52 protein-coding genes, 2 tRNA genes and 1 pseudogene are annotated in these 54,379 nt (G+C 54.8%); 23 read left to right on the top strand and 32 right to left on the bottom strand.

Annotated elements, in window-relative coordinates; all coding sequences use genetic code 11:
- Positions 1-101: 101 nt before the first annotated feature.
- The 3 genes from ACFWXH_RS22190 to ACFWXH_RS22180 all read left to right on the top strand — a co-directional run bounded on the left by ACFWXH_RS22190 (position 102) and on the right by ACFWXH_RS22180 (position 2,819).
- Entirely contained in the window at positions 102-1,085 is a 984-nt protein-coding gene (locus ACFWXH_RS22190; protein ID WP_379123507.1) for a hypothetical protein, read from the top strand.
- Positions 1,086-1,421: 336 nt separating this feature from the next.
- A complete protein-coding gene (locus tag ACFWXH_RS22185) occupies positions 1,422-1,760 on the top strand; it encodes a hypothetical protein (RefSeq protein ID WP_379123506.1) in 339 nt (112 codons plus the stop codon).
- A 168-nt stretch (positions 1,761-1,928) separates the two neighbouring features.
- Positions 1,929-2,819 (top strand): alpha/beta fold hydrolase, encoded by an 891-nt coding sequence (locus ACFWXH_RS22180; protein WP_379123505.1) that lies wholly within the window; start codon positions 1,929-1,931, stop codon positions 2,817-2,819.
- Between the two features lie 51 nt (positions 2,820-2,870).
- Here the strand turns inward: ACFWXH_RS22180 and ACFWXH_RS22175 are convergent, their stop codons facing one another.
- On the bottom strand, positions 2,871-4,649 hold the full coding sequence (locus ACFWXH_RS22175) for a gamma-glutamyltransferase family protein (protein WP_379123504.1): 1,779 nt from the start codon (positions 4,647-4,649) through the stop codon (positions 2,871-2,873).
- An 18-nt stretch (positions 4,650-4,667) separates the two neighbouring features.
- Positions 4,668-6,005, bottom strand: coding sequence for an MFS transporter (locus tag ACFWXH_RS22170; protein ID WP_379123503.1), 1,338 nt, complete (start codon positions 6,003-6,005; stop codon positions 4,668-4,670).
- A 95-nt stretch (positions 6,006-6,100) separates the two neighbouring features.
- Here ACFWXH_RS22170 and ACFWXH_RS22165 point away from each other — a divergent pair, with 95 nt between their 5' ends.
- The 3 genes from ACFWXH_RS22165 (at position 6,101) to ACFWXH_RS22155 (ending at position 10,926) form a co-directional block, all read left to right on the top strand.
- Complete coding sequence (locus ACFWXH_RS22165) at positions 6,101-7,126, top strand: LacI family DNA-binding transcriptional regulator (protein WP_379123502.1); 1,026 nt, start codon at positions 6,101-6,103, stop codon at positions 7,124-7,126.
- 1,032 nt (positions 7,127-8,158) lie between these two features.
- Positions 8,159-9,790, top strand: a complete 1,632-nt coding sequence (locus tag ACFWXH_RS22160; RefSeq protein ID WP_379123501.1) for an ATP-dependent endonuclease — start codon at positions 8,159-8,161, stop codon at positions 9,788-9,790.
- A complete protein-coding gene (locus ACFWXH_RS22155; protein WP_379123500.1) occupies positions 9,787-10,926 on the top strand; it encodes a UvrD-helicase domain-containing protein in 1,140 nt (379 codons plus the stop codon). Before ACFWXH_RS22160 ends, ACFWXH_RS22155 begins: the two co-directional genes overlap by 4 nt.
- A gap of 406 nt (positions 10,927-11,332) precedes the next feature.
- Here the strand turns inward: ACFWXH_RS22155 and ACFWXH_RS22150 are convergent, their stop codons facing one another.
- The 5 genes from ACFWXH_RS22150 to ACFWXH_RS22130 form a co-directional block, all read right to left on the bottom strand.
- Positions 11,333-12,181 carry a hypothetical protein gene (locus ACFWXH_RS22150; RefSeq protein WP_379123499.1) on the bottom strand — a complete coding sequence of 283 codons (849 nt, stop codon included), beginning with the start codon at positions 12,179-12,181 and terminating at the stop codon, positions 11,333-11,335.
- Positions 12,139-12,229 (bottom strand) — tRNA-OTHER (locus ACFWXH_RS22145). The genes ACFWXH_RS22150 and ACFWXH_RS22145 overlap by 43 nt, the downstream gene beginning before the upstream one ends.
- A 220-nt stretch (positions 12,230-12,449) precedes the next feature.
- Positions 12,450-13,040 carry a hypothetical protein gene (locus ACFWXH_RS22140; RefSeq protein WP_379123498.1) on the bottom strand — a complete coding sequence of 197 codons (591 nt, stop codon included), beginning with the start codon at positions 13,038-13,040 and terminating at the stop codon, positions 12,450-12,452.
- Entirely contained in the window at positions 13,025-14,335 is a 1,311-nt protein-coding gene (locus ACFWXH_RS22135) for a hypothetical protein (protein ID WP_379123497.1), read from the bottom strand. The genes ACFWXH_RS22140 and ACFWXH_RS22135 overlap by 16 nt, the downstream gene beginning before the upstream one ends.
- Positions 14,336-14,445: 110 nt before the next feature.
- Entirely contained in the window at positions 14,446-15,309 is an 864-nt protein-coding gene (locus ACFWXH_RS22130; protein WP_379123496.1) for a hypothetical protein, read from the bottom strand.
- 212 nt (positions 15,310-15,521) lie between these two features.
- Here ACFWXH_RS22130 and ACFWXH_RS22125 point away from each other — a divergent pair, with 212 nt between their 5' ends.
- Entirely contained in the window at positions 15,522-16,190 is a 669-nt protein-coding gene (locus ACFWXH_RS22125) for a hypothetical protein (protein ID WP_379123495.1), read from the top strand.
- Positions 16,191-16,313: 123 nt separating this feature from the next.
- On the opposite strand, the gene ACFWXH_RS22120 is transcribed toward ACFWXH_RS22125, so the two are convergent.
- From ACFWXH_RS22120 to ACFWXH_RS22105, 4 genes are all read right to left on the bottom strand, one after another.
- Positions 16,314-17,066 (bottom strand): hypothetical protein, encoded by a 753-nt coding sequence (locus ACFWXH_RS22120; protein ID WP_379123494.1) that lies wholly within the window; start codon positions 17,064-17,066, stop codon positions 16,314-16,316.
- Positions 17,067-17,745: 679 nt separating this feature from the next.
- Positions 17,746-18,465, bottom strand: coding sequence for a hypothetical protein (locus tag ACFWXH_RS22115; protein WP_379123493.1), 720 nt, complete (start codon positions 18,463-18,465; stop codon positions 17,746-17,748).
- Positions 18,466-18,477: 12 nt separating this feature from the next.
- Positions 18,478-18,612, bottom strand: coding sequence for a hypothetical protein (locus tag ACFWXH_RS22110; RefSeq protein WP_379123492.1), 135 nt, complete (start codon positions 18,610-18,612; stop codon positions 18,478-18,480).
- A 351-nt stretch (positions 18,613-18,963) separates the two neighbouring features.
- The gene (locus ACFWXH_RS22105) at positions 18,964-20,547 is read right to left on the bottom strand and encodes a hypothetical protein (protein ID WP_379123491.1); all 1,584 of its coding nucleotides are present in this window, start codon (positions 20,545-20,547) and stop codon (positions 18,964-18,966) included.
- A 290-nt stretch (positions 20,548-20,837) separates the two neighbouring features.
- Between ACFWXH_RS22105 and ACFWXH_RS22100 the strand changes: the two are divergent.
- Positions 20,838-21,032: pseudogene (locus tag ACFWXH_RS22100) on the top strand (IS110 family transposase); the annotation flags it as partial.
- Between the two features lie 235 nt (positions 21,033-21,267).
- Here the strand turns inward: ACFWXH_RS22100 and ACFWXH_RS22095 are convergent.
- The gene (locus ACFWXH_RS22095) at positions 21,268-21,765 is read right to left on the bottom strand and encodes a helix-turn-helix domain-containing protein (protein WP_379123490.1); all 498 of its coding nucleotides are present in this window, start codon (positions 21,763-21,765) and stop codon (positions 21,268-21,270) included.
- A gap of 36 nt (positions 21,766-21,801) precedes the next feature.
- Positions 21,802-22,431 (bottom strand): hypothetical protein, encoded by a 630-nt coding sequence (locus ACFWXH_RS22090; RefSeq protein WP_379123489.1) that lies wholly within the window; start codon positions 22,429-22,431, stop codon positions 21,802-21,804.
- Positions 22,432-22,563: 132 nt separating this feature from the next.
- Between ACFWXH_RS22090 and ACFWXH_RS22085 the strand changes: the two genes are divergently transcribed.
- Positions 22,564-22,806 (top strand): multiprotein-bridging factor 1 family protein, encoded by a 243-nt coding sequence (locus ACFWXH_RS22085; protein ID WP_379123488.1) that lies wholly within the window; start codon positions 22,564-22,566, stop codon positions 22,804-22,806.
- Positions 22,807-22,893: 87 nt separating this feature from the next.
- Here ACFWXH_RS22085 and ACFWXH_RS22080 read toward each other — a convergent pair whose 3' ends face one another.
- Positions 22,894-23,109 carry a helix-turn-helix transcriptional regulator gene (locus tag ACFWXH_RS22080; RefSeq protein WP_379123487.1) on the bottom strand — a complete coding sequence of 72 codons (216 nt, stop codon included), beginning with the start codon at positions 23,107-23,109 and terminating at the stop codon, positions 22,894-22,896.
- A 129-nt stretch (positions 23,110-23,238) separates the two neighbouring features.
- Positions 23,239-26,262 (bottom strand): Ti-type conjugative transfer relaxase TraA, encoded by a 3,024-nt coding sequence (gene traA / locus ACFWXH_RS22075; RefSeq protein WP_379123486.1) that lies wholly within the window; start codon positions 26,260-26,262, stop codon positions 23,239-23,241.
- Between the two features lie 180 nt (positions 26,263-26,442).
- On the opposite strand from traA, the gene ACFWXH_RS22070 reads away from it, so the two are divergent.
- Positions 26,443-26,769 carry a conjugal transfer protein TraD gene (locus ACFWXH_RS22070; protein ID WP_379123485.1) on the top strand — a complete coding sequence of 109 codons (327 nt, stop codon included), beginning with the start codon at positions 26,443-26,445 and terminating at the stop codon, positions 26,767-26,769.
- Position 26,770: 1 nt separating this feature from the next.
- Positions 26,771-27,049 carry a conjugal transfer protein TraD gene (locus ACFWXH_RS22065; RefSeq protein ID WP_379123820.1) on the top strand — a complete coding sequence of 93 codons (279 nt, stop codon included), beginning with the start codon at positions 26,771-26,773 and terminating at the stop codon, positions 27,047-27,049.
- 312 nt (positions 27,050-27,361) lie between these two features.
- Here the strand turns inward: ACFWXH_RS22065 and ACFWXH_RS22060 are convergent, their stop codons facing one another.
- The 5 genes from ACFWXH_RS22060 to ACFWXH_RS22040 form a co-directional block, all read right to left on the bottom strand.
- The gene (locus ACFWXH_RS22060; protein ID WP_379114379.1) at positions 27,362-27,805 is read right to left on the bottom strand and encodes a MucR family transcriptional regulator; all 444 of its coding nucleotides are present in this window, start codon (positions 27,803-27,805) and stop codon (positions 27,362-27,364) included.
- A 172-nt stretch (positions 27,806-27,977) separates the two neighbouring features.
- A complete protein-coding gene (locus tag ACFWXH_RS22055) occupies positions 27,978-28,976 on the bottom strand; it encodes an NADP-dependent oxidoreductase (protein WP_379123484.1) in 999 nt (332 codons plus the stop codon).
- A 33-nt stretch (positions 28,977-29,009) separates the two neighbouring features.
- A complete protein-coding gene (locus ACFWXH_RS22050; RefSeq protein ID WP_379123483.1) occupies positions 29,010-30,038 on the bottom strand; it encodes a PLP-dependent cysteine synthase family protein in 1,029 nt (342 codons plus the stop codon).
- Positions 30,039-30,049: 11 nt separating this feature from the next.
- Positions 30,050-31,450 (bottom strand): alanine racemase, encoded by a 1,401-nt coding sequence (locus ACFWXH_RS22045; RefSeq protein WP_379114374.1) that lies wholly within the window; start codon positions 31,448-31,450, stop codon positions 30,050-30,052.
- 34 nt (positions 31,451-31,484) lie between these two features.
- Positions 31,485-31,937: a hypothetical protein gene (locus ACFWXH_RS22040; protein WP_379114373.1), complete on the bottom strand. Its 453-nt coding sequence runs from the start codon at positions 31,935-31,937 to the stop codon at positions 31,485-31,487.
- A gap of 346 nt (positions 31,938-32,283) precedes the next feature.
- Here ACFWXH_RS22040 and ACFWXH_RS22035 point away from each other — a divergent pair, with 346 nt between their 5' ends.
- The 10 genes from ACFWXH_RS22035 (at position 32,284) to ACFWXH_RS21990 (ending at position 42,960) form a co-directional block, all read left to right on the top strand.
- Positions 32,284-32,649 carry an acyl carrier protein gene (locus ACFWXH_RS22035; protein ID WP_379114372.1) on the top strand — a complete coding sequence of 122 codons (366 nt, stop codon included), beginning with the start codon at positions 32,284-32,286 and terminating at the stop codon, positions 32,647-32,649.
- 4 nt (positions 32,650-32,653) lie between these two features.
- On the top strand, positions 32,654-33,814 hold the full coding sequence (locus tag ACFWXH_RS22030) for a hypothetical protein (RefSeq protein ID WP_379123482.1): 1,161 nt from the start codon (positions 32,654-32,656) through the stop codon (positions 33,812-33,814).
- The gene (locus tag ACFWXH_RS22025) at positions 33,804-35,075 is read left to right on the top strand and encodes a beta-ketoacyl-[acyl-carrier-protein] synthase family protein (RefSeq protein ID WP_379123481.1); all 1,272 of its coding nucleotides are present in this window, start codon (positions 33,804-33,806) and stop codon (positions 35,073-35,075) included. The genes ACFWXH_RS22030 and ACFWXH_RS22025 overlap by 11 nt, the downstream gene beginning before the upstream one ends.
- 44 nt (positions 35,076-35,119) lie before the next feature.
- Entirely contained in the window at positions 35,120-36,355 is a 1,236-nt protein-coding gene (locus ACFWXH_RS22020) for a hypothetical protein (RefSeq protein ID WP_379123480.1), read from the top strand.
- Between the two features lie 24 nt (positions 36,356-36,379).
- Complete coding sequence (locus ACFWXH_RS22015; RefSeq protein ID WP_379123479.1) at positions 36,380-37,630, top strand: hypothetical protein; 1,251 nt, start codon at positions 36,380-36,382, stop codon at positions 37,628-37,630.
- Positions 37,623-38,117, top strand: a complete 495-nt coding sequence (locus ACFWXH_RS22010; protein WP_379114363.1) for a DUF6622 family protein — start codon at positions 37,623-37,625, stop codon at positions 38,115-38,117. Before ACFWXH_RS22015 ends, ACFWXH_RS22010 begins: the two co-directional genes overlap by 8 nt.
- Before the next feature lie 11 nt (positions 38,118-38,128).
- Entirely contained in the window at positions 38,129-38,551 is a 423-nt protein-coding gene (locus tag ACFWXH_RS22005) for a hypothetical protein (protein ID WP_379123478.1), read from the top strand.
- A gap of 923 nt (positions 38,552-39,474) precedes the next feature.
- A complete protein-coding gene (locus ACFWXH_RS22000) occupies positions 39,475-40,197 on the top strand; it encodes an SDR family NAD(P)-dependent oxidoreductase (RefSeq protein ID WP_379114359.1) in 723 nt (240 codons plus the stop codon).
- Positions 40,198-40,209: 12 nt separating this feature from the next.
- Positions 40,210-41,055 carry an arylamine N-acetyltransferase gene (locus ACFWXH_RS21995; protein ID WP_379123477.1) on the top strand — a complete coding sequence of 282 codons (846 nt, stop codon included), beginning with the start codon at positions 40,210-40,212 and terminating at the stop codon, positions 41,053-41,055.
- 612 nt (positions 41,056-41,667) lie between these two features.
- Positions 41,668-42,960: an acetyl-CoA carboxylase biotin carboxylase subunit family protein gene (locus ACFWXH_RS21990; protein ID WP_379123476.1), complete on the top strand. Its 1,293-nt coding sequence runs from the start codon at positions 41,668-41,670 to the stop codon at positions 42,958-42,960.
- Positions 42,961-43,089: 129 nt separating this feature from the next.
- On the opposite strand, the gene ACFWXH_RS21985 is transcribed toward ACFWXH_RS21990, so the two are convergent.
- The 3 genes from ACFWXH_RS21985 to ACFWXH_RS21975 are packed head-to-tail and all read right to left on the bottom strand — an operon-like array spanning position 43,090 to position 45,565.
- Complete coding sequence (locus ACFWXH_RS21985) at positions 43,090-44,394, bottom strand: ATP-binding protein (protein WP_379123475.1); 1,305 nt, start codon at positions 44,392-44,394, stop codon at positions 43,090-43,092.
- On the bottom strand, positions 44,355-44,906 hold the full coding sequence (locus ACFWXH_RS21980; RefSeq protein ID WP_379123474.1) for a hypothetical protein: 552 nt from the start codon (positions 44,904-44,906) through the stop codon (positions 44,355-44,357). Before ACFWXH_RS21980 ends, ACFWXH_RS21985 begins: the two co-directional genes overlap by 40 nt.
- Positions 44,907-44,935: 29 nt before the next feature.
- Entirely contained in the window at positions 44,936-45,565 is a 630-nt protein-coding gene (locus ACFWXH_RS21975; RefSeq protein ID WP_379123473.1) for a response regulator, read from the bottom strand.
- Between the two features lie 455 nt (positions 45,566-46,020).
- Here ACFWXH_RS21975 and ACFWXH_RS21970 point away from each other — a divergent pair, with 455 nt between their 5' ends.
- Positions 46,021-46,701, top strand: coding sequence for a TetR/AcrR family transcriptional regulator (locus ACFWXH_RS21970; protein ID WP_379123472.1), 681 nt, complete (start codon positions 46,021-46,023; stop codon positions 46,699-46,701).
- A gap of 28 nt (positions 46,702-46,729) precedes the next feature.
- Here ACFWXH_RS21970 and ACFWXH_RS21965 read toward each other — a convergent pair whose 3' ends face one another.
- Positions 46,730-47,674, bottom strand: a complete 945-nt coding sequence (locus ACFWXH_RS21965; RefSeq protein WP_379123471.1) for an alpha/beta fold hydrolase — start codon at positions 47,672-47,674, stop codon at positions 46,730-46,732.
- A gap of 127 nt (positions 47,675-47,801) precedes the next feature.
- Between ACFWXH_RS21965 and ACFWXH_RS21960 the strand changes: the two genes are divergently transcribed.
- Positions 47,802-48,887 (top strand): TRAP transporter substrate-binding protein, encoded by a 1,086-nt coding sequence (locus ACFWXH_RS21960; RefSeq protein WP_379123470.1) that lies wholly within the window; start codon positions 47,802-47,804, stop codon positions 48,885-48,887.
- Positions 48,888-49,002: 115 nt separating this feature from the next.
- Here ACFWXH_RS21960 and ACFWXH_RS21955 read toward each other — a convergent pair whose 3' ends face one another.
- The 8 genes from ACFWXH_RS21955 to ACFWXH_RS21920 form a co-directional block, all read right to left on the bottom strand.
- Positions 49,003-50,238 carry a tyrosine-type recombinase/integrase gene (locus tag ACFWXH_RS21955; protein WP_379123469.1) on the bottom strand — a complete coding sequence of 412 codons (1,236 nt, stop codon included), beginning with the start codon at positions 50,236-50,238 and terminating at the stop codon, positions 49,003-49,005.
- A gap of 159 nt (positions 50,239-50,397) precedes the next feature.
- A tRNA-Phe gene (locus ACFWXH_RS21950) sits at positions 50,398-50,473 on the bottom strand.
- Between the two features lie 199 nt (positions 50,474-50,672).
- Complete coding sequence (yacG, locus tag ACFWXH_RS21945; RefSeq protein WP_379123468.1) at positions 50,673-50,903, bottom strand: DNA gyrase inhibitor YacG; 231 nt, start codon at positions 50,901-50,903, stop codon at positions 50,673-50,675.
- A 75-nt stretch (positions 50,904-50,978) separates the two neighbouring features.
- Entirely contained in the window at positions 50,979-51,608 is a 630-nt protein-coding gene (locus tag ACFWXH_RS21940) for a Maf-like protein (RefSeq protein WP_054310240.1), read from the bottom strand.
- A 23-nt stretch (positions 51,609-51,631) separates the two neighbouring features.
- Positions 51,632-51,850: a translation initiation factor IF-1 gene (gene infA, locus ACFWXH_RS21935; protein ID WP_006200926.1), complete on the bottom strand. Its 219-nt coding sequence runs from the start codon at positions 51,848-51,850 to the stop codon at positions 51,632-51,634.
- A gap of 130 nt (positions 51,851-51,980) precedes the next feature.
- Positions 51,981-52,466 (bottom strand): UPF0262 family protein, encoded by a 486-nt coding sequence (locus ACFWXH_RS21930; protein WP_054310239.1) that lies wholly within the window; start codon positions 52,464-52,466, stop codon positions 51,981-51,983.
- Positions 52,467-52,472: 6 nt separating this feature from the next.
- Positions 52,473-53,765, bottom strand: a complete 1,293-nt coding sequence (hisD, locus tag ACFWXH_RS21925) for a histidinol dehydrogenase (RefSeq protein WP_379123467.1) — start codon at positions 53,763-53,765, stop codon at positions 52,473-52,475.
- A 3-nt stretch (positions 53,766-53,768) separates the two neighbouring features.
- Positions 53,769-54,203 carry a DUF2948 family protein gene (locus ACFWXH_RS21920; RefSeq protein WP_054310237.1) on the bottom strand — a complete coding sequence of 145 codons (435 nt, stop codon included), beginning with the start codon at positions 54,201-54,203 and terminating at the stop codon, positions 53,769-53,771.
- Positions 54,204-54,379 lie beyond the last annotated feature (176 nt).

Below are 54,379 nucleotides of genomic sequence, written 5' to 3'. Positions count from 1 at the left end.
GAGGGGGGGGGGGGGGGGGGGGGGGGGGTGGGGGGGGGGGGGGGGGGGGGGGGGGGGGGGGGGGGGGGGGGGGGGGGGGGGTGGGTGGGGGGGGGGGGGGGGTGTTTTTTTTTTTCCCCCCCCCCGCTGCCCACGATGCCGGCCTGCTCACCATCGGAGTGCTGGCGACGCTCGCCTTGCTTGGCGCCGTCCTGGACGGGCCCGGCGGCATTGCCATCGAGGCACGCGTGCCGGAGATCGCCCGGTTGGCGCGCCTGCCGCTGATCCGCGCCAATGCGATCGACGATCTGGTCGACAATGGCGCAGCGATAGCCGGGCCGGCGATCGCGGCTTTCCTGGTCGCAGTCACCAGCACGACGGTGCTGTTGTGGATCATCGCCGGGATCAATCTGCTTGCCGCCATGCTGGTGGCGGCAAGCCTGCCGCGTTTCCGGTTGCGCCGCATCGCCGGGTCGACGTTGGGTCAGATGAAGGCGGGGCTCGGCTTCATCTTCGGCCAGCCGGCCTTGCGTTCCGCCCTCATCCTGGCCGGCATCGGCACCAGCGTGTTCGTTGCCGTCGAGAGCATTGCCCTGCCGGCAATCCTGCGCATGGAAGGGAGATCGGCAGCCTTGCTCGGCATGTTCCTGGCCGCGGCTTCGGCAGGCGCTATCGCATCCAATGTCGGCTTGGCCTTCGCCAGCCAGGCGCCGTCGCTGCGCGGCATCTTCAGCGTGGCCTTTGCCGGGCTCTCCGCCGGCGTCGCCCTGTTGCTGTTTGGACGGTCCGTGCCGATCCTGATCGCTTCGGGCGCCATGCTGGGCGTTGCCGCCGGCCCGCTGTCGCCGGTGTTCGCAACCCTGCTGCAATCGAGCGTGCCGAAAGACCTGCGTGCCAATGTCATCGGCATCTCGATGAGCCTGGTGCTGCTTGGCGCGCCCGCGGCAGCACTCGTCACGGGTGCCGCGCTGGATGCTTTCGGCTCGACCGCGGTGCTGATTGCCTGTTCGGCTTTGCTCCTGTTCTGCGCGCTCGCGGCACTCGGCATGTCGGGCCTGCGCGGGGTAACGGCAAAGCTGTCTGGGGAAGCAGCAAAATCAGAGTAGCCAGCCCTCATTCGTAGCTGATTCCCGTTTCGCAAGATCATTGTCACAAAGTACAATTTCATTGCCCGATCAGAGAGATATCGTCGCCTTGCTCTCGTACGGGGGCAGGCCCGTCTGCAGGCATACGCCTACAAAAGAGCAGACGGGCTTTGCTTTTTCTGCATTGTGGATAGGGCTAATGCCGCGGCGGACGGCGCCTGCCGGTTCCCTACCTCAAAATTAGTTCATTCCCTCAAATCATCCTATTCATTGTGCTGCTTCTGGCAGGCGAACCACGACCTATTACCCAATCGCTCTCGTGTCTGTATAGATATGGTATCGCGGAGGGATGGCCTCATGCGCATTGCTGTAGCCTGTATCGCAATTGCCCTGGTTCTGGTTGGCTGCGCGTCTCCGTCGCGCAACCACATTGCCGGCAGCGGCGCGAATGTCACGGTCGCGCCGGATCTGCCGCTGCACGCATCGATCATGCAGCGGGTGAGCGCCATGATTTGCGCTGACAGCTTTATTGCTCCCACGCCTTCGAGTGCCGACGCGTTGAAAGCCCTGCAGGATGAAGCAGCGGCAATTGGAGCCTCCGGTGTCTACAAGGTGAAATATGCGCAGACCGGATTGCTCGACCGCTGTGGTCTGTTGCCAGGGCTGGAAGCGACCGCAATAGCGTATCGGATGTGAGAGCGCCCGCGGCATCGGCAGCACAAGGCAGGCGCGATCTGTGGCATGCGGCGGAGTGAACTGGCGATACGCCGCAGAGGCACGCCGTGTGCGACCGTCAATGTCGCCAGCGGCACAGGGCGTGGCCGCGATTGTCAGCATTCTTCCCGAAACAGAGGAGGATAGGGGATGCGTTCTATTCGCAGCTTGGCCTTGGCCGTGTTGTTGCTGGCAGTGCCTGTTGTGGCCGTTGCGGAGGAGATACCCGTTCCGAGCCAGGCCGAATGGGCAAGCGCGAAGAAAAGCGTCGATCTGCCGAACGGCCAGAAGATCGCCTATGTCGAGATGGGCGACACGGCCGGCAAGCCGCTGCTGGTTATCCATGGTTATACCGACAACAGCCGCAGCTGGTCGCTGCTGGCGCCCTATCTGAAATCGAGGCATGTTTTCGCCATCGACCTGCGCGGCCATGGAAAGTCGAGCGCACCGGATTGCTGCTACGCCATCACCGACCTCGCAAACGACGCATCGCTCTTCCTGGACGCCGTGGGCGTGAAGAAAGCTGACGTTGTCGGGCACTCGCTGGGATCGATGACCGCGCAGATGCTGGCGGCGACCCATCCCGAGAAGGTCGATCACCTCGTTCTGGTGTCGTCTTCGTTGAAGCCCGGCGGCGGGCCCGGCTCCTGGCTGTGGGACAACATCATGCCGCTGCAGGCACCCATCGACCCGAACGGCAAGTTCATGACCGATTGGTACTGGAACCCCAATCCTGTGGACAAGGACTATATCGACCGCGAGAGGGGCGAGAGCGCCGCGGTTCCGATCCAGGTCTGGCACGGCGTCATGTGGGGGCTGTCCGCCTATGACTTCAGCAGCCTGGCGCCGACCGTCAAGGCACCGGTGATGATCTTCTGGGGCGATCAGGACCAACTGTTCGACAGCAAGCACCAGGATGCTTTGAAGAAGGCCTATCCGGCCGCGAAATTCGAAGCCTTTGCGGGCGCCGGCCACAACATGTTCTGGGAGTTTCCCGAGAAGGTGGCGAAGTCCTTGAACGGGTTTCTGGACGCGCCGTGAGACGCCTGGAAGCCGACCGGGCAGAGAATGCTCTCCGGCCCCGGAAGACCTCTAGATCGCCGATGAATATCCCTTTGTAAAAGGATCGGTCGCGCCCGATATCACGCCCTCCGGGCTCCGGAGCACGATGGCAGGCCGCGCTAACTCGTAGCCGAATGGCGCGAACTGCTCTTCGACAAGCCGCGTCGGATATCTTTGCTGGTCCCAATGCCTGACGCTATGCGCCAGACGTTCCGATACGAGGATCGCCGGGCCGCTAGCGTCGATCCGGGCCGCAAGGACGCTGCCTTCGGCATCCATGCGCCTTTCGATGATGTTGATCGCCAACTGGACAACGGCACTTATGATCCGGCGTCCGCCGGGCGCTCCCAGCGCGGCCCGGGCCTCGCCGTCTTTCGTCAGGATCATCGGAGCCATGTTGGCGAGCGGGCGTTTCAGGCCGGCAATGCTGTTGGCTGCGTTCGGGCGCGCGTTGAACCATCCCATGGCTCCGTCGAAGAGCAGCCCGGTCCGACGACAGACCACTTTGCTGCCGAAGTGATTGGCGGCCGTGTGCGTCAGCGAAACCGCCATTCCCTGGGCATCGATGACCGAGACGTGTGTCGTGCCGGATGTCGGTTCGGTAGAACCGGCCGCTGTCCACTCCTGCCGTCGCCTCCGGGAGCTGTCATGCGCCCACGGGTCATGGGCCGCGATGCCGGCGAACATCTCCCATGGCGATGGATCGCCCGGCAGGCTCCGGGGTGCAGGTGCCTCGGTTTCGATCAGCGTTGCGATTTCGTCGATATAGGCGTCGGACAATAGACCGTGCTCCGGCACCGGCACGAAATCCGGATCCGCCAGCCAATGATAGCGGTCGGCGAAAGCATGCCAGCTGACATCGGCCAGACGCTGCAGCCGCTCGTCGGTATCCGACCGCGGGCCTCCGGTCGGAAACAGGCGCTCCCAGAGCTTGAGCATCTGAAATTGCGTGAGTGTGCCGCAAGGCGCATTCGGCCCCCAGACGTCATGGTCGCGGAACCGGAGGCGCCGTGCCTCGACAATGCGCGTCGTTTCCTCGCGCAGGTCGTCTCTGGAGAGAAGCCCTCCCAATTCTCGGGCGGTCTCGGCGAGACCATTGCCGATCGCGCCCTGGGTGAGAGCTGCTATGCCATCTTCGGCAATCATCGTGAGCGTGTCTGCAAGCCGTGCCTGCTTGACCATCGGAGGCGTTCCGAGACTGGCTTCGCCAAGATGGGCAACCGGGATCGGGTCGCCATCCGACAGGAAGACCTCGCTCGCCCCCGGATTACGGCGAAGGGCTGCAAGATTAGCCAGAGTCTCAAGCGCGAAGTAGGAATCCGCCGGAAATCCATCCCTGGCAACCGCGATTGCCGGATCGACGACTGTCCTGAGCGGCAATTTCCCGAACCGCTCATGTCCTTTTATCAGGCCCGACAGGGTCGCCGGCACGCCAGCCGCCTTGATGCCTTCCAGGTTCTCGTCATCGACAACGGTGGAGATCCCGAGGCCGCGATCCGTGCTCCTGCTCGCATCGATACGGTACATGTCGGGGGATGCGGCGCCTGGCGCGCGGGGCGCGAACTCCACGGCGAAGGTCTTTCGCTCCTCTGGCGAATGGACCAGCATGAAACCGGATCCGGCCAGCGTGGTCTCCATCGGTTCGATGACCCCGGCGACCAGACCTGCGGCGACCGCGGCGTCCACCGCATTGCCGCCCAGCTCGAGCATGGCAATCCCGGCGTCGGCGCTTTGTTGCCTCGCAGCCGAAACCGAGCCCTTGCGGCCGCTGGCGCTTTGCTTGGTGATGGATTGCTTGGATACAGACATCGTTCGCTCGCTCCTTCGTCAGGATTTTGGGCTCAGCTCGGACTGATAGGTTTCCCTGAGGCTGATAAGACTGAGGAGGCTCAGCAGCGCACCGACCGCGACGAACGCCGACACGGCATAGATCGTCCCGAAGCTCGAAAAGAGCCAGACGGCGATGAAGCTCGACGGTCCGCTCCAGATCACCGAAGCAAGCTGGTAGCTGACCGAAACGCCGGTGTAGCGGATCTCGGTCGGAAACGCCTCGGCGAGATAGCTGGACTGCACCGCATAGGTGCCTGCATGTCCCACCGCCCAGGCAAGGATGCTGGCGACGATCATGCCCGCCAGGGTCTGGGTGTTGATGAGCCAGTAGAAGGGGAACGCGATCACGAGCCAGCCCAGCAGTCCGATCACATAGACGGCCTTTCGGCCAATCCGGTCGGAGAGCGTGGCGAAGAAGAAATATGCCGGGATGCTGGCGACGGCGCCGATCATGCCGGAAATCAGCACCCAACTGGCTGGAAGGTGCAAAGTGCCCTTGGTGTAGGCGCCGTAGAATGAAATCAGCGCATAGGCGCCGAACGAAAAGGCTGCCTGCAACAGCACGGTCAGCGCCAGCACCTTGAAGTGGTCGCGAAAGAGAACGGAAAACGGGATGCTCTTCCTCCTGGCATTGGCTTCGGATTGCTTGGTCTCGAGGAAGACCTTCGATTCGGTCACGGTCAGGCGCACGTAAAGACCGAAAACGACCAGCACTCCGCTCATCAGAAAGCCGATGCGCCATCCCCATTCCAGGAACGCGGCTTCGCTGGTCAGGAAAATGACGACCTGCAGCACGGCGTTGCACAGGAAAAAGCCGATCGGATTGCCGATCTGGCTGAACGCGCCGAAGAAGCCGCGCTTGCCCTTTGGAGAATGTTCGATCGCCATCAATGCCGCGCCGCCCCATTCGCCACCGATGGCCACGCCCTGGGCGAGACGGAGGATCACCAGGATCACCGCTCCCCACACGCCGATCGTGGCATATCCGGGAACGAGACCGATGAGAAAGGTGGCGATCCCCATCAGAAGAAGGGTGGTGACGAGAGCCGCCTTGCGTCCGACCGTGTCTCCGAAATGCCCGAACAAGGCGGCTCCGAGCGGCCTTGCAAGGAATGCAACCCCGAACGTCCCGAACGAGGCGAGAAGGGCCGTGGTCTGGTCGGCTTCGGGGAAGAACACATGCGGAAAGACCAGCGCGGCGCAGATCCCGAACAGGAAAAAGTCGTACCACTCGACTGCCGTGCCGATCAGACTTGCCATGGCGACCCGCATCGGCGGCACGGCATTGACCTTCTCGGATGGCAATGCGGATTGGGTGGCTGCACGAGCCGTCATAAAAATCCTCCCAGGATTTGATAAAACGTTTTGGCAAAGTTGCCAAAACGATTGGGCAATGTCAAATCTTTTCAAAACCAGCAATGAGGGCTGAATTGTCAGCGACGATCAAGGATGTTGCGGAGGCCGCCGGCGTCTCCATAACGACGGTTTCCCACGTGCTGAACGGCAAGGGGCGCACGGGAGAGAAAACGCGTGCCGCGGTTCTCGCCGCAGTTGAACGCGTCGGCTACCGAGCCGACCCGGTCGCCAGGAGCCTCCGAACCGGGAAGACCGGTGTCCTTGGCATCGTGTTCCGGCCGAGCGACGCCATCCGCGGTTCGATGAGCGGGACCGAGTATCATATCCGCCTGGCGGGTGCGGCAGCGGCAGCGGCGCTGTCCAGAGGACTTGGCCTGTTGCACATTCCCGAGCTCAAGGAGGGGGCTTTGTCGGCACTGCCCATGGACGGTTGCATCGTTGTCGCCCCTCACAGGAGCGATCCCGTTGCCACGCTGCTCAGGCAACGGGAGGTGCCCTTCGTGTTTGCCGACCCGGAACCCGACGATCCCACCTTTGAGTGGAGCGTTCGGCGCGACGACTATAATGGTGTCCGTTCTTTGCTCGACCATCTGCGCGGCAACGGCGCCGGAAGCATATCGTTCTTTTGCGGTCGGGACGAAAACAGCTGGCTTGTGGAGGCGAGACGGGCGTGCAGCGACTGGGCCACGGAGACCGGCATCAGCGTGCGCACCGTCCTTGTGGACGAGGTCGGGGGCGCGGAGGCCGCACGCCAGGCGGCAAGGACCGAGCTGACCTCTCCACAACGGCCCGATGCCATTATCGCCGCGACGAGCCGGTTTGCCGCCGGTGTGGCGCTGACGGCGGAAGACCTTGCCATCCCGATCCCGGGCGAGCTCATGCTGTCCACGCTTTCAGACAGCGAGATCGCCCGTAGCCATCCTGTACCCGTCACGGCCTTGGACCTCCATGGCGCCGCCATGGGCCGCGAGGCCGTCGCGCTTCTCGTCAGGAGACTTGAAGGGGAGCGCCTTGACGTGCCCGTGGTGATTGAACCAACACTCCGCGAGCGCGCGTCGACGGCACGACCGAACAGCGGGCACGCTCTAGACCTGGAATAGTCTCACGCATTGAATTGTGCCGGTCAGCGCAGCGCCAGATGGCGAACTCAAGATTGTGAGAGTGATGCGCGGTAGCGCGCATTCGAACCCGGAGGATTTGCAAGGGTGACCGCCCGTCGGCCGGTCAGGCCGCCCTACCGGAGCGGTGAGCGAAGCGGACCCGCGTGAGATGGAAGAAATGGTGCCAGGGGCGGAACCGAATAATTCAGATAAATATTTGAATACGTTGATTAATATTAAGTGTGGATAAGCCTAGTTACCCGCGCATTTACCCAATTTAAAATCATACCGGTGGTTCGATTCCGTTTTCCACAGAAAATTGCCTCTCTTGAGACCTGTGCTAGCGGCGTCTCCGGATGCGCGTTGGATTGGGCCTCATTCGCCTTCTTATCTCGGATTGGTTTGCGGCCTCCTGTTCCGTACGCGCGGGCTGGCTGTTACGGCTGCGTCTCGCCACCTCTATGCGCGTGTGCGAGCGCACCGACGTGCCAATCTACGAGTTCCACCTTACGGCTGTTAACGGCGCGAACGAATGACGGCTTTGCGCCGTCCTTTCGGTCATTCAAACCCGAACTGAGAACTCCGAAAACCGACGCATCGTTATGCAGTTATCTCAACAGTCAGGAGAAAGTTCGAATCCTGTCGGGTGCGCCGCACCGGGTGATGATCAGAACTATGTCTACGCTATAGCTCTCTAGAGGGTAGTCCGCTTCCGACCCCATGTCGGACGTTCACACAGGACTACAGAGCGCCCGAAAGCTGCCGTGTACCCGGCGCACAATTTCGGCCTGAGCCGGGCCGCAGGCGATAGTCCGATGTCCGGGTATGGACAGGCGAGAGCAGACGTCAAAGAACCTTAGTACTGCGGCCCGCTTTCGGCCCATGGTCGGCGATGTTAATCCCATGACGTATAAGAGTATCTACTGATTCTGAAATCAGTCCCGTCGCTATCGATGCACAATAATCGCTGATTCTGGATCGCCGACTTTTTTGGGGCAAGCTATGGTTGCCTCGAGGAAACTGGGGTGAGCGATGTATATCGAGAAGGTCAAAATCAAGAATTTCAAATGCTTTGAAGGTTGGTTCGAAGTCGATTTTAATCAGGGCGTCAATATCATCGTTGGCAACAACGAGACCGGAAAATCGACGCTGCTCGAGGCGGTCCATCTATGTCTGACCGGCATGCTGAACGGGAAATACCTGCGCAACGAACTATCTCCCTATCTTTTTAACAGGAAGATCGAGCGGGCGTATCTGGACAGCATCGCTGCGGAAAAACCTCTCGATCCGCCGGAGATCCAGATCGAGCTGTTTCTAGGCGGTGATGGTGATGAGTTGGAAGACCTGCGCGGGAACGGGAATTCCGAGAAGAACGACAAGGCTCGCGGCCTCCTCTTCTCGATCGAGTTCGACAAGAAATATGACGGTGCCTATTCCGAGTTGCTGAAGAACAGGGAGATCAACTCGATACCCTTGGAATTCTATCAGGTGCAATGGTCGGAATTCTCCCGCCAACCGGCGATGGCCCGCACCATTCCTATCAAGTCGGCCCTAATCGATTCAGCGAGCACGCGTGTGCAGAGCGGTTCGGATATGTACATCTCCCGCATCGTCAGGGAATTTCTGGAAGACAAGGAACGTGTTGCGATATCCCAGGCCCAGCGCAAACTGAAAGATGCCTTTAAGGCCGATGGCAATGTCGGCGCTATCAATGAAAGATTGGCGGAAGCGGCGAAGATCAGCCGAAAAAAGGTCAGCATTTCGGTCGATATGTCGTCCCACAATGCCTGGGAAAACAGCCTCATGACGTATATCGAGGATGTCCCTTTCCACTATATCGGCAAGGGCGAGCAGTGCATCGTCAAGACGCGCCTCGCGCTGAGCAGCAAGAAGAACCGCGAAGCGACCGTACTGCTGATCGAGGAGCCGGAAAACCACCTGTCACACTCGAAGCTCAACCAACTCATCAGCGATATCAGCACCGACAATAGCGGCAAGCAGGTCATCATCACCACTCATAGCAGCTTCGTCGCGAACAAACTCGGACTACACCACCTAATATTGCTGCGGGAAGCGAAGGTCACACGGATCAAGGATCTCGATGCGAGCGACTTCTTCCATAAGCTGCCTGGCTACGACACGCTGCGTCTCGTGCTGTCGCAAAGGTCGATCCTTGTCGAGGGCGATGCGGACGAACTGGTCGTCCAGCGCGCCTACATGGATGCTAACGCGGGAAAGTTGCCGATCGACGACGAGATCGATGTCATCTCGGTCGGACTTTCGTTCCTGCGTTTTCTCGAACTGGCGACGGCGCTGAAAATCCCCGTCGTAGTCACGACCGACAATGACGGCGATATAGCTGCCCTCGAAAAGAAGTACTCCAAATACAAGAACGTCGATCATATCAAAATCTGCTATGATCCTGTGGTGGATAAGGGCGACCTGGTCTTCGGTGGCAAGCCCTTCAACTACAACACCCTCGAGCCGAAACTGGTCAAGTCCAATAGCGTCGAGAACCTCAACACGCTGTTCGGCACCAAGAATAATCTCGATGACCTTCATCGTTATATGAAGAACAACAAGACCGAGTGCGCGCTGACGATTTTTTCGGCGAAGACAAAAATCAGTTACCCAAAATATATTATGGATGCGATCGCCAAATGATCGGGCCGAATAAGCTCGTCATAGCTGCGGCAGGCTCGGGGAAGACCACCTACCTCGTCAGGCAGGCGCTTGCGGTTGAACAAAAACGTGTCCTCATCACCACCTACACGGAATCGAACGAAGAAGAGATCCGGCGCAAATTTTTCGAAATCCACGGCTCGGTTCCGGGCAACGTGCATATCCAGACCTGGTTCAGTCTGCTGATCGAGCACGGCATCAAGCCCTTTCAAGGCAAGTTGTTCGATTGGGATGTCGCCGGCATGATTCTGGTTTCACAGAGATCCGGTTTTCGCGGGAGCGATCGGCAAGGCCGCCCCATGTATTGGGGTGAGAAAGATTTCAGACGCTGCTACTTCGACCGTCGAAATCGCGTATATTCCGACAAACTGTCGAGGCTGATGATACGGTGCAACGAGGCATCGCACGGCGCTGTCATCGAGCGGCTTTCCCGTATTTATCCGTTTATTTTCGTGGATGAGGTGCAGGATCTGGCAGGCCACGACCTCGACATTTTGACGGCGCTTTTCAGAAGCCCTGCCAACGTCGTCATGGTGGGTGATCCCCGACAGGTCACCTATGTCACCCATCTGGAGGCCCGTTTCAAAAAGTACAGGGACGGCGGCATTGCTGACTTCATTCGTGCGGAGCTTCCCCGAAAAGTAGCGTGCGATATCGATGTGACCAGCCTCGTGGCATCGCACCGCAATAGCACCGCTATCTGCGAATTGTCGTCGAAACTCTATCCAAAATTGGCTGCCGCGACCGCTTGCAAATGTCCCGACTGCAGGCAACCGGTCCCTGTTGATGCGGGTCTTGTCATCGTCCGGCGAAGGAATCTGCCCCGTTATCTCGAGACGAGGCGACCGGCGCAGCTCCGATGGAGTTCGACCGTCAAGATCGCATCTGCCGATCTGCCGGCGCTAACGTTCGGACGGTCCAAGGGCCTCGGTTTCGACAGCGTCATTATCTATCCCACCAAAGAAATGATGGACTGGCTGAAGAATGCCCAATCAGCCTTGAAGGCTGAAACTCGCGCAAAACTCTATGTTGGTCTCACCCGCGCAAGGCATGCGGTGGCAGTGGTCTATGACCCCGCCCATGGCGAGGTCGTCGCAGGATTTACTGTATTCGAATAGGGCAATCGCCGGAACATGTTTCCGTAGCCGGTAATGTCCGCTTTCAGGCAATTGAAATTAGGGACGCACGGCCGCAATACGGCGCGTTGCGGTCCGTTGCGGGAGCAGCCTGAATGACCGCCCTGCCAACTGCGCCGCAAGAAGCGGTCAGGCAAGAATCATTCCAAAGCGGTCACACCCTGGGTGGGCAGCATATTGCTCAGCTATTATTCGTATCGCAGACTACGCCGATACCACCGGTGCACTGAAGTAGTATCGGCGGCAATCAGCGGCGGCGGCGGGCGATCGGCGGTGTTTGACGCGCCGTGCCGCGTGATGACGAGAACTATGTCTACCCCATAGCCCTCCGGGGCCCTCCTTTTGCGAAAGAGGCGGCTCAGAAGGCCGACTGCTAGCAATTCGACACTCAGCCACCGTCTCGTGCGATACTTCCATGCAACCGACCATACGCGGGAACCAAACCAGGCGCGTTAGACTGGAGCATACGAACTATCGATGCGTGACGCTTGGTCGGAGTTGTTTGAGCTTCGATCTCCGCGATTCGCGCCTTCAAACCGTAGTGCTCCAGCAACGCATCAAGGTCGTCGTTCGATAAGTTGTTTATTGCCGTATCCACCTTCCGCGCCATCCTTATCGACATCGCGATTAAGCTGGATACATCCTTCAAGGTTGGCTGGCCGATTTCAAAATCTTTGAGTAGTCGGTCGACCGAAAGTCCTGCGAAATTTTTCTCGATCTCTTCGGATGCTGCCCGCAGGTTCTTCTCTTGTTGAGGCAGGAGCGAAGCCTGAGAGCGTGGGTGAACCACCCGATTTCGCCAGTGAATTAGCAACGCAGCACCAGCGATGAGATAACTTTCTGAACCGAGCACTTCAGCAGCTACATCGGCAAGTTTTTCTGCACGCGACGTTTTGCTATCCCAACCGCTACGGACAGAACTAAAGCGAGGCAGTCGCGCCGAAACCAACACAAATTCAGAGAGCGCTTCGGCCACGCGAACGAGAACAGCCTCGACCAAAAACCTTCGTGATTTACGAGCGGCAGCAGTCCGGTCATGCGGCTTCCAAGAAATGTTCAACTTTTCCGGCTTCTCGTGGCCTTGTTCAACAGCATCGAGACCAACCACAGCCGTATTGAGATTGGCTACCGCCTCACCCACAGAGCTGAGGAAATCCTTCAGTGGCTGGACTGGGCCGACGGTGACGGAAGAACTGGCGGCGCCGTTGGGGTTCGAACCCACACTACCTGCTTTCAACACGCAATCCTCTAATCGGCAGGGGTGCTTCCATTACACTATGACGCCACACGCCGTTGTAACGCCTGCCGCTCTGATTGTCACGAATCGCGAACACGCCGGTAGTAGGCTTTCAACGCTTCAACTGGCATGGGCTCCGTGACGCGGCCGACCATTATGATGAAATTCCGCGTGTTGAGTTTGATATGGTCGCGCCTGCGTGCCCCTCAAGCGTTACTAAGGCACGCCGGCATTTTATACTTGATGGATTTTTGAAGTCACCCAGCAATCACAGATCACATGAAGTATTTTCTGTGAAAAATTCAGTGTTCACAAGCAGAGATCCGCTCTCACCGAAATCTATAATCGCCAGAAGACCGGCATCTTCCAAGATCTTGCTGATGCGATTACTCGCACGACCGAATATTACCTCCAAATAAAGCAGGCGACGATACATGATATCAGCCCCGCGTTCGTCAAGGTCGCCCGGCCATGCGCCATTGTGAAAGAGTCGATGGATAAAGAAATCTCGTTTGTTTTTGACCCATTTAAGATATTCGAGGTTGGACGTCTGAATTCCGTGCTTGGCAAGAATGGAAATCAAGCTGCCGAGCGTTGAGCTTTGTAAGTTCGATTGCTTTTCTAAAAGCTTCCGCCATGTTTCTGTATCATCTCCCAATACTGTCGCAACTTTTATCTTATCGCACATTAGCATGAGGCTAGTTATTGTACTCTCTAGATTCGATATTGCGATAAATGTAGAGCCGATTTGGTAGCAGTAATGGATACGCATTACATTCAAGTCGCTTTCATCTACCAACAACTTTCGCAACATTTTGCGGTCAACGTTCGCGTTCGCATTTTTCAGAATTTCAAGCAATTGACGATCAAATTAGCCAACGCATCCCATAGTGCCGTCAAATGCTCCGGTGAGGGCGCAAAGTCTTTCGAATGGATGTAGCGGTGTAAGGTGTCCGCTGAAAACAGGCGATCATCGTGCTGGAATTTCTTCATCTCCTTGAGATACTTGGCGTCGATCTTTCTCTTCTCATGAAGGTCCTCCGCGACCTTTAGAGCGCGTGTCGCAAGCTTGTCGCTCAGAACGACCAGCTCCGTTTGCTCGATGTAATTATCAACCGAGAGTTCGAGCAGGACCCGCAATAGCACCGAGATCGCATTGGGATGCTCGGTGAGAACCAAGCGAAACTGCAATTCCTCCCAGATCGCGCGAACTCGCTGGAGGCGTCCCGGCCACGGAATCCCGTAGTCGGTTCGACTTATCAAATTGACTCTTCGCATCGGTGCGGGCTCTGGAGCCGAACGCGGTGCTGGGGGATTTGGGGCAGGATGCGGTGCCACTTTCGGCTTTGGCTTCACAAGGCTATCTTTAGCGCTTGGCAGTAAGCCGTCCGCCTCCAGTTTATCCAAATAGGCTCGCTTGCCTTCGACGTCCCATATATCTCCCAGCACAATCTCGCGTTTCGCAAGATCGTCCGCAATGCGTTGCAGCGCCTTCAGTACGACAGGTTCTCGATGTGTATATTCTAAGCGCCCTCGGTTGATACTGAAGCCAACTCGGTTGCGGAAAGCTTCCGACGACAGAAGCCGGTTCATTGTTGAACGTGGCAGTTTCCGACGGGATGGGGACATGCCTGCAGCTGCTAAACGCTTTTCGACTTCGTCAGCTACACTGACTGCATTTCCCTTGCCGGTGCGATTCACAAAGTTGGCCTTCATGCGGTCATCCCACGTGCTCTGACCTACGCCGGATTGGCTGCCCGTGTGGCGGCGAAACAGGATGTCGTCGACACGGTCGCGGTCCGGTTCGATTTGACACATGATTTTATCGGACGGACCACCTTTCCATTTCTCTTTGAGAGTAGAGAAAAACTGCTGAAGCTCCGCGTTTGGCGCGCGCCGTGGATATTCAAGGACCTTAAGGCACGTAACCCGGCGATTGCCGTCGAAGACGACAAACTTATCTCCATCGGGTGATACGAGGGGCGGCTCATACACCTCACCCGCCTTCACAATATCGCGGGCAAGCGCTTTCATGTGCGCTTCTCTGTTGTTGAACAACCAAGCAATGGCAGCGGTCTCGTTTTCGAGTTCACCATGCCTATCATTCGCACGATTGATCATCAGATCAACGACAGGCAGAAGTCTGTAAGCCATTCGCCCCTCATTTTATACATGTGATATCTATACATTTATGATTGAAGATTAATACCGAGCAACAAGATGATGAATTTATGTTAGACGTCAGCGATACCGACCTCAACACTTCAAAACTTAGGTGGTGAAATCGGGTAGACCGGCTGCTGGAAGGGTGCCGGCGCAGGGTCGGGATTCATTTCTTCCCAAATGGTCACAAAAACTTGTATGAGCGCGATTAATCCCACTACTGCCGTAAGTCCGGCCAGAATCCACTGAACCCGCCCGTTGTCTTCGTGTCGACGCTCTTCCTGCTCATATTGGTCGAGGGTCGTCAAACCCTTGCCGGTCAGTTTGTAGCCGCCCGGGGTGCGTTGCAAATCACCAGTTTCGGCGAGAGATCCGAGAACTAAGTCATAGTAGTTGAAAGATGCATCGCTGTATGGATGGTTGAAAGAGCGTGTCCCATATAGGACAGCCATAAGCCCATTAGGGCCGGTCACGTAGCTTTCCTGGGTGACGGAGTTTTCGAGAAAGACTCTCAACACGCGTATACGGTCACGGCGAGCCAAGCGACGGCGATTATAGAGTGCCTGTACGCTCCAGTACCACGCTACTCGCATTTTCGGGATACGCAACGTTGTGCTGATCAAAAACCAGATTGGCGAGCTATATCTAAACTCGAAACCCTTGTAATAATATAACGCTTGCAAGGCATATTTTCGTAGCTCCGAATTAGATATGGCGTGATCGAACCCCGCTTCTCCGGGCTTAACCCCATCGAAGCTCAGGCCTCGCACACCATCGGGTAGCAGCTCACGAAAGAGGAATGCCCAGCTGTCGGGTTTGGCTTTGTCTATGAGACCAAGTTTGAAAAAGTCGTTGCTGTAGGAATCCGGCGCAGAAACTGACACCTCCCCGGGAGCAGGCCGCGAAGCGACTTTCGCCATCGCTCGCCGATAGACCTTAATTTTGAAACACTCACTCCAGTCCATACCCAACCCGCCTATGGATCAAAAATGCTTCAAGATTAGCCACTGGTCCCCCCGTCAAGCCTGGGAGGACAGCAATGATTGATATTGATGTTCTTAATTCTTTTCGCCATCGCTAAAGGATTTCTCTAGGTAGTCGAGAGAGATACACAGAGCGTCGCTGCCGTTTCCTGTTTGAGAAGCAGGATCAGTCGAAGCTGCCGAGGAAGTGCCAAATGAATGCCAATCTTCCTGTACCGACAATCGAGCAGCTCGCACGGATGGCACCGGAATTGAACGCTTGGACCCGCATGGCCGCTCGCGCTTACGGCATGTATTCGGGCACCAACGACGCGCTGAAAAAAACGCGAGACAAGATTGCAAATGCGAAAGAGCGCGCCGACGAGATTCGGCAAGAAATGATCATGATGACCATGGTTCGGCTGTTCGCTGTCATGGACCGTGAGTCCGAAATGTCTTTGCAATCAGCTTACCGGTTTCTTAAGCATCCCAACGCCCTGGAAGAGTTGGCGCGGTGCTATTCCGGAAAGCAGCTTCCAAGCACAGACGTTCAGTCTACGTGCGCCCAAGCACTCGATAAATTCTTGGCCGTTTACCGGAAAGTGGATTTCAAGAGCTTTGGCCGAATCCAGTCATTCCGAAATGGGCAGATCGCTCATCTGACTTGGCCGGAAGTGAACAAGGCAAATGTCACATATGGCGAAGTAGAAAAAATGGTGCGCGCGTGCTGCGAACTGGCAGGCCACCTAACTTTAATGATCTCTGGAAAAAATGACTGGCCTGAAGACTACCTCAACGAGGCGCACCATGAGACTTATGAATTCTGGGTTGCGGCCATTCAACAAGACGCCAACGGCCGACTGGATCCTGGAACGGGGAGTTAGCAAAAGACTACAATCCCAAACTAATGGGAATGTAACTCGGAACGCGACAGAAGACAGCTACTTGGAAGGGAACTACGGAGAGGGAGATGTGCTTTCGCAAGCACATTACTGGCCAATGGAGCTCTAAGCTCCAATAACGCCTTCATCAGCCCGTTCTAACCATTGAGGTAATTGAAATCCCCTAGTTGGATCGAGAGGTCGACCAATTTCATCCTCTGGCCAGCGATGGGGAATCCAAGAGCGCACACCATTATCGTCGAGGATGGCAATCTGCACATATCCACCGATGGCCGCCAATAATCCATTTTCGTCGCGACCGCAGTCTTGGCGTCCTGCACAAATCCATCGCACTGCGGCTTCGAGCAGGTCATCGCAATCATTCGCGCCCAACCGAGCCATGGTTGCTGTTGTAGGAGCACTTGACGCCCACATGAACTCGATCCGAGAAAGCGTCCACGGAGGAATGATCGTGACTTCCGTTTCGCCGGGGACCAGGCTTTCCTTCGGATAGCTCATGCAACGATATGCTTCATACTGCTGACGAAGGTCAGACCAGCCGCCGAGCGCAATGCACATTTTTGCGTAGGAAGCATGAGGAAGGTTCAACTCCTCAAGGGCTCGCTCGTGAATTTCACGGCAATCATCAACCACGCCTTCGAGAAGCGAGTCGAAATCCACATACTTCCCTTCGGTTGCATATGCGAAAAACCGGCCTGCTCCCGCCATCCCCGTAAAACCCAATATGCAAGGAAGCTCGGGCATGAGCACAAGCTTTGAAACCAAGCCGACGACGTTACCACTGACCGGCTCGGTCGCGACACCGTCACCTGCGAATACAATTACCCCGGGATCAACTCCCACGAACACCATGCTCATGATGATTTCCTGATAGGGAGCTGAGCCGCCCCCTTGCCTTTTGGAACAGCGCAGTTGCTTGCAATATGCTGCGATTCTCGTTCATAGCCCACGGCTAATGTTGATCATGACGCCTTAGCGCTCATGAATAGCGGACATGCAGCGTCTTGCTCTCGGGCTTCAGCCAATAGTTTTGGATGAAAGTTGGAAATCTGCTCAGGGTGTTGGTCGATCATGCACAGCATCGAACGGCGTAAGCATGCGATAGGAACCTACCGGAAACCGCTTAATGGATGCGGTACTCCTTCGCATCTTCGCCTATGTCATGGCCGAAACTTTGCAGCCCCACACGAAGATGGTCGGTACGTGGCGAGGCGATGAAGGCCAACATGCGCAAAATCTAGCAGCCCGATCAGGTCTTCTTTGACCTGCTGCCGATAAGGAGGCGATCACCGGGATCGTCCGCGAGATCGCGGGAAATGCAGCAGCGAACGCGCACCTGGCGCTCCCGCGCCAAGGTGCAAAAGAAGATTGTTGGCGACTGCCTCTCCGGCGGCCTCGGGAAGAAGGCCGAAATTGGCTTCCCCGCCACATGGAGTATCCAGCGCGGAGCTATCGCTAAAATTGGGATAGGCTGCACGCAAAAGGCCGCCTTTTCCTTGCCATTCGCAAACCCGGTTGGAGCGCAATATCTAGGTCTTCAGTACAACTCGCGCAAATGGCGGTTGACAGTGAATCTCGGGAAAAATGGAGCGGTGCGCATGCCGTTCATCAGATCCCAGTACATCGATCGGATCAGGGGATTGGTGATTTCGGCAGGTACGTCGTAACCGTACATTTGAGCGCCTGCCAGGACTTTCGTCGGCGTATAGGACCGCTCAAATTCCGTCCTGAGATAGCGATAAATCCCCCACCGTATTTCATTGAGATGCCATGCGACCGTGGTCGCGGATGCCATGAAGATGTTGTCCTGGAACCATTCCTGAAATTCAGGGATGACGAGATAGCATTGCCCTTCGTCGATGTCCGTTCCGTTGTCGGCGAGGATCGTACGTATCTTCCCCACGATGTCACCGAGCCGCGTGAAGCCATGCTTGGAGATCGTCCCGCAAATCTTCAGGTAGCTCATACGCCGTACGCGCAGCGTTCCTTCACGCTCGATCGAGGGCAGCCAGACTTTTTCCACCACGGCAAACCCATCCAGCCATTGCGCGAACATCTCGATCGAGGACGACAGCAAACCGGTGTCGCCAGAAAAGAGGGGCGCGGATGCCAACCGGTGGAGATGTCCGAGATAAGTCTTACCGAGACTTCCTTCGCCTGTAAGTTTTACAAGGCCGAACGTTCCGTCGCGGGGGAGGGAAAGAAAGTCGGCAAGCATGATCAGGAAGAGCTTGCTGGCTTCCTGGGTTTTGAACATCAGGATCGCGTCTTAAACCCGGTGGTTCTTTTCGAAATGGGCATAGTGCACCATCGAGCCGATCAGGTCCCAGACGGCGGCCAGGGTGACGATCTCCCGGTCCAGTGGCGAGTAGGTTTTGGCTGAAGCTTCGGAAGATCCGGTCATTGCTGATCGTAATACAGCGCGGGTCGGCGTTTCTATCTAACGTGCCGTGCGGATTGCGCCTGCCCACTCATCCGAAACGATCGCGCAGGACCGCCAAATCAGGCGGGTAGCAATAGGCCTCGTCGCTCATTCGGCAGTATGAACGCCGACCCGTCAAGGACACGTTACGAGTATGATCGCGCGACACTCGTTGCACCAGCCTTCACGATCAAATATCTCGAAGGTCGCAATCTGTACGGCGTCGTGCGGATTGCCGTCAAGAGCTTACAGATCCATCATTTCTGCAAAGGGCTTTCTGTCGCACAGCCTCAAATAGCCCGAAAATTAGCACGCCTCAAAATCTCGCCCTGGCTAGGTGTAAAAGGCCAACTGATCTAGCGTCAGCAGGGCCTGTAGCGCCCTCACCTGCGTATAGCTCTCGGCATCCGCCTCACCGTGCCCAACCGCATGGCGTGAGCTTGCCTTGCCGGTCCGCGCCTCGGGATCGAAGTCCGCAAAAGTATGAGATTGCAGATAGCGGGCGAACGCCGCTGGAAAGAGCAGCGTATCGGGATCGCCCGATTTTAGTTCGGCAGATTCAACCGCAAATCTCAACAGCGCCTTCAGTCGCGCACCCTTCCCGTGCGTGTTGCGATACGCATCCCGGAGGATGCCTTCAATCTCGGTTAGGGCGATTTTAAGTACGGCGACGGAGTCGCCCGCGCCGAAATTGTTCAGAGCCGAGCGCAGGACGCGCTCCTTTCCGGCAAAATGCGGCTTTGCCATCCAACGGACAAACATCCGCTCGATGCGCTCAGTACCAAACGACGCCAGCAGCTTGCTCTCGGCTTCTCCGAGCTCGAAACCGGCCTGGCAAGTTCTCACCAGTTCGCCGAACTCCGCACTCAGTATTTCAACAAACGGAAACCAACCCGCGTCGATAAGCCGTCCGAAAATCGCCTCGTCGGCAATGGCATCATAAAGATCACGGTACTTGAGGCGTCGAAAGAGCGTGCCAAGATCCCGCTCCATTTTCTCGATCGAAAGATCCCCATCGTGGTTGAAATCGAAGAACAGCGCAAAGCGCCAGCCCTCGCGGAAGACGCACAAGATTCTGTCCTCTTTGCCGATCTCCACAAGAGGAAAAGACATTGCGGTTACGTCTGCTATGTCGTTCTCAAAGACAGGCTCGCCAGCTTCAACGGCCCGTTTGGTCCGGATATTGATCGAGACGGCCGCTTTATCCAGCCATAGATCACCTGTATTATCGGGATGAACAACAAGCAGTACAAAACTAGCTCTCGTCAGGCTTGCAACATGCCCGACCTGGGCGGCGCGATACTCGATATGGGCGTTCAGGCCCTCCACAATCCGGTGAAAAGGCTTATCGTCAGACGTGAGATAAAGCCGTGTCCAGATTTTGACGTTTTGCCCCTCACGCGCAGCTTCCGCGGTTACGCCGTTGAGCATCAGCTCTGTCAGTTTGATCGGCTCGCCAACATTGCCGGCAAGTACTGCTGTGTGTCGCGGAATAGGCGGCGCGGAAGATTCGGTCATGCAGATCGCATCATATCCTGGCTTCGCTCCTGCGAAAGAGCCGCCGACAGTGTATCGTCTTCGAAAAACTCCGGGAGCATTGCCGCCGCAAGTGGAGGAAGATCGACTGGGGCAGCGATACCATCGCCAATCGAACATGCACACGATGTTCAGCGCGGCAGGCCGCATCCAATTCATCGCCTCGACATGCATTGCCCAGTACGCTTGGACGGCGCGGTTACGCACATCCGTGCTCACCGCGAAGCGCCGCCGAGCCCGCTGTTTCTGCCGCTTCGCTCGCGCTTCCAGGCGCTTCTGACGACGCAATTCCGCCTGATATTCCGCGTGTTTGCGCGCCGCGTCGTTGCCTGCGAAGTACTTCAGCCAGCGATCGAGCGTGTCCTTCGTCAGGCGATGCACACGGCAATATTCCGTCCGCGTCAGGCCGCTGCGCTACCACGCCTCGACGTGAACAACCCAATAAGATTGCCGCGCATGGTTCTCGAGATGTCCCAAATTCACGGGAGATCCTCCATACTACGAAGGAGTCCGATATGTCACTCGAATGCACTACCCAATCTGGGTGCAGAGACCGGACGCTTACTCACGACCGAGGGATTGCTGCCCGTAATCGGCAGACTCCGGCGCCAGCGGACACAGCGGGTTCCCCTGCTACAGTTGCCGCCGTCAAACCACGCAGGAGGCGGCTGATGGAGTTCTTTTGTGGACTGGATGTGGCGATCGAAGAGACGGCGGTGTGCGTCGTCGATGATCGGGGTGCGGTGCATTTGACGGTGAAGGTCGCGAGCGAGCCGGAGGCGCTGTTTGCGGTGCTGAAACCATTTGTGTCGCGTCTGCGGCGTGTCGGCCACGAAGCGGGTTCCTTGTCACCCTGGCTGCATCCTGTTGCGCCAAACTCCGTTGTAATGCGGAAATTCGATCGGCGTGCTCAGCGTTGAAGCAGATATTTATGACGGCGGCCATCTCATTCACCTTGTTGGAGGAGCCGTTAATGCATTTTCTCTGTATTGATCAATTTGCGCTGCGCAACCAATCCATCGATCGTAGCAGCTGCAGATTGCTCGACGGAAGCGGCCCCTTTTGGTGACGTGCCAACTATGGGATGCGATCGATCTGTTTTTAAAGCGACAGAGCTGGTGTAGTTGCAATGACTGGGGAGTTTACCGATCTATGCCCGGATCGGCATTGCTCTGGATCGATTTCCTCTCCCAAAGCAGAGATGAGAGACGACATACGGTTGCGCACGCGCGGAGGAAGACGCATCAGCCCTTCGATAACGCGCCTGCCTTCGGCGCTCGCGATGAACTCCAGGCGTTCGTCGATCGGAAGGAGCAGGGCAGTTGCTTCGCCATTGCCCGGTAGTCCGTCGAAGAAGCGGCTGACGGGAACATCCAGCGCGCGGCCGATCTCATAGAGCATGGATGCGCTGACCCGGTTGCGCGCGTTTTCGTATTTTTGAAGTTGCTGAAAGCTGATGCCGATCGCTCTGGCCAGTTGCGCCTGCGAGACGTCCGACTGGACGCGCACAGTGGCGATTTGCCTGCCGACATGTCGGTCAGCCGAATGTGGGTTAGCCTGGTCTTTAGATGCCAGACCGGTTTGAAAACGTTCCAGCAAGGCTTCACCTCTGGGATTTGCGCTGCCCTTCGGATTTCAGAGCGTATCAATGTCCAAGCCATGCAGGCGTGCGAGATCATTCCGCACTGCGCGGATGTGTGACCATGGGAAATCGTCGGGGTCCTCCCTGTTCTCTGCCTCGCAGAGGATGACGGATAACTTGGCCAGCACGACGTCGATTGTTAAGGCTGGCGATCGTAGCAGATCATCCAAAATAGCCTGTTCGAGAGCTTCTGATTGCCGGATCATTGCATCCATTCTCGAATAGCCGATCTGGTCGTCCATCGCATCCCAGCGCGCTTGGTGGGCGGCAAGGTCGGCAGAAGCCCGACTCTGGATAGCATTGTCTTCAGGCAAATCGTTGATGGAACGGATGGTCACTTCGCCGCCGTTGCTACGGCGCTCCTGTATACTTGGAAATCCAATCGTCCTGACGAGGTCTGCCTCCAGCGATTGCTGCTTGCGGCAGAGTGCCAGTGTATTATCGTGCATTTCCCGCCACCTCTCGCACAAACGAAAGGAAGGATCTTCTCGCAATACCTTGCGCGGCGTATTCTCATGCGCTGAGAGGCCGAATGGCCACGTGATACTTGCCGCGGCCGCTCCCGTCATCAATCGCCGTCGGGTGATCGAGGGCAAAATCCTCCCATCGTCGGAACCACTCATGATCCGATCTCCAAGCCTGAGCGTGGTCGGTGGATACGGCCAAACGTGGCGGCATCAGGAAATATCTGAATTTAAGATAACTGAAAATCAGATATAAAGGAACCCCCCATCTGAATTCAGTTGGGGGGTTAAGTGGTCGATACACTTGGTACGGATCGGCACAAAGCTCTGATCGCGCTACTTATCAAGAAGCGTGAAGCGGCAGGGCTTACCCAAGTCGAGTTGGCAGCGAAGCTCGGCCAATACCAATCGTTTGTAGCTCGCTTGGAAAGCGGACAACGACGTGTAGATGTCGTTGAGTTCATGAAACTTGCCGAGATACTCGGTTTTGATGCTTCGTCAGCCATCAAGAAGTTATTGGGAGTACCAGGTTGAGTGGCGGGGAGCCCGCGGCCTGGCTAGCGCAAAGCGACAATTGGCGGAACCGGTAAGGTGCCATCCAGTTTCTCGCACTTTACCGGTTCAATCTGACCCATCGGCCTCATCCTTTGGCCGCCATCGAATGGGATCGGCAACCCACAGATTGATCTCGGATTCGTGCCAACCTGCTCCATTGACGCTGATCTTGATCTGGGCCGGGAACGTGCCCTCGGCGATCTTGCGATAGATGGTGGATCTAGACAGCCCGGTTCGGGCAAGGACGGTCTTGAGACGGATGATACGATCCGGTTCGCGCATGACTGGCTGCCTCCTGCTGGTTGTTGCCGACTGTCGTGGGGACCAGATGGGGCAGGCTAAGACGGCCATGCAAGACCGGCTTTGGTCGCGTCGTAGCGTGGCGCAGAAGCGGTGGTAAAAAGGCTGGATCTAGATTCCGATACCTCGGCCCCTGCCAAGATCGATGCCATGCATGAAGGCGAGTTCAGCGCCGAGGCGGCGACCCGATTCGAAAGAGATGCCGAGCGCCTTCTTGTGATTGGCAAGGATGGATTCTAGCTGCGGATCGCGTTCTAGGCTTTTGGCCATGTCGCCCAGGGCGGAGCGTGTGGCCCTATAGCCGGCGATGTCGCCCTGTCTGTATTGGCGCTCGCTGGTCTGGGCGAGCTTTTGCCAACGCTCCACGAAGCGCTCGGCTCGGCGGCTAGGATCGATGCTGGCGTCGCGGCGCCTTCCGGTACGAATTTCCGTTTCGAGTTGCAGTGCACGAATGGCGCGATTGACCCTGCCAGTCGCTGCCTCGCGGGCAAGCCTGGGGTCCTTGGTGTAAGCCGCTTCGGCATCTCGCCATCCGTCGGACCGCACCGTTTCAAAGGCATTGCGGGCCTCGTTCAGTTCACGCATTTGATCGGGGTTGGACACGTCTCCGGTATTTAGAATGGCGACGATGGCCCGCGCGTGCCGGGTGAGGGCGTCGGTGCGGGCCTTGCGCAAGATCGCTTCCGGGTCCTGCGCCACCTCTCGTTCCGGCATCGGGGTGCCGCGCTGAACCTGCCTGCCGGCGCGCTCCCGTTGCGGCCGTTGTCCGCTGTCTTGGCGTGACGCTGCGACCGCGGCGGAGCGCGATTCGTCCAGCAGGCCGCCGATCCTGTTGCGCAACGTCTGCGGCACGATCCCGCGTACGATCTCAGTGACGCGAGCGCGGAAGCTGATGCCGCGCCGCTCGGCATATTCACGCACCGGGTCGATCCGCTTGTAATCCGATGCCATATCCTTGGCACGGTCGCGCGACAGTGTGCGCGCGAGCCGGTCTGGGTTGGCAAAATCATCGTTGCCGTAATGCAGGTTCACACCGTCGCGATGGCGCGACAGGGCGACATAGGCGCTATGCGCATCCATGCCCGGTGTCGCAAGTACATAGGTGCGATCAACCGTCATGCCCTGCGCCTTGTGGATGGTGGCTGCATAGCCATGGTCGACACGGTCATAGTCCTTGAAGTCGAAGGCAACGGATCCGCCATCGGTGCGCACCGTCATGGCCCACGTATCGACCTTTTCGATGGTGCCGAGCGTGCCGTTCTTCACGCCAAGCCCGCGCTCGTTTTGCAGGAACATGACGCGATCGCCGCTGGCGAAGTGGCGCCTACCGCGATCGACGGTGACGCTGACCTCATCGCCAAGATCACCCGCCTCGCGCATGCGCTCGCGCGCTGCCTCGTTGAGGATGCGCACCTCATCATTGGTGTGCGTGAGGATGATGCGGCTTCGGTCTGGCTGCCGCTGCCGCTCGCGGTCCCAGCGCTCGATCAAATCCTCTCGCGCTTCGTTGCGGGTTGCTGCTTCGTGCACCATGCCGTGGGATCGGTATGCTTCAAGTGCACTGCCGATCCTGGCGGTTGCCAGATCGCGTGTTGCGTCGCGTTGCCAGTCGTCGCGCTGGCGGCGTACCTCGCCGATCTCTGCGCCGCCATGACGCTCATGGATTGACCGCAAGGCAGCACCCGCCTCGATGGCCTGCAACTGCTGCGGGTCACCGACCAGTACGATCTTTGCGCCGGCCTCAGTTGCATGGGAAAGCACGCGCTCCATCTGGCGCGTGCCGACCATGCCTGCCTCATCGATGATCAGCACATCGCGTGCCGACAGCATGTCGCGGCCCTGCTGCCAGCCATGCTCCATGCTGGCGATGGTGCGCGAGACTATGCCGGATCCGCTTTCGAGATTCTCGGTGGCGATGCCGGAAAGCGCAGCACCGCGGACGCGATAGCCGGCAGCTTCCCATGCCTCGCGTGCCACGCCGAGCATGGCGCTCTTTCCCGTTCCGGCATGGCCGATGACGAGCGCGAGATCTTGCCCATCCGTGACGTGGGCCACCGCGTCCTGCAGCTCACCGGAAAGCAGCAGGCCGCGCTGTTCGGCACGTGCCAGCGCTGCTGCCTGGTTGTTGTAGTCGATCGCATGGCTTTCGCGTTCGGCCATGCGTTCGGCTGCAGAGTACATCCGCTGTTCGGCCGCGATCATGTCGCGCGTGGTGAAGCGCTCCATGCCGCGGCCGTCGCTACCGAGCTCGACCAGGTCGGGCGAACTCGCGATGGCATTCATCACCGCGTTGAACTGCTCCAGTCCATCACTGTGGCGGTGTGCGAACAGCGCCATGTCGCGCCGCGTGAAGGTGGATTGCTGCTGTGTGATGGCATCCAAAGCCACAGCGGGATCGGCAAGGATGCGCGCGCCGTTGTTGCGCGCGATCTCCCGATGCAGTTCGGCGCGGTCGGCGACGTCGACAGCCTCACCTTCGACACTACGTGTCTCAATGCGCTGTGCCGATGCGCCGATCTGGCTCTGTGGTTCGAGGTCGATACTCTGTGCTTCCAGGCTGCGATGGTCGATGCGGGCGTCGATATCGAGATCAGCCAGACGCTCATTGGCAAGCTCAGCCCAGCGTTCGCGCCAGCGCTCGATCATCTGCGTGCTGTTCCAGTCCCGCACCTTCGGGCCAAAGCCGTCCTCATCGACCGAGCGCATGGCGAGCATGACATGGGCATGAGGTTTGGCCATGCCATCCTCGCCGATATCCCAATGCACGTTGAGATCAGCGATCATGCCGGCATCAACAAACTGCGCCTGCACGAAGTCGCGGGCCAGTTCGATGGCTTGGGCTTGGCTCAACTCGCGGGGCAGCGCGAACTCCACCTCGCGGGCAAGCTGCGCGTCCTTGCGCGTCTCGAAGGCTTCGACAGCGTTCCAAAGCCGTTCGCGATCGCTCCAGTGCTCGGGCGCATTATCAGGCAACAGCACCTGCGAATGCACGACGCCGCGTTTGGCTGAGAAGTCATGGCTGCGCTCGATCCGCTCGTCGCGCAGCCGTGAGGCCGAGCGGTACGCAGCAGACGCCACCGCACTTGAGCCGGCCTTGCGGCCAATGACCTTCACGTGAAGATGATAGATCGCCATCGCGATGGGATCATCAGCACGATAAAGCGCACGTCGGAACGACGTATAAGCGCGCCCTCCCTCGAAAAATTCTCGGGATGGACCGGCGTGTCTCAGACCGGCTCAATGACATGGCAGCCTTCTGCGGGGCGCTCAGTTATTATCGCAACATCGACAATTCTCTGGATGAAGGACATCCCCATGCGCAAGCCACGCGACTACGACGCCGAACTGAAAGCGCTGGAGGACAAGGCTGCAGAACTCAAAACGCGCAAGGTGCAGCAACTGGGCGAACTGGTCATCGCCACGGGCGCCGACAGCTTCAGCGCCGACGAACTCGCTGGTGCGCTGCTGGTTCTGGCCGAGACGAAAGATGCCGACAGGCGGGATGCTTGGGCCAAGCGTGGAGCGGCGTTCTTTCGTGGCAGATCGCGGCGATCTTCAAGAGCATCTGACCGCGACACTGGTCGCGCTCAAACGCAACCAGGCAGCGCGCAATCGTTGTCAGGCGGCACTGGCGCGGTTTGACATGCGTACATGGCAGATCGAACGCCGTAAACGCACGCGACACCTCATCGAACTCGGCGGACTTGTCGTCAAATCTGGCATTGTCGACCTTGTCGGTGACGATCGTGCCATGATCTACGGCGCGATGCTCTGGATCGCCGACAAACTGCAAAGGGACGATGGTGAACGAGCGAGAAAGCTCTGGGCCGGAAGGGGGAAGGAAGCGTTCAATGCGCAATACAAAAGCAAAGCATTGGCTGGCGCGAAGCGTGCGGATTTGCCGTCAGCTCCGTTCCCTTAGAAACCTGATCGGGAGCTGCCTCGTCGATATAAAATGACCAGGTGGGGCGCAAATAGCTAGAGCACGCTACACGCGTTCTGATCGCGTCATCGCATCGAATTCGAGATGAATCTTGAATAGGTGATAGGGCGCCAGAGAGCTCCGGTTTTCGGCGCTCTGACAGCCGAAATCTGTGCGGAACTTGGAAACCGAAAGAATACCGGACCGGGGCCCTATGAACCGCTGACTTATTCCGTTGCTAAGGCAGAGAGCAGGGTAGGGGACCGACGCACGTCGCTCTCACGTTCACAAATCCTGCGAGCCTCGGTGAGATCAGGCCTCAGCTTTTCCTTTGCCGCGACGCCTGATGCTAGGTTTTCTACCGAGTCCCAACTTCTTCGCAAGTTCTGACCGTTGTGCCGAATAGCTTGCCGCCACCATCGGGTAATCCGGCGGTAGGTTCCACTTGGCACGGTATTCCTCTGGAGTAAGGCCAAGCGTCGTCAGGTGCCGCTTCAAGGTGCGATACTGCTGACCGTCCTCGAGACTGATTAGATAGTCGTGGTGGATCGACCTCCTAACCGAAACGGCCGGCTTCGGGGGCTCAGATGCTGGTTCAATCTGAGGCCGTTTGATGTGCCGCAAGCTGTTGGCAACGCTCGCAATGACGATTGGCAGATCGGATACAGGAACTGGATTGTTGCTAACGTATGCTCCAATGATCGTCGCTGTAAGTTCTGCAATAGAAACATTGGAATGTTCGGTATCTTCGGCCACTTTTTGCTCCCCGTTTATAGGTTCGCTCTCCCTAGCCGAGAAATGGCTGTTTCGAAAGATGAAAGGCTAGAAGACGAGCCGAAGTGGGAAGACCAATGATGAAATGGCAGAGGTGGCATGGTCGCGGCTGGAAGCTCCGCCACATACCAGTCGTGTCCAAGCGCAGCACGCCTCAGATCTTCATTATCAACTTTCCAAAATTCTTACCCTCAAACAAATCGTTAAGGAGCAAAGGGAAATGCATAAGATCACCCTCTCGGATATCTTCTTTGAATGAGAGCTTCCCTTCCAAATGCCATCCGAGGAGAATATCAACGGTCTGCAATAGCTTTTTAACGTAATCGGAAACAATAAATCCTTCAATTTTTAGCCGACTTGTCAGAAGGAATCTAAAGTTCTCAAATCCAGCCTGATCTGCTTCGTAGCGATGGGAAATCATCCCACACAATGGGATTCGCCCATACAAATTCATGTGGGGCAGTACGCTGTCGAAAATCCGGCCGCCCACATTATCAAAGTAGACATCTATCTTGTTGGGGCAGGTGTCGAATAGCCGCTCATTGATCGGCCCAGCTCGGTAGTTAATGGCTCCGTCGAATCCGAGGTTGTTGATCAGGTACTCGCACTTGGTAACGCTGCCGGCAACACCGATCACCCGGCACCCTAGAATCTTGCCAATTTGACCAACCATAGATCCGACTGCGCCAGCGGCGGCCGAAACGAGTAGTGTTTCCCCGGGTTTTGGCCGCCCAATTTCTTTCAATCCATAGTAAGCCGTGACACCAGGAATTCCGAGCCCACCGAGCCATGATGGTGGAGGAACTAAATCGGGCTGAATTGCTCGAATTTGAAATCCGTTGGAAATGGCATACTGCTGCACATTGAGCATCCCCGTCACATAGTCGCCCTCTGAATAACTAGGGTGGCGTGACTGTTCGACACGGCCGACGGTGATACCACGCATGACCGAACCGAGTTCAACAGGAGGGAAGTATGAGTTTTTCCCGTCTACCCAACCACGCATCGCTGGGTCGAGGGAGATATACTCGTTTCTGACCAGAAATTGACCCTCTTCGAGTTTGGGGATTGCGGTACCGATCACAAAAAAATCATCAGCGCAGACCATGCCAACTGGTCGCCTGCGAAGGCAAAGTTGGTGATTGATTGACATGATTTCCCCTTGTCGATTTGAAAAGAAGAAAAGTTACGAGCTTTTCATGCGCCTAATGCGCGCGAGAGATCTGTTCTCTTGAAGCCCGGTATTGTGCACTATGAGATGATGTATGCTGTTCCGATACATATCGATCTCTGGTATTTTATTATAAAGCCAGTCATCTTTGAAGATACTGTCCATGTATTTGAACCCAGTGTCGCATGCCAGAGTTACAACGCGACTCCCCCTTGGCGCATCAAGGCAATATTGAATGGCTTCGAAGATCGAGCCTCCCGCCGATCCGCCGACCATCAAGCCGAAATTTTCTGCAAGAACTCTGCATGTTGCAAATGCGTTGGGGTCGCTGACCTTGCGCCCCTCGTCAATAACGTCATAGTCAATGACCAGACCCACATTCGCACCATCCGGCGTTCCGGTGCCGGACTGTAGATAGGATTTGGCAGGCCCTCCAAATATAATACTGCCCTCAGGTTCGACTCCGACAATACGGATACTAGGTAGGGATTTTTTTAGTTCGCGAGCTGTACCGCATAACGACCCTCCGGTGCCGATTGCGCCGATCAAGCAGTCAATACTACCTTCGAGATCGTCGAGGAGTTCCTGCGCAAGGTTGGCATATCCTTCGGCATTTGCCGGATTGTCATGCTGCTCCGTGCAATAGGTCCACTCGTCTTGGTCGGCAAGTTGATGAGCGATCTCATCTCGTTCTGCAGTAACGAGCTTTCCGCCCCCGCCGATAAGCATGACCTCGCCCCCCAACGCCTGGACGGCGCTGACCTTATCGGGAGCCGCATGACTATCCATGACAGCTGTAAATTTGTACTCACGCTCGGCGCACAGCATAGATAGCGCGGTTGCAGTATTGCCCGAGGACGACTCAACGATCCTCAAGCCATCGTGGCGACCGGATCGCCTTTCAACCGCATCAAGCATGCTCAAGGCCATGCGGTCTTTCATTGATCCGCAGGGATTGAACACTTCGAGTTTGATAAAAAGCTCTACTCCATTGTTCCGGAAAGGGACCCGCAATATTGGGGTTTTTCCGATAAGTTCGCTCATAAAGGATACGATCACGCTACGACAAAGCTCCGAACGTCAACTTCAGAGTCGAGTAGGCAATTGAGTTGACCGTTTGCAAACGAGACAGCAACTTTGCGGGGTACAGAAATGCGGTGGAAAGTACTTTCGTTCGAGTCCATTTGATATCCTGCGGTGTTGTGGAAATAGATTAGATCGCCGGGACGGGGACGGATCGAAAACTCAACGGCCGTCCATCTAATCATGTCACTTTCGAGGCAAGACCGTCCTGCTAGCACGTACGTCCTCTTGTCGGGTTCGCGGGCTTGTAACCCCTGTGGGACTAAAAAGGGCTCGGGCAGAAAATCGGAACTGAACCAAGTCTCGGACAACGAAAAACTCATGCCATCCAAAATGAGCAAATCCATCTCCTGGGCGGTTCGCTTAACGCCCAGGACTCGCATTAGAGTTCCTCCACACTGGTCCGTTAAAGCTCGACCAGGCTCTACAATAAGTTTCAGATTCAACTCATCAATGACCGACTTGCAGCCCAAGTCTGATAGGAGCTCGCACAGTATCTGCTCTGCTTGTCTGTCAGCAGCGCTATCTGAGAAATAGGAGTATCCGCCTTGAAGTCGCTTGTTTTGCCAAGTTTTTGGTGGCTCGACGGTGGATGGACGGTGTGCGAGGTATGAGACCAAGAAGCCGCCACCAAGGGAAAGGCTCCGAACGTGTATGTCTCGACTGGCGAGTTGCTGGAGAATTTTAAGAGCCTCCTTGGCAACACACACACGTTCTAGGCTACTGTAGCCGGAAAGATGGAATGCTACTCCCTCAATCATGATTCCGCTGGCATGCAGTTTTTGTGCCGCATGAAATAATTCATCCGCAGTAAAACCAAATCGAGAATTTATTTGCAAAGGTGGCCGGTACCGCAACACGGGTTTGCCTTTGCTCATCATGGCAGTTTGTATTTGTATAAAGCGGTCCAACTCGGAAAAACTGTCAATGCTCACGGAGATGTCGTGCGCGAGGCAAAGGGCGAGTTCATGATCGGGCTTATCAGGCCCTGTAAAAGAAACCCGTTCCCGAGGTGTATAGTTCCGCAATGACGCTAGTAATTCGCCTGCACTCGACACGTCCATTCCAGTGCCGGAGAGCGAAAGGGCCATCGTGAGTGCATCGCTTTTGCAAGCTTTCATGCCAAACCGCACGTCAACCTGCTCCATAATTGCTCTTAGCCTAGTGAGCCAGCGTTGACCATTTGCAAAGGCAATCTCGGGAAAGATCAAATGCAACGGTGAACCAAAACAGCCGACCCAACGGTGTAGATCTTGCTGATGTGCAAGCAACGAGCGGACCCGCTTGTCCAAGATGGGCATATATGCTGAGGTCTCGGGTTCCGACCATCTGAACTCGTCGATCATGTGGTTGGCGATCAAAGACTCGCTCATTGAGTGCACGGCCGATCGATCCTAGTTGACGGGACTACAACAACTCATCCAGCGAATAGGTGGGGTAGGACAGATCAAGCAGAAGATCATGCTTGGTCGTCTTGTAGCCTAGGAGGGCCCCTGTCAGGCCAGCGGAAACTACCTGGTTTGGTGAAACTGCCTGTCCCTTGGACCAACTGGACAGCTGTAGGTGACGGTTTCCGTAATACAGCAAGATGCATGGCACGCACTGGAGACCGAGATTGTGCGCGACCCATAGCCGATGGTTCCCATCCATAACCGCCTTGCTCTCACGTTCAAGGAGAATGGGATTATTCCATTTGCCTTCATTCTCGATTTTTTTTCTTAGCGATGCCGCGCGCCCAAGATTGATTTCCTCAGTCCTTTTCAGGTCGGATGTCTTGATAAGGGCGAAAATAATCTCCTGGTGAATTTCACCGGAAGCACTGTCTTGAGACCATACCAATCTCTGGCCAAATTCACGCATCAGTGTGCTCTCATGCCGACGATGTTTTGATTGCCGAGAAGTTACCTTAAAATATACGATGCATAAGTATTATATAAATATAATTGGATATTTATTTCCAATCATGCTTCATATAAATTCGTGATAAAAATTTCCATGTCATAGTTGCGAGTCTTTACCAGAATAGATGCCGTCGCTGGGAAAAAATAGGGGTGATGTCATCCCTATTTTTTTGCATTCAACTTACTATCGTTGTCCGCGTGGCCGTTAATCGTACTTTCGAGGCGCTGTTGGCATGCGAAACCAAGGTCGCCTTGCTGGCAGATTGAAAGCATCGCTTATGAAGTTGTAGTTGGAGGGATTGACGATGTATCTCGATACGGTAAAGAAAATAGCGGCAAATGTTCTATATATAGATAATATTTCAGAAATAGGAGACAATAATCCTCTCGCTGAATATGGATTTAGTTCCATAGATTATATAGATCTATGTTATGAACTAAAAAGTAATATATCAGAAAAGATAACTCCTGAAAATTTGTGGCCGTTCAATGCGATGAGTACGACAAAGGAATATTTCGACGGTACGAACTGGACTCCGAGTGGGTGGAAGCGTGTTTGCGACGCGTTGGGATTGGAGGAGGAGGTAAAACCAATCGAGCCTAAGGATCTTGGTCGTTACTTTACACCAGTTGTACTTTCGCGCCGCGTCACTCAAATTGTGAACGGCTGAACTGATGTCCAACGTTGCGGTCACCGGTGTAGGACTACTGGCGCGGGGGCGAACAACAGAGTCGGCCGCGGAAATTTTAAGCAAAGAGTTTCAGCATCATGAATCGTTCTTAGGAAACGCGATTCCGGTGGAGGAATATCGAAAGAATGTGGTTCGGCTAGTCGCGAGAGAAGATAGATCAATTCTTAACGACGCAGCGATTCAATGCCTGTTGACTGCAATAGATGCTTTTGCGTTAGCGGAAGAGAAGGGCCCTATAGACGGAAAAACTCGTGAGAATATTGGCGTCTTTACAAGCGCTGAGCGGGAGCGGGAGTTCCCGACTGAGCTTTGGGACCTCGTCCATCGCCGCGAGTGGGATCAGCCACCTACTGTTAGCGCGGTATTGTCTCGCATTGGTCAATTGCGGGAACGAGTGCACCCGCTCGCCCTTTTTAAAAAACTACCTACCAATGCTTTGTATCACATCTCGAAGTACTTTCAGCTGCGCGGAGGAGGATATCCAATACAGCGAATGTCTCTGGGTGGCATATGCATGATTGAGGAAGCTGCTGCAAAAATTGCAGATGGGTGCCTGGATGGAGCTATCCTTAGCGCCTGTGGAAATATGGCAAGCCTCGATAATCATCTCGCGTTTTCGAGAATGGGGTTGTTACGCGAGCGCGATGGTACGTCCGGCATCCTGCCTTCCGCTGCTGCAGCTTCAATTCTGTTGGAGCCGCAGCAGCGAGTTCAAGATCGAGGTGCTTCCCCTTTTGCGCTTCTGCACCGGGCGAGTACAAAATTTCACGATAAAGTCCAAGTCAACGATGCCGATTGGTTGGCATTCTACGACCGTTATTTCTCGGATTTAGCTTCGAAGCCGATTTTTGTTGTTTGCTATGACAATGGAATAGAAGAATCTGGTGAAAAAGAGAGGTCTGCTGTCCGGAAGTTCTTCGCAAACCCAAAAATATTATCGTATAAAAAGTATACAGGATATACTGGGCAACCAAACAATCTTGTCGATTTTATTTTAACGATAGCGGATACGTCTGTCCCGATCGGGGCGTCTATTATTCTCAATGGGATCGGAACATCTGTCGGGATGGGAGCGGTACTTTTTGAGAAGTGCCGAGATACCATTGCGAGCCAGGCGGTGCGAGGTGCGAGTTATGGCAACTGACGGGAATGATGTCGTGGTAAGCGCCTTCGGTGCCGTGACCCCAATTGGAGTGACTTATGAAGAAATAGAGCGAGCGCTTCGGACGGGGAAATCGGGCATTCGCAAAATTCATAAATACGATACCGACTCGTTCAAGGTTAAGCATGCTGGTGTGCCTGAGTTGGGCAACGAGAAGATACGCTGGCCTTCCAGTGGAGCTCCCGTCATCGGTGATATCCTGTATGTAAGAGCCGCTCTAAAGTCGCTTCGAGCGCACGAAGGGTTCCAACTAGATCAATATGAGAAGGATCGTATCGGCTGCTTTCTCGGAGCGGATGAGCCGGTGGCCGATGTCGTCCAGATTACGAAATGTATATTGGAAGCCGAGCCGGACGCCACGAGTTTAGAAGAGCGAGCAAAGGTAATATCTCGCAACTTCAGGATCGGTGATTTCATAAATTACAGCCCAGTTTCAGCGCTGAAGCAGGTGCAGGATGCTCTTGGATTTGAGGGGCCAGCATTTAGCCATATTGGGCTCTGCTCCGCGTCCCTGCAAGCAATCGGGACAGGGTTTCAAGCGATCAGGAGGGGTAGGCTGGACGCCGCAATCGTCGGGGGTGTTTCTGCAAAGATTTCTCCCGAGCACTTTATCGGGCTTGAAGCAGCAGACGTAATTGCGTCGGACGGCACCGTTCCCCCAGAGGAGAGATCAAGACCATTTGATAAATGGCGTTCAGGGTACATTCCGGCGGAAGGCGCTGTTTTGTTTGTGCTGGAGCGAAAGAAGCATGTTGAGAGCAGCGGTCGAGCGCCTCTGCTGAGAATTGCAGGATACGGCGCAAGTCTGAATGCGTCGCATATCGTGAAGCCCCATCTGGAATCGCGCGAAATGGAACTTTCGATGAGGCGCGCAATACGGGATGCCGGACTTGATGCCACAGACATCGATCTCGTGAATGCTCACGGTACGTCGACACAACTTAACGATTTTCATGAGTCCAGGGCCATCAACACCGTTTTTGGCCGTCCAATCCCCGTCACAGCCAACAAGTCAATCCATGGCCACATGATTGCAGCAGCCGGTGCAATGGAAACTTTAAACTGTCTCATTTCTTCCCTCGAGGGTTTCATTCCTGGAACCATAAACATCCAACATCAGGATCCAGCTTGCGACGTTACAGTCGTTCGCAAAACTGTCGATGCCAGGCCAAGGAATATCTTGAAAAACTCATTCGGGATGGGGGGCCTTGCTGCCACTGTGGTCTTGGAGAGTTGTTCATGAGGTCGCGAAGTGGAAACGCAGAGCGAGAGGTTAGGGCTGTGGAAATGAAGTCTCATTCTCGGTTCGACGTCTCCAAATTCAACCTGATGATCGCGACGTATAATGAGGCTACGCCCGAGCGAAATTTGCCGGAAGTCTCCAGCTACGAGCATTTCTGTGCCGCCTATCCTGTTACCGATCGCGAATTTCTACGTTCAGCTGGAGAGGACCTGCTCAAGAGGGGGCAACTCACTGGCTGCTACATCGTTTCGACGTCTGGAACGACATCTACACCCGTTGTGATGGCAAATCGGATATGGAAAAATCCTACGGACGACTCCTATCCCCGCCAATTCTACAACTTTATAAGCGAGAATATCTTTCGGTCAGAAGACGTTATCGCAAATCTATTCTTCCCTGGCGGATTTGGCTTGCTCTACGAAGGCGCTTGCAGATTTTTGGAGCCAACAGGAGCAACAATATTGCCGATCGGCCGGATGGATTCATTCCAAAATGACCGCCCGCACTTCCAGCTTTTCCAGCGCCTCGGCTTGAACACTTTGATTGGATCTCCATCAAGTATTGTCGAGTTTGCGAGAAATTCCGCTCAGCTTGCAGTAAACATTAATATTAGAAAAGTCGTCTTTTCCAGCGAAGCTTTTTACCCGAGTAAAAGAGAATACATTCGGTCGATTTGGCCGGCGGCGAGCTTCTACAGTCTCTATGGGGCTACCGAATTCGGCCTAGCATGTGTGGGATTACCGACATTCGAGACCAATCGTCACCACCTTTTCGAGGATTGGTTTGTCGTAGAGGTCGACAACGATGACAACCTCTACATTACCGATTTGAAGGGGCCGTTGGTCCCCATTATCCGCTACCGCATCGGTGACCGGGGCAGCCTTGTAAGTCTGCCGGATGGCTCGTCCCAATTAGAACTTCGTGGACGCAGCGATAACGCTTTCAATTGCGGAGGAGCGTTGATCAAATTTGAGACTATCGTGCAAAAGGTAAGACATGCTGGTGTTTCCGTCCATGCGGATGATCGCAATATTCAATTGATCTTACGGAGTGGTGAAAGTGGTCAAGATCAAATGGATATTGTTCTGGATCTCGACATTTCCGAGAACAGTGAAATTGCGAAAAGTGTTCTGGCCGAGGTTAGTTCGATTAAGGAAATTTCAGAGGATATCAGGCGCGGTGCAGTGCAGTTGAATGTGCTGGGAAGAGACAAAATACACACGAGTCGAAGATCCAAGCGGCCTGCGGTTGTCGATCTCCGCGAAATATCGGCCATCTGAAGCCAAGCTGGGAAATTCGTTGTTATGAAAGCTACGAACTTCAATCACGGGCGCTTTAATCAGATGATTGCCGCCTACAATGAGGTCGGCAATCTCACAAACATGCCTTCTGTGGAGACGCTGGAAGATTTTCGTCTCAAATATCCGGTCACGACCAAAACCGATCTACGGGAGATTAGCCGATCTCTTGCCCTCGGGGGGCACTTCAAAAGTGGATACATAATCGCCACGTCCGGGACAACCTCAGAGCCGTTGGTACTCGGTCATCGTATTTGGAATGATGTGTCCGAAGGTACCTATCCATACGAATTTTATGTTTATCTGCTCTCGAACGTGTTCAATGAAGACGATGTCGCCGCAAATCTCTTTCGGCCAGGAGGGCTGGGAGTGGTGTACGAAGCCGCCAACAGGTTTCTTGAACCTATTGGCGCGACAATTCTTCCCATCGGTGTATTGGATTCCATCCAATGTAATCGGGAGCTTCTCCGTTTTTTTCGAGATTTGGGGTTAAATACAGTCATCGGAACGCCTCCGAGCGTTGTTCAATTTGCCCTGAATTCCGAAATTCACGGTGTCGAGTTGAACATAAGAAAGATCGTCTATACCGGCGAACCATTCTATCCACGAAAGCGGGATATAATAAAGCGTATCTGGAAAGGTGCTGAATATTATAGCCTCTTTGGAGGGATCGAATACGGCTATGCCGCAATAAGTACCCCGTCGATGCCGAGTGGCGTCCATGAGGTGCTTGAGGACTGGTATTTCTTCGAAACGGACGACGATGGCAGTATATTAGTAACCGACTTGACCACGCCCATAGTTCCAGTTGTGCGCTATAAGATTGGAGACCGCGGCCGCATTATCCCTCCATATAAGGAAGGCGCCGGAGCAGGATTGATTATCGGCGGGCGAAGCGACTCAACATTCAATCTGGTTGGTAACGCCGTCAGCTACGACTCTGTCTGCCGTGTGATCGAAAACAAGACGGGGTGCGTTGAGAACCTTCAGATTATTCTTGAGACACAGGAATGCGGTCAAGATCTCATGACCGTAGCTATCGACGCTGATGTTGACCAAGAGCCAACTTTGTCAGCCGATGCGCTAAGCGCGCTCATGACAATCGTCGAAATCGAGGAAGGTGTATCCAGGGGCGTGGTTACCCTTAAGGTCAGCGGCCGAGAGGCCCTCCAAAAGAATTGGCGCACGAAGACTAGGAATGTTATCGACCTCCGTGGAGACGGTATAGTCATTCAAGGGAGCGATAAAGATGATTGAGATACTTAAGAACACCCCCCAGTGGGTGTATGTGGTTTTCACAGTAGTTCTCTATCTTGGGTTGGCCTCTTGCTTCGAAGGGAAGGCGTCGGTCAGGGGTATCTTTATTTTACCCGCTGTTTTCCTGCTATCGTCAGTCTATGGGTTGGTAACCAGGGAAAATCTTGGAGCACTGACTACAATTGCCTGGGTCACTGGGTTTGGTATCACGGCTGTAGTTCTTTATCGCGTAACCCTGGTCACGGGCACTGGGATCCGTCGAGAACAAGATCACCTTATTATACCTGGGGATGTGAGCGTACTTATTGTCAGTATGGTCTTCTTTTCGATCAAATTCTGGTTCGGTTACAAGTCAGCTGTGGATACAGATTGGTCGCGACAAGTGTCATTTCAGGCGATTGATAGTTTAACATCAGGAATTGTTGCTGGTTTCTTCGCTGGACGCAGTTTTGGCCATTACAAGATCGCAAAACGTTTTGGCTTGTAAGGTGTTTTACAATGAATGCATCTGTCCGCGCGTCCGATATTGCATCAAATTACCTGGACTTGTGTCCGACTGTTTTTGTCGGACCGAGCGGCTATGATTGCTATGCGCCACACAATTGGAATCGTTCAGAGAAACTGCGCGCACAGTACGGTGAGTGGGTAGTTGCGGTCGAGACCCTGCACCAATTTGCGGTGCGTGCGACAAGCCGGTTGTTTGCTTCAAATTTAAATTCCGGCAATCGCTTCATTCCGGCAAGTATACGGCAGGCCAAAATTGATCGATTAGCTCAAGTACGCTTGCTGGTCGGTTCAGTGACGAAAAACGATGCGTTTTTTAGCGTAACCATCAAAACAGTGGAGACGTCAGGGATAGAGGTTGGTGGCGATGGTGCAGTTATTTACGTGGTACAGGCACCCTGGAGGTTGCCGTGCTGAGGATACTTAAACCATTTTTTATTTGGGCATTATATCCTTTTATATTAGATGTGCTTGATGGAGATAGATACTATTCCGCAATAACATGTATATTATTGTTGGTGGTGATATCAGCGGATAATTTGAGAAAAGGCTTTCTAATAGATTGGACCGCTGCCTCTTATTTTTTGACGTCCGTTCTGGTCGAGTACTCAATCGGACCGACGGTTTTCACGAAATATCCCGTTGTATTTGTCTCTGGTGCGTACTTTATTGTTGCATCAACATCAATTATCGCGGGAAAACCATACACTTTACAGTATTCGAGGCCGGATAATCCGCCTGAGATTTGGAATGATCCCATATTTGTTAAAATAAACGTCCATATTGCTGTAATTTGGTCCGCCATTTTTCTTAGTTGTTTTATTCTGTCAATTTCCGCGGTGACTTATCCCGATGTGTGGCCTGTATTTGTAATACTTAGGGATGTGATTCTGGCATGCGGACTAGTATTGACTGAGCAATACCCAGATCAATATCTCAAAAGAATGGAGGCGCAGGATGTTTGAGGCCCTAAGTTCTCTATTAGAAGTCGAAGCAGAAGAGATGGGCGAATCTGAATACCTTTTCCAGTTGCGTGTCGCCAAGCAGGCCCCTCTTTTTGAGATACATTTTCCAGAGCAGGCGATTGTGCCTGGCGCCTGCCTAGTGGGGTTTGCAGTGGAGCGATTTAGGCGATGGCAAGCTATACCGGAGGTCAATGGAATTGAGATCAGGCGAACCGTGTTCGGATTCCCCGTTCTGAAGGGTATGCGTTTGACTCTAGCTTTAAGATTGGGGGAAAGGACTTCGAGAAGTCTCGCGTTTTCCTACATTTATCGCTCCGAGGAGGGGATGAGTACCCATGGGATGCTGGCCTGTGTGATAAGTGGAAGGCGGGCAGCATGAAGGAGTGTGCGATTGTAACAGGCGGCGTGAAAGGTATCGGCCGCCGTGTTTCCGAGATGCTTGCCGGCATGGGGATTCTGGTTTTCGCGACCTATCGGAGTGACGTGCTTGCAGCGGAGGCGGTCCGATCACAATCAGATAACCAGATACTTACGCATCGGGTGGACGGATCGGATATTAATTCAGTTCAAGAATTCCGCTCCATTGTGGTTCAGCACGGCACTCCTACGATTTTGATTAATAATGCCGGATTAGCGCTGGATGGCCTTCTTGTGGATAATGGTCGACAACGCATCTTTGAGCTCATGAATAATAATTTCATGGGCACAGTCAATTATTCTCTGACATTTATTGAAGACATGTTGATGAGGCGTCAAGGAAATATAGTAAATATTTCATCTAGCGCCGCTCAAAAAGTAAAGCCGGGTAATTCAGCTTACGGATGCTCAAAGGTGGCTATTGAGCGGTTCTCGAAAGGGCTTGCCAAAGAGGTCGGACGCTTCGACGTGCTCGTGAACTGTGTTGCTCCTGGCTTTGTCGAGACCGAGATGTTTGAGGCTTTTGCGGCGGGCAGCAAGAAGGACATTTTGCGAGAGATTCCGACACGTCGGATTCTTTCTACCGACCACGTCGCTCAGTTGGTCGTTGATATTGCGATGCGCCGAACGAATACGACTGGTTCCGTTTTCTGCGTCGGCAATGGAGAACAAATTATCTAGCGGTTCGAGGCGATGCTTAAAAACGGAAACCAAAGCGGAGCTCTAGGCAGCGAAGTGTGGCTTGGGCGCTACTTGTCGAAGGTGGGCTACCAGCAGGTCGCGGCTGACAGCAAGCTGCAGGTCTTAACCTCAGTTATGGAAGGGCATATTCGTGCATTTCCTTTCGAGATGCTGGACTATTTTTTGGGAACAGCTCCAACTGTAGACATTGATTCAATACTCGAAAAATTCCTTGTTCGCGGTCGAGCCGGCGGGTGTTCTCAACAAAACGCGTTGCTGCAACGAATGCTGCAGTCCCTCAACATTTCCTCCCAGTTTGGAATGGCCAAGATTGCACGAGAGGACGAGCGACCAAGTCCCCGAGCCCACATGGTATTGTTCGCCGAACTCGATGGCGATCTTTGGCTCTGTGATGTCGGCTTTGGCATCGGGGGGCCTTTAGGTCCGCTTATGATCCGAGCTGGAGTAGAGCAGGAACAAGGTTTTCACAAATTCAGAATCTCGGAAGCTCACGCCGGGCTTTTGGTCCTTGAGCGGCAAGTTCATGGGTTCTGGACGCCACTTTATTACTTCGACCTTCGAAGGTACGATTTGGCCGACTTTGAGCCCGCAAATTATTTCAATTCTCTTTCTCCAAAGTCGCTCTTCACTAAAAATTTGATAGTCAGTCGGCCGACCAGTATCGGCGGTGTAGTAATCCGAAATGATACTCTAACAACACGGGATTGCGCTACATCAGTTCAGGAGCGCATATTTTCCGTGCGCCATCTTTGTGAAATTCTGGAGAGCGTTTTTTCCCTTCGTGTATCGACTTGCGACTTCCACAATTTGCCGTCAGCTTTCGGTTTGCGAAATTGACCAGTGGCTTGGAATCACCGATTTGGTACGGTTTCTTTGCTCTGCCGGAAGTGGCGCACTGTCGACCAATCAATTTCTGCTCGTTAAAGGAAAAACGTCGGACGCTTGCCTATAGGGCGCTTTCTCAGCTTGTAGACACGGCGGCAGGAAGAATTGGGCTTACACTCGAAGTGACGACACGTCCCTCTGGGAGGCCGTGTTTCTCTGGGGGATACTCCGACCTGCATCTAAGCTTGGGATATGCCGTCGACTGGGGGCTCGCCGCAGTTTCCCGCAGGAATATCGGCGTCGATATCGAAAACCGGACCCGTGACGCAGAATGGTCCTTACGCGTGAACAAAGTCAGCGGGCGCTCTCTATTTTCAGGCCAGAGCCCCTTGCTTCAGTGGGCTAGGATAGAGGCTAGCATCAAGCTGATGGGAGGTTCGATCTCATCAGACATTGGCAAAATCCAACGTATTCAGCCAGATAGCGGGCACTGGAACCTCGTACACATGCTATCGCCGTCTCGCGATATATGGGTTCGAGATGTACTGGCTCCACATAGTTGCCATGCAGCAATCGCCGTAGTGCAAAAAGCAGAATTAATTCAAGTTAATCTGGAGTAGTACGATGCCAAGATGTCTTCTCGTCAATCCAGTGGTTAATCATAATATCCTGGCCAACTTTTTATTACGGCGGGGCGTTGAATGTTTCGCCTTTATCGACATGGAAAAGGTAGGAAAACTTTCCACCGATATGAAAAATCGGGAGCGTGACTTTGATCGCAGCCTATACACCGAAATTTACTTGTCTTTGGACGAGCTCCCCGATCCTGCCTCCCAACCATTCGACGCTGTGATGGCTGGCGGAGAAATTGGCGTGGAGGAAGCTGACCAAATTTGCGCAGGATATCAATTACCGGGTAACGATCCTGAAACTACCAGATTTCGACGAAACAAGGAGGCTATGCAGAAGCAGCTCTCTGCAGCCGGTCTGCCCCATATCAAAACTATCGGGATCAGCAAGGGAGACGATCTCAGGTCGATCGTCGAAAGAATCCCTGAGGGGCCCTATATCCTCAAACCCGTAGACGCTGCGGGTGGAGAGGGACTACGATTTTGCCGCAATTTTGAGGAGCTGGAGAACGCCATCCAGCTTGTAGATTGGGGAGCATTTAATTGCACGTGGCGGCACAACGAACGTTTTCTGGTCCAGGAGTATATTTCAGGCACCGAGTACGTCGTTGACCTTGTAGCGAGAAACGGTGAGCTTGTTGTGTCGGCCATCAGCCGTTATGTTCGGCTTTGCGACATGGGGTATTGGTCAGCGCCCAACGTCAAGCGATTCCTGATTTTAGAGAACCCTTCGCATCCAAAATTCATCCACCTTATCGAACTAGCGAAGCAATGTTGTAAAGCACTCGGAATTCGGCAAGGTGCTGCGCATATGGAGTTTCTCGACGGTCCTAAGGGCCTCCGTATGGTGGAGGTGGGTGCCAGACTCCACGGATCTCTCGTCCCTAGTCTTTATTCCGAATGCTATGAGAATGACTTACTGTCTTCTCTTTATGTAGCATATTTCGACAAGACGGCACCGTTGCTTGAAGGGAACTTGAAGAAATATGGACTTAGATCTTTTGTGGTTGCGAATGAGAGCGGAACGTTAACTGCGCTGGACCCGATCGAAAATGCATGGTTGCAGCAATGCGGCAGCTTATTTGAGACGTCGACTAGCTGTCTCGCCGGAGAGGATTATCCGAGAACTTCTGATGAAGTAAACACCCCGGCAAGTGGTTTTTTGGTTAATGACAATTTTGATCAACTTCTTTCGGATACCTGCATCCATGATCAAATTTGGGGGAAGCATTTTAATAGCATCCCTTATGAAAAAGCTGATCTCGCTCGCTGGCTGGTTCCGCGGTAGCGATAGCCGTGCCCGTTCCTTCAGTTGGGCAGAGCTTCGAAGCACGCGGTGTTTCTCTAGAGCTGTAACGAAGCGTAGTTCGGCTGAGGCTCTCGTTCTGGATGAGACAGCCGTCTTAGATGATGCGGGTCATAAACCCAAACGAGGTCTAGTTGGTATGCGGACTTGTATGACGGTGCCGCAATTGGGGCTACTGACGATGGTTAGTTTACCTCGAAACGTTGCAGCCATTTGTGCGCATCCTGTGAGACCTAGTCCCACATGATTTCCGGCTTTTGTAGAGAAGAAGGCAGCCGTCGCCTTCGCACAAACCTCCGGCGTCATCCCAACGCCATTATCGGAGATCTGCAAAAGAATGGCAGACCGCCCGAAAAATCGCGGCTTTTTGAACTCTGCCCGCACGGCTATCTCGGGCAACGTCTTATTCTTGACGGCAGTCTCCGCGTTCTGAAGGAGTTCATTCACCAATAGGTGAAATTGGAAGGTTGGCATCGGTACGGGAAAGACTGCTTTGTCGATAGTAATCGATGGCTCGATGGCTCCTTTTCGCAATCGGACGGCTTCGTGCAAGATCTCACCAAGCGGTTTCGATTCCCAATCTGCTGTGTGAAAGGCGATCCTTAGAAGTCCGTCATTGATTGCTTCAAGTTCATTCGCTGCGCTCTGAGCTGCCGTCAGCATCTCCTCGGAAAGCGGACTATGCGGACCTCTGGTTTCCAAAAACAGACGAAGGGCAGTGACGCGCGAGCGTGTCATATGGGCAAAGAGCGACGCGAAGGAACGCAAATGCTGATCACGTCGGCTGACGAAAGCGTAGCGCTGGTGCATGAGAAAATAGAAAACTGCGACCAGGCCGAGCGTAATTGCAAAGAAAAGCAAGTTGCGAGAAGCGGCACTATCAATCTGAGCAGTACCCTGAAGGGCGGTACCATGATTTACCGTTGCGCCGGACACTTCGTACATACTCTTTTCGATATCATTCATATCGAGAGAAGTCGTAGTGAAATCGAATGTTCCGGTGGTCAGTGAATCAGATATGTTCTCGATACCATTTTTTATTTTTAAAAGAGATATGACATATTTTTTAGAAAGAAAGCGATCAATATAGTATAGGGCGAGCAATTGCTCGAGATTAACACGCACAAGGGTAATCTGCCTACGCACGTCGGGATCAAGTTTCCCTGTTTCGCTTGCAATGCGGATATAACTATTGACTCGCACCAATCGCTCTCGGATTTGTGCAGCTCTCCACTGAATTTCGTAGGTTTGACTCAGCATTTCATCAGTCTGGCGCCGATAATGTTCGGACTGTAGAAAGGCCCAGGTGCAAAACAGTAGTGCAGTGGCCAATCCGACGTAAGGAAGAATGGCAAGGAGACGGCTAACTCTTAACGTCATTGCTGCTGTCGGAGGACAACCGGAAAGAAAACCCAAATAGAATTTCGCGCGGGAATGTACCCATGCGGCAGGCGATCAAAGGGCCAGACTACAAAAATAGGTCCCTTTTCGAGCATGGTGATGGACCGGAAATCCTGATTGGAGTCGCAATTCCCTTTCGTACGATCGCTATCTGTACAGCTCTGCTCGACGGCTAGTATCGGATCGTATTGCTCTATCTCTTCACTGAGGATATCCGAAGTAAAGTCATCGTACGCAATAATCTTGATGTTGATACCATTATAGATACCGCTTTTTGAAAGTACATCTCTCAGTAATGGTCCGCGAAAAACAATTCTTTCGTCTTCTTTTGTCCAGGGTGTTCGAGTTTTGTATGTTTGTTGATGGAATTGCTTTTTAAGGTCTTCGATCGTATAAACCATCAACCTAGCGCCTGACTGATTTTGAACAGTAATCGAGTCTGGGGCATCGTAGATTGCCGCCCGAGCTTGGATATTGAGAAACGAGATCGTTGCCGCGAACGCTGAAGCAATGAGTTTATATTGCACTAACGACCTCAATTCGAGCGTCCCAACGATTACAAGCCATTCGGCAGTCTATGGCCAATTCGTAAAAGCTTAGCTCTTGCTTGTTTGTAGTATTTTTCAGAAGTGGCCGCATCAATTCCTAGTCGATCTGACATAATTTCATAGATTGTCTTCTTCTTCGTGCCTCGTTCGCGACGAACCATCATGTCGACAATTTGTTGTTCTCGCGGTGTTAGTCCAGAGTATCTATAATCCGGGGTAGCCATCGCAATTCTGGAAAGCCTGATTGAGAAGCCCTTCGTCGAAATGTCTTTAAGAACTTCTCGAAATACACCTGGCTCCAGGCCAGTCTTTCCAAGATAGCCCGCCGCACCCAATCGCCGGCATTCTTGCGATTCAGAATCCGAATCTGATCCCGTTACTACAACGTGAATCGCGCTTGGTGATGCCTGTATAATTTTATCGACCACGGAGACTCGATCCTTGACTGCGGTCGGGTCAATGCCGGGCAAACCGGGATCAACTACAACAAGGTCATAATTGTCTTTTGAAAGTTCACGCGTAGCGAGTTCTAACGTCTCTGCCCCAAGGACGATGCAATTTTCTATGCATCCTTGAATTTGTTCCATCAATGCTAGTCGCATCAAGTTTTGGTCTTCGACAACCAAGGCTCGAAACATGCCGGATTCCTCTCTCCTTGCAGAAAAGCACTTCTCGTTGCCGGGAGCGCAGAGATCCCACGGGTGGCTGTGACGCCTATAAAGGTGCTTCTCGCTTCAACATGTGTTGTGCCAAACCGCCACCGACGATGTTCCTGGGGAGGTAGCGAGCTATACCGTCCCGATTGACTGGAGGTATAAAAGAGCGCCAAAGCCGAATCTGTGGCTTCATCGGGAGGTTGCGTCGAAACAAGCTTCGAAGCTGTATCAGAATCCGCAAAAAGAAGCGGACGGATACGCGATAGCTGAGCCTGAATTTGACACCCGGTCACGAATACCGCTCCGTAGGGATTCAAATGACTGTTCGGGTCGATAGACAATTGGAACTCACATGTCAACCGAACGAACAGCATATATCTATCGTTCGATATATAAGTTAGACACAGCGCCCGACCGGAGCGAATGAGAGGAACGACATGCGAACACGACTTACGCAAGCGCAACGTTCGGAAGCAACGCGCAATGCCTGTTTGGATGCTGCTGAGTTGCTATTTGCGAAAAATGGTTATCACGGCACTGGAATTCGTGAAATTGCGGATAGCGCCGCCCTAACAAGTGGTGGATTGCTCGGAGCTTTTGGAAGCAAGCATCAGATAATGTTGGCCCTCATTGAGAGAAGGGCGAATGATATCGCTATCTTGAGAAAGCAAGCTTTTGATGTGCTCGTTGAGCGACCCGGTGTCCCCGATTACTCGGATCTAATATTTGCCTATCTGGATCCGCTCTTGGACTATATGGAGTCCGGAGACGCGAATAAGATCGCGTATGTCCAAATTCTCACCCAGTTGGCAACTTCTCCTGCGGAGTGGTATGAGCATATTTCAAAATACTATGACCACATCTCAAAATTGTATGTCGACGAATTGTGTAGAGCGTCACCTGGGCTTAACAGAGATAGTGTAGCAAGTGCGTTTGTTTTTACAATAAATTGTATGCTTATTACATCTACTTCCCCTGTTCGCAATGATGTCTTGGCGAAAGATTCCAAGCCGACAAAAAGAGGAATTGTCTCGTTCAATCAAGCGAAATATATAAAAGAAAATAGATCGAATATTCGAAGAGCTTTGGTTGCTGCTTATCGGGAATTTTTGGCGTAGCGGTCGACTGCTAATCAGGTGCGAATCCCTATTTCCGAGCCTCGGACCGATCTATAAAATCTGCAATAATCTTTGGCAAATCCCCTGTTTCAAGCAGGGGCGGGTGGCCTTGCCCCAGTACAGTAATCGCTTCCATGCCTGAATGACGATAGTGCATTTCATTCATGATGGCAGTGGATATCAAGCGTGAATTCTCACCGCGCACTACCAACAGTGGGATGGTCGACAGCAGTTGGAACTGTTCCCACAAATCCGGAAGAGGTTTAACGTTTTCGGCGGTGAGCCTCGCCAACAACTTTAAGTCCAAGTCAGGAACGAGCGTTCCATCTTCCGTTTCTCGATACATGCAGGTGACTAGGCGCTTCCAGTCGGAGCTTCCAAAAGAAGGAAAATCCGTCGCGTTGATCATTTGCTGCTTCTCGACAGCCTCTGCGAAGCTTTTTGGCCATGGCGCTTGGTCGATACGGGTTTTGATTTCTGCGAGCCCTTGGGGCTCGAACTTCGGTCCAGAATCGTTGAGAACGACTGCTTTCAAAATTGAAGGTTTCAATACCGCAAGAATGTGTATAACCAAGCCACCTCGCGAAGTGCCGATAAATGCTGCTTCCTCGACACCGAGGAAATCCAAGCCAGTGAGGACATCGCGGGCTTCAACGGTTATATTGTAGTTACTTATATTTTCGTCGTTTGCCGATCTGCCACGACCACGATAGTCAAGGGCAATCACCTTTCGTGGATTTCGTAGGGCTGTCGATAAATACAGCGCTAACTCGTGGAAATCCCTCACATTGCGATTGATCCCTGGAAGGCACACAACCGGTCGACCGAGATTTTTTTCACCATAGACTCGGCCATGCAATAGGAGGTTGTCTTCCGAAGGGTAGAAGAAATCAAGAAATCCCATTCTCGGCACCTCTTTATAGACTTGCCGGCCAAAGGGCGGATAGTCCTTTTCATCGTTGATTCGACGCAACTGAGCGCTGCTTATATCATCCACTGAGCCAGCGATCGATCGAACGATATATAGTGTTCGATTGATTTTCTGCCTCACTGCGCATATTGAAACTCTGCGCGTTGAAGTTCGCACAGGGATATGTCCAGTGAAGCGCCGTGATTTGTTGAAAGCCCTGCCACTTTCAGTCGCGAGCTATCCATCAAACAACGCTCGTGCGGCACCAAAAATTCAATGGCGGCTCGTTTCGTCGTTTCCAAAATCATTAAACATCACGTTCGGAGCGGCGAAAGTGTTCGCCGAGAACTTATCAGCGCTTACAGATGGAAATTTCTCCGTGCAGCTGTTTGCGGCGGGTGAAGTGGTGCCTGCCCTGCAGGCAATTGATGCGGTACAGAATGGCGCTGTAGAGGCGTGCCAATCGCCGGGATTCTATAATCAAGGGAAGGATCTTACATGGGCACTCGGAACGGGTGTGCCATTCGGATTCAACACTGATGGTCTCAATGCTTGGCTTTATGAGGGGGGCGGGCAGGGTCTTTATAATGAATACGTCGGAAAATATGGCCTGATTTCGTTCCCGGCGGGTAACACGGGACCTCGCATGGGGGCATGGTTCAGAAAGGAAATCTCTACAATTGACGACCTAAGGGGCTTAAAGATCCGCATCGGTGGATTGGCTGGTCAAATATTACAGAGGTTAGGAGCAGTTCCTGTGCAAATACCCGGGGCTGAGCTTTATCAAGCGCTCGAGTCTGGGGCTATTGATGCAGTTGAATGGATTTCTCCATATGATGATGAAAAGCTTGGATTTGGTAGAATAGCGCCCTACTATTATTATCCTGGACTCGCCGGAAATGCTATGATGGGACATTTCTTTGTAAGTCACGAGAAGTTCCAACAATTGCCTCATTCGTACCAAATCGCCTTCGATATAGCTGCTAAAGCTTCTGCCGCTCATTCTTTATACAGCTACGATGCGAAAAATCCTGACGCGTTAAAGCGTATTCTTGGCGCAGGCGCTCAGTTGCGATTATTCAGTCCGGAGATTCTCCAGGCCTGTTTCGACGCCGCACAGATCTTCTATCGTGAACAGTGCGAGCGGAACCTGGAGTTTGCGAAGATTTGGTCGTCGCTCGCCTCTTTCCGCAAGAAATATTGGGAATGGCAACAAGTTGCAGGTCAAGCCGCGGATCACTTCATGATTCAACAGCTTCATGCGGGAAGACTATAACATCATTGCCTCCGTTGCCAGCGGTGAACTCAGTCCTATGACGGCAGTGACGGCATAGGCAATCTCTCACGCGAATCTTCTCAATGAGCTTGAGGGCTCGCGCCGGCAGAGGCGATCATGTCAACCTGGCAGTTGCAGTCCCGCGGTCGAATGGGCGCAAGACCAACGGTTCGACTCTTAGCGCGTCTAACAAATCCCCCCACTCCTGCATCAGCGTCCTCCGCTGCTCCCAATACGTCGCGCGGTTGTAGGTTCGCCGGATGGTGTTCTTGTCCTGATGCGCCAGAACCGCCTCAATTACGTCTGGGTCGTAGTTGCGAGCGTTGAGGATGGTGCTGGCGGTCACCCGGAAGCCGTGGGCGGTCACTTCATCCTTGCCGTAGCCCATACGCCGCAGCGCGGCATTCATGGCGTTTTCGGAAAGCGGACGCTTCGTAGAACGGATTGAAGGAAAAACTAAGCCCCCGTGCTCGGAAAGTGGCCAGACCTCGTCCAAGACGCGCAGCGCCTGTTTGGAAAGCGGTACATCGTGCGGAGTACGCATCTTCATGCGTTCGGCCGGGATGTGCCACACAGCCCTCTCTCGATCAAACTCGTCGCGGATCGCCCCCCGTACCTCGCCAGGACGGACACAGGTGAGAGCGAGGAACTGGAGGGCGGCTTTGAGAGTCGGCCAGCCGTCGTATTCATCGATCGCTATGAGGAACTGGCCGAATTTCCTTTCATCGAGGATTGCGGCACGACCGTTGGCTATCGGCGGCTGAAGCGCGCCCTTGAGGGCTAGGGTAGGGTCGGTCTCGGCCCTGAGGGTGACAATCGCCAGTCGGAAAACGCTACCGATCCCGCCGCGTAAACGCCGCGCCGTCTCTCTTCGACCACTCTTCTCGATCTTCTGGAGGAGTTGGAGAATCTCGGCTGAGGTGACTTCTTTAATGGGACGCTTAGAGAGTGAACTGGCCAAGTCTTCGAGCAGCCATTTGGTTTTGGTGACGGTGGCCGCAGCAGCGTTCCGTTCCTCCATCCGCCTAACATATTCCTCGGCGATCAGGCCGAAGGTGGTGCGTGCTTCCGTGATGGCGGCGATTTTCTCTTCTTTCCGTTTTGTGGAAGGATTGATGCCGGCAATAAGTAGTCTCTTGGCTTCATCTCGCTTCTCTCTTGCATCGAGAAGCGACACCAACGGGTATTTTCCAAAAGAGAGGATATTTTCTTTATCCAGGTAGCGATATCGCAATTGCCAGAGCTTGGAGCCGCTTTTCTGGACAAGAAGATAGAGGCCGTCGCCATCAGCAAGGCGATACGGCTTGTCTTTAGACTTGGCGTTCTTACAGGCGAAGTCAGAGAGCGACATGGGTAACGACCCTCCCGGTAATGGGTAATACCCGGATCGTTACCCACAAACCGATGCGTTGCAATGGCATGCGGTGGGTCACCACGAGTAGTCGCACTCGGCTAACTCGTTGATTTATAATAATTGTGAGACGTGGTGGGAAGCTGTGGGAAGGGGAAATGGTGCCCAGGGGCGGAATCGAACCACCGACACTGCGATTTTCAGTCGCATGCTCTACCAACTGAGCTACCTGGGCATCTTGGCGAAATCCGCGACCTGGAATCCATGATCTAGACCTTGCCTGCTTGCCGGGCCGCAGCCCGAAAGCGAGCGGGTTATAGCATGAGATTCCTGCCTGTCCAGCACCGCTGTGTCGATTTCGCCGGGAAAACATCTATGGCGTTGAAACGCCTGAAAGATCCGGGCTTTGCCTGCGTCTGCAATGCTCTGACCTGTCAATCTTGGGCATCATCCGAGGTCTTGCCCGGCATGTTGCCGGGTAGCGCGTCTTCCGCTTCGCCGTCGTCGCCAGGGATCACATAGACGCCCTTGAGCCAGCGGTTGAGGTCGATGTCCTTGCAGCGCGTCGAGCAGAACGGATAGGTATCGCGCGCCGAGGGTCGCCCGCATTCGGGGCAGGGCCGCTTCGGACGCAGTGGCGTCACGGTGCTGTCGTTGCTAGCCATGGTTTCTTCTCGTGCTGCGCCATCTTTTGCGCATCATGCCTTCCGAAAATCGATTCCGGTTTTCGGGCCGATGCGTTACGAAAGCCCGCGTTCCGGCCAGCCGCGATGGGTGTCGAAACCTTCGCCGGCAAGCAGCGCGGTGGTCTCGTAGAGGGGCAGGCCAACGATGTTGGAATAGGAACCGGTCATTTTGACGACAAAGGCGCCGGCCAGTCCCTGCACGCCATAGCCGCCGGCCTTGCCGCGCCATTCGCCGGAAGCGACGTAGCGGTCGATTTCGACCCGTGGCAGACGCTTGAAGCGCACGCGCGTTTCCACCAGCCGCTGACGATGTTTGCCGTCGGGTGTGACCAGGCAGATGCCGGTATAGACCCGATGCGAGCGGCCGGAGAGCAGCTGCAGGCAAAAGGCGGCATCGTCGCTGGTTTCCGCCTTCGGCAGGATCCGCCGGCCCACGGCCACCACCGTGTCGGCGGCCAGCACATAGCCGCGCTCGGGCTCGGTTTCGCCCTGCAGCGAAGCAAAAGCCTTTTCCGCCTTTTCCCGGGAGAGTCGCTTGGCCAGCGAACGCGGATGTTCGGCGCGCTGCGGCGTCTCGTCGATATCCGCGGGCAAGATACGGTCGGGCTCGATGCCGGCCTGCTGCAGCAGCTCGATCCGGCGGGGCGATCCCGAGGCAAGCACGAGCTTGTGCATGGTGCTCATCGCATCTGGCCCGCTACGATAATTTACTTGAAGCGATAGGTGATGCGGCCCTTGGTCAGGTCATAGGGCGTCATCTCGACCAGAACCTTGTCGCCCGTCAGAACGCGGATACGGTTCTTGCGCATGCGCCCAGCCGTGTGGGCAATGATTTCGTGTTCGTTTTCGAGCTTCACGCGGAACATCGCATTGGGCAACAATTCTGTCACCACACCCGGAAACTCGAGGACTTCTTCCTTCGGCATTCGATACCTTTGCTTGGATGGATTCCCGGCGGGCCGGCCGGAATTTGGCGCGGAACCTATATGATTATCGCCGCTTTGTGAACAAGCTTAATCGGCTTGTGCTCAGGCCTGTTCTCCGGCCTGTTTCAAGTCACCCACGCCAGTGCAGCACGCAGACCAGCGTGAACAGCCGCCTGGCCGTGTCGAAGTCGATTTCGATCTTGCCCGCCAGCCGGTCCATCAAGGTCTGCGAGCCTTCATTGTGCAGGCCGCGCCGGCCCATGTCGATCGCCTCGATGTGGCTCGGCGTCGAGGAGCGGATGGCGTCGTAGTAGCTTTCGCAGATCAGATAGTAGTCCTTCACGATGCGCCGGAACGGCGTCAGCGACAGGATATGGGTGACGACGTCCGCGCCATCCTCGCGGCTGATGGCAAAGACCAGACGCGATTCGGCAAGGGAGAGTTTCAGCTTGTAGGGGCCGCTGCCGTCATCGTTGACGGGGCTGAAGGAGTTTTCCTCGATCAGGTCGAAGATGGCCACCGCCCGCTCATGTTCAACGTCGGGCGTCGAGCGGCCGATCGTTTCGTCGAGTTCGACGTCGATCAGCCTCGCGTTGTTTGGCCCGGCTCCCGACATATCCGCCTACATGTTCAGCCGGATGGAAACGGAGCGGCCATGCGCGTCGAGCCCTTCGGCCCTGGCAAGCGCGATTGCCGCTGGCGCGAGCTGCCGCAGCTGCTCCGGCCCGAGCTTCAGCACCGACATGCGCTTGACGAAATCGAGCACGGAAAGGCCTGACGAGAAGCGCGCCGAACGCGCCGTCGGCAGTACATGGTTGGAACCCGCGACATAATCGCCGATGGCTTCCGGCGTATGGCGGCCGAGAAAGACTGAACCGGCATTGCGCAGGCGGGCAAGGAGAGCTTTGGGCTCATCGACTGCCAGTTCGACATGTTCGGCGGCAATGCGGTCGGCCAGTGGCAGCGCATCGTCCAGATTGCCGACCAGAATGATGCCGCCGAAGTCACGCCAGCTTGCCGCGGCGATTTCGCCACGCGGCAAGGTGGCCAGTTGGCGCTGCATCGCCACTTCCACAGCCGCCGCAAAGGCGGCATCGTCGGTGATCAGGATCGACTGCGCCGAGGCGTCGTGTTCGGCCTGCGCCAGAAGGTCGGCGGCGATCCAGTCGGGATCGTTCTTGCCGTCGGCGATCACCAGCACTTCGGACGGGCCGGCGATCATGTCGATGCCCACGGTTCCGAAGACCTGGCGCTTGGCGGCCGCCACATAGGCATTGCCGGGGCCGACGATTTTGGCCACTGGGCGGATGGTTTCCGTACCATAGGCAAGGGCGGCAACCGCCTGGGCACCGCCGATGCGGTAGATTTCGGAAACGCCGGCGAGATCGGCCGCCACCAGCACCAGCGGGCTGATGACGCCGCCCGAGGCCGGAACCACGATGACGATGCGTTCCACACCGGCCACCCTGGCCGGTACGGCATTCATCAGCACCGAACTTGGATAGCTCGCCGTACCGCCCGGCACATAGAGCCCGACCGCCTCGACCGCCGTCCAGCGCGAGCCGAGTTCGACCCCGAGCGTATCGGTGTAACGATCGTCCTTCGGCAGCTGACGCTGATGGTGCGAACGGATACGGTCGCGGGCGAACTTCAGCGCTTCCACCGTGTCCGGGTCGGCCGCGGCATAAGCTGCCTCGATGTCGGCGCGGGAAACGGCGATGCCGAGTGTGTCGAGATCCGCCTTGTCGAAGCGCTGTGTGTAATCGATCAGCGCCTTGTCGCCCTCGATGCGCACGCGGGCGATGATATCACGCACCACAGCCTCGACATCGGCCGAAACCTCGCGCTTGGTGGCAAGGAACGCGGTGAAGCGTGCTTCGAAATCCGCATCGGCTGAATTGAGCGTGACCGCCATCCGTCAGCCCCTGTGCGCCGGGCGCGAGGAGGCTTGCCAGGCGCCACCGAGATCGGCGAGGCGCGCCTCGACATATTCGACTTCCAGCATGATGGTGCCGTTGCCGGAGAAGATCAGTTCGATGATGCCGGCCGGCGGCGCGATCGGGATGAAACTGACGGCAAGCAGCGAAAGCACCTCGTCCGCCTTGTCACGGGCGATGCCGCTGGTCTTCACCGCCTGCACGCGCTCGAAATGCAGCACGCTTTGCCGGCGTTCATTGTGCTTGCGGAAGAAACCGGACCGCACCTCCCAGGCAAAGCGGTTCATCGGCATGACGAAGCGCTTCCACGTGGGCAGATATTCGAGGTCGCCCACCTTCATGACGGCATCCTGGACATGGGCCGAAATGATGCCCAGATCCTGGTCGTCCAGCGCCAATAACTTCAAAGCGTCCATGCGGATACCGCACCTGCGAAGGTTTTGTTGTCTCACCTTCTGTTAGGCGGTCTTTCTGGCGGGCGCAACCGGGAGAGGAGGGCGGTAGGGGAATAAGGGATTGAAGGACTAAGGCAGTAGGGAAGTAGGCAGTCGGCAGTAGGGAAACAAGAAAGCTGGCAGTATCCGGTGATACC

It is taken from the genome of Mesorhizobium sp. NPDC059054 (assembly GCF_042739215.1).
Taxonomy (GTDB): Bacteria; Pseudomonadota; Alphaproteobacteria; order Rhizobiales; family Rhizobiaceae; genus Mesorhizobium.
The sequence above is the reverse complement of the archived record's forward strand: the minus strand, read 5'-3'. Positions and strand labels throughout refer to the sequence as shown.

What these genes read in the sequence shown, in the direction of transcription:
- ACFWXH_RS22185 (WP_379123506.1), top strand. Translation starts at nt 1,422, where the DNA reads ATGCGCATTGCTGTAGCCTGTATCGCAATTGCCCTGGTTCTGGTTGGC.
- ACFWXH_RS22180 (WP_379123505.1), top strand. Translation starts at nt 1,929, where the DNA reads ATGCGTTCTATTCGCAGCTTGGCCTTGGCCGTGTTGTTGCTGGCAGTG.
- ACFWXH_RS22175 (WP_379123504.1), bottom strand. Translation starts at nt 4,649, where the DNA reads ATGTCTGTATCCAAGCAATCCATCACCAAGCAAAGCGCCAGCGGCCGC.
- ACFWXH_RS22170 (WP_379123503.1), bottom strand. Translation starts at nt 6,005, where the DNA reads ATGACGGCTCGTGCAGCCACCCAATCCGCATTGCCATCCGAGAAGGTC.
- ACFWXH_RS22160 (WP_379123501.1), top strand. Translation starts at nt 8,159, where the DNA reads ATGTATATCGAGAAGGTCAAAATCAAGAATTTCAAATGCTTTGAAGGT.
- ACFWXH_RS22155 (WP_379123500.1), top strand. Translation starts at nt 9,787, where the DNA reads ATGATCGGGCCGAATAAGCTCGTCATAGCTGCGGCAGGCTCGGGGAAG.
- ACFWXH_RS22135 (WP_379123497.1), bottom strand. Translation starts at nt 14,335, where the DNA reads ATGGCTTACAGACTTCTGCCTGTCGTTGATCTGATGATCAATCGTGCG.
- ACFWXH_RS22130 (WP_379123496.1), bottom strand. Translation starts at nt 15,309, where the DNA reads ATGGACTGGAGTGAGTGTTTCAAAATTAAGGTCTATCGGCGAGCGATG.
- ACFWXH_RS22125 (WP_379123495.1), top strand. Translation starts at nt 15,522, where the DNA reads ATGAATGCCAATCTTCCTGTACCGACAATCGAGCAGCTCGCACGGATG.
- ACFWXH_RS22120 (WP_379123494.1), bottom strand. Translation starts at nt 17,066, where the DNA reads ATGAGCATGGTGTTCGTGGGAGTTGATCCCGGGGTAATTGTATTCGCA.
- ACFWXH_RS22115 (WP_379123493.1), bottom strand. Translation starts at nt 18,465, where the DNA reads ATGTTCAAAACCCAGGAAGCCAGCAAGCTCTTCCTGATCATGCTTGCC.
- ACFWXH_RS22110 (WP_379123492.1), bottom strand. Translation starts at nt 18,612, where the DNA reads ATGACCGGATCTTCCGAAGCTTCAGCCAAAACCTACTCGCCACTGGAC.
- ACFWXH_RS22090 (WP_379123489.1), bottom strand. Translation starts at nt 22,431, where the DNA reads ATGAGTGGTTCCGACGATGGGAGGATTTTGCCCTCGATCACCCGACGG.
- ACFWXH_RS22080 (WP_379123487.1), bottom strand. Translation starts at nt 23,109, where the DNA reads ATGCGCGAACCGGATCGTATCATCCGTCTCAAGACCGTCCTTGCCCGA.
- traA (WP_379123486.1), bottom strand. Translation starts at nt 26,262, where the DNA reads ATGGCGATCTATCATCTTCACGTGAAGGTCATTGGCCGCAAGGCCGGC.
- ACFWXH_RS22070 (WP_379123485.1), top strand. Translation starts at nt 26,443, where the DNA reads ATGCGCAAGCCACGCGACTACGACGCCGAACTGAAAGCGCTGGAGGAC.
- ACFWXH_RS22065 (WP_379123820.1), top strand. Translation starts at nt 26,771, where the DNA reads ATGCGTACATGGCAGATCGAACGCCGTAAACGCACGCGACACCTCATC.
- ACFWXH_RS22055 (WP_379123484.1), bottom strand. Translation starts at nt 28,976, where the DNA reads ATGTCAATCAATCACCAACTTTGCCTTCGCAGGCGACCAGTTGGCATG.
- ACFWXH_RS22050 (WP_379123483.1), bottom strand. Translation starts at nt 30,038, where the DNA reads ATGAGCGAACTTATCGGAAAAACCCCAATATTGCGGGTCCCTTTCCGG.
- ACFWXH_RS22045 (WP_379114374.1), bottom strand. Translation starts at nt 31,450, where the DNA reads ATGAGCGAGTCTTTGATCGCCAACCACATGATCGACGAGTTCAGATGG.
- ACFWXH_RS22040 (WP_379114373.1), bottom strand. Translation starts at nt 31,937, where the DNA reads ATGCGTGAATTTGGCCAGAGATTGGTATGGTCTCAAGACAGTGCTTCC.
- ACFWXH_RS22035 (WP_379114372.1), top strand. Translation starts at nt 32,284, where the DNA reads ATGTATCTCGATACGGTAAAGAAAATAGCGGCAAATGTTCTATATATA.
- ACFWXH_RS22030 (WP_379123482.1), top strand. Translation starts at nt 32,654, where the DNA reads ATGTCCAACGTTGCGGTCACCGGTGTAGGACTACTGGCGCGGGGGCGA.
- ACFWXH_RS22025 (WP_379123481.1), top strand. Translation starts at nt 33,804, where the DNA reads ATGGCAACTGACGGGAATGATGTCGTGGTAAGCGCCTTCGGTGCCGTG.
- ACFWXH_RS22020 (WP_379123480.1), top strand. Translation starts at nt 35,120, where the DNA reads ATGAAGTCTCATTCTCGGTTCGACGTCTCCAAATTCAACCTGATGATC.
- ACFWXH_RS22015 (WP_379123479.1), top strand. Translation starts at nt 36,380, where the DNA reads ATGAAAGCTACGAACTTCAATCACGGGCGCTTTAATCAGATGATTGCC.
- ACFWXH_RS22010 (WP_379114363.1), top strand. Translation starts at nt 37,623, where the DNA reads ATGATTGAGATACTTAAGAACACCCCCCAGTGGGTGTATGTGGTTTTC.
- ACFWXH_RS22005 (WP_379123478.1), top strand. Translation starts at nt 38,129, where the DNA reads ATGAATGCATCTGTCCGCGCGTCCGATATTGCATCAAATTACCTGGAC.
- ACFWXH_RS22000 (WP_379114359.1), top strand. Translation starts at nt 39,475, where the DNA reads ATGAAGGAGTGTGCGATTGTAACAGGCGGCGTGAAAGGTATCGGCCGC.
- ACFWXH_RS21995 (WP_379123477.1), top strand. Translation starts at nt 40,210, where the DNA reads ATGCTTAAAAACGGAAACCAAAGCGGAGCTCTAGGCAGCGAAGTGTGG.
- ACFWXH_RS21990 (WP_379123476.1), top strand. Translation starts at nt 41,668, where the DNA reads ATGCCAAGATGTCTTCTCGTCAATCCAGTGGTTAATCATAATATCCTG.
- ACFWXH_RS21975 (WP_379123473.1), bottom strand. Translation starts at nt 45,565, where the DNA reads ATGTTTCGAGCCTTGGTTGTCGAAGACCAAAACTTGATGCGACTAGCA.
- ACFWXH_RS21970 (WP_379123472.1), top strand. Translation starts at nt 46,021, where the DNA reads ATGCGAACACGACTTACGCAAGCGCAACGTTCGGAAGCAACGCGCAAT.
- ACFWXH_RS21955 (WP_379123469.1), bottom strand. Translation starts at nt 50,238, where the DNA reads ATGTCGCTCTCTGACTTCGCCTGTAAGAACGCCAAGTCTAAAGACAAG.
- yacG (WP_379123468.1), bottom strand. Translation starts at nt 50,903, where the DNA reads ATGGCTAGCAACGACAGCACCGTGACGCCACTGCGTCCGAAGCGGCCC.
- ACFWXH_RS21940 (WP_054310240.1), bottom strand. Translation starts at nt 51,608, where the DNA reads ATGAGCACCATGCACAAGCTCGTGCTTGCCTCGGGATCGCCCCGCCGG.
- infA (WP_006200926.1), bottom strand. Translation starts at nt 51,850, where the DNA reads ATGCCGAAGGAAGAAGTCCTCGAGTTTCCGGGTGTGGTGACAGAATTG.
- ACFWXH_RS21930 (WP_054310239.1), bottom strand. Translation starts at nt 52,466, where the DNA reads ATGTCGGGAGCCGGGCCAAACAACGCGAGGCTGATCGACGTCGAACTC.
- hisD (WP_379123467.1), bottom strand. Translation starts at nt 53,765, where the DNA reads ATGGCGGTCACGCTCAATTCAGCCGATGCGGATTTCGAAGCACGCTTC.
- ACFWXH_RS21920 (WP_054310237.1), bottom strand. Translation starts at nt 54,203, where the DNA reads ATGGACGCTTTGAAGTTATTGGCGCTGGACGACCAGGATCTGGGCATC.